The 56,909-nt window shown below is 69.7% G+C and carries 52 protein-coding genes, 2 tRNA genes, 1 other RNA gene and 3 pseudogenes (1 of these 58 cut by a window edge); 30 read left to right on the top strand and 28 right to left on the bottom strand.

Annotation, left to right across the window (positions count from 1 at the left end; genetic code table 11):
- Positions 1–242 precede the first annotated feature (242 nt).
- Positions 243–1,175: a metallophosphoesterase gene (locus tag ACFZBU_RS27485; RefSeq protein ID WP_391586340.1), complete on the top strand. Its 933-nt coding sequence runs from the start codon at positions 243–245 to the stop codon at positions 1,173–1,175.
- A gap of 49 nt (positions 1,176–1,224) precedes the next feature.
- A tRNA-Pro gene (locus ACFZBU_RS27480) sits at positions 1,225–1,301 on the top strand.
- Between the two features lie 186 nt (positions 1,302–1,487).
- Here the strand turns inward: ACFZBU_RS27480 and ACFZBU_RS27475 are convergent.
- Positions 1,488–4,787, bottom strand: coding sequence for a CHAT domain-containing protein (locus ACFZBU_RS27475; RefSeq protein ID WP_391586339.1), 3,300 nt, complete (start codon positions 4,785–4,787; stop codon positions 1,488–1,490).
- 59 nt (positions 4,788–4,846) lie between these two features.
- On the opposite strand from ACFZBU_RS27475, the gene ACFZBU_RS27470 reads away from it, so the two are divergent.
- Positions 4,847–5,404, top strand: coding sequence for a hypothetical protein (locus tag ACFZBU_RS27470; RefSeq protein ID WP_391586338.1), 558 nt, complete (start codon positions 4,847–4,849; stop codon positions 5,402–5,404).
- Here the strand turns inward: ACFZBU_RS27470 and ACFZBU_RS27465 are convergent.
- The 7 genes and pseudogenes from ACFZBU_RS27465 to ACFZBU_RS27435 all read right to left on the bottom strand — a co-directional run bounded on the left by ACFZBU_RS27465 (position 5,394) and on the right by ACFZBU_RS27435 (position 9,591).
- On the bottom strand, positions 5,394–5,597 hold the full coding sequence (locus tag ACFZBU_RS27465; RefSeq protein WP_391586337.1) for a hypothetical protein: 204 nt from the start codon (positions 5,595–5,597) through the stop codon (positions 5,394–5,396). The two genes, ACFZBU_RS27470 and ACFZBU_RS27465, sit on opposite strands and share 11 nt — an antisense overlap.
- A complete protein-coding gene (locus ACFZBU_RS27460; protein WP_391586336.1) occupies positions 5,594–6,379 on the bottom strand; it encodes a DUF6338 family protein in 786 nt (261 codons plus the stop codon). Before ACFZBU_RS27460 ends, ACFZBU_RS27465 begins: the two co-directional genes overlap by 4 nt.
- Positions 6,380–6,442: 63 nt before the next feature.
- Positions 6,443–6,703 (bottom strand): Txe/YoeB family addiction module toxin, encoded by a 261-nt coding sequence (locus ACFZBU_RS27455; RefSeq protein ID WP_391586562.1) that lies wholly within the window; start codon positions 6,701–6,703, stop codon positions 6,443–6,445.
- A gap of 10 nt (positions 6,704–6,713) precedes the next feature.
- Positions 6,714–6,971 carry a type II toxin-antitoxin system Phd/YefM family antitoxin gene (locus ACFZBU_RS27450; protein ID WP_391586335.1) on the bottom strand — a complete coding sequence of 86 codons (258 nt, stop codon included), beginning with the start codon at positions 6,969–6,971 and terminating at the stop codon, positions 6,714–6,716.
- 40 nt (positions 6,972–7,011) lie between these two features.
- Positions 7,012–8,364, bottom strand: coding sequence for an SWIM zinc finger family protein (locus ACFZBU_RS27445; RefSeq protein ID WP_391586334.1), 1,353 nt, complete (start codon positions 8,362–8,364; stop codon positions 7,012–7,014).
- A 58-nt stretch (positions 8,365–8,422) separates the two neighbouring features.
- Positions 8,423–9,100 (bottom strand): annotated as a pseudogene (locus ACFZBU_RS27440) (DEAD/DEAH box helicase); the annotation flags it as partial.
- Positions 9,101–9,147: 47 nt separating this feature from the next.
- Complete coding sequence (locus ACFZBU_RS27435; RefSeq protein ID WP_391586333.1) at positions 9,148–9,591, bottom strand: ATP-binding protein; 444 nt, start codon at positions 9,589–9,591, stop codon at positions 9,148–9,150.
- Positions 9,592–9,753: 162 nt separating this feature from the next.
- On the opposite strand from ACFZBU_RS27435, the gene ACFZBU_RS27430 reads away from it, so the two are divergent.
- The 10 genes and pseudogenes from ACFZBU_RS27430 to ACFZBU_RS27385 all read left to right on the top strand — a co-directional run bounded on the left by ACFZBU_RS27430 (position 9,754) and on the right by ACFZBU_RS27385 (position 17,715).
- Positions 9,754–10,596, top strand: coding sequence for a helix-turn-helix domain-containing protein (locus tag ACFZBU_RS27430; protein WP_391586332.1), 843 nt, complete (start codon positions 9,754–9,756; stop codon positions 10,594–10,596).
- Entirely contained in the window at positions 10,593–10,784 is a 192-nt protein-coding gene (locus ACFZBU_RS27425) for a DUF397 domain-containing protein (RefSeq protein WP_391586331.1), read from the top strand. Before ACFZBU_RS27430 ends, ACFZBU_RS27425 begins: the two co-directional genes overlap by 4 nt.
- 303 nt (positions 10,785–11,087) lie before the next feature.
- Complete coding sequence (locus ACFZBU_RS27420; RefSeq protein ID WP_391586330.1) at positions 11,088–11,465, top strand: hypothetical protein; 378 nt, start codon at positions 11,088–11,090, stop codon at positions 11,463–11,465.
- Positions 11,462–12,031 (top strand): hypothetical protein, encoded by a 570-nt coding sequence (locus ACFZBU_RS27415; RefSeq protein WP_391586329.1) that lies wholly within the window; start codon positions 11,462–11,464, stop codon positions 12,029–12,031. Before ACFZBU_RS27420 ends, ACFZBU_RS27415 begins: the two co-directional genes overlap by 4 nt.
- A gap of 300 nt (positions 12,032–12,331) precedes the next feature.
- Entirely contained in the window at positions 12,332–12,724 is a 393-nt protein-coding gene (locus tag ACFZBU_RS27410; protein WP_317872977.1) for a hypothetical protein, read from the top strand.
- Between the two features lie 60 nt (positions 12,725–12,784).
- Positions 12,785–13,327, top strand: coding sequence for a winged helix-turn-helix domain-containing protein (locus ACFZBU_RS27405; protein WP_391586328.1), 543 nt, complete (start codon positions 12,785–12,787; stop codon positions 13,325–13,327).
- A pseudogene (locus ACFZBU_RS27400) lies at positions 13,243–13,806 on the top strand (transposase); the annotation flags it as partial. The gene ACFZBU_RS27405 and the pseudogene ACFZBU_RS27400, both read left to right, overlap by 85 nt.
- Before the next feature lie 224 nt (positions 13,807–14,030).
- Positions 14,031–15,365, top strand: coding sequence for a CynX/NimT family MFS transporter (locus ACFZBU_RS27395; protein WP_391586327.1), 1,335 nt, complete (start codon positions 14,031–14,033; stop codon positions 15,363–15,365).
- On the top strand, positions 15,349–15,834 hold the full coding sequence (locus ACFZBU_RS27390; protein WP_391586326.1) for a cell wall hydrolase: 486 nt from the start codon (positions 15,349–15,351) through the stop codon (positions 15,832–15,834). The genes ACFZBU_RS27395 and ACFZBU_RS27390 overlap by 17 nt, the downstream gene beginning before the upstream one ends.
- A gap of 12 nt (positions 15,835–15,846) precedes the next feature.
- Positions 15,847–17,715, top strand: coding sequence for a prolyl oligopeptidase family serine peptidase (locus ACFZBU_RS27385; RefSeq protein ID WP_391586325.1), 1,869 nt, complete (start codon positions 15,847–15,849; stop codon positions 17,713–17,715).
- 98 nt (positions 17,716–17,813) lie between these two features.
- Here the strand turns inward: ACFZBU_RS27385 and ACFZBU_RS27380 are convergent, their stop codons facing one another.
- The 9 genes from ACFZBU_RS27380 to ACFZBU_RS27340 all read right to left on the bottom strand — a co-directional run bounded on the left by ACFZBU_RS27380 (position 17,814) and on the right by ACFZBU_RS27340 (position 27,378).
- A complete protein-coding gene (locus tag ACFZBU_RS27380; protein WP_391586324.1) occupies positions 17,814–18,605 on the bottom strand; it encodes an SURF1 family protein in 792 nt (263 codons plus the stop codon).
- Between the two features lie 43 nt (positions 18,606–18,648).
- On the bottom strand, positions 18,649–19,638 hold the full coding sequence (locus ACFZBU_RS27375; protein ID WP_391586323.1) for a DUF4232 domain-containing protein: 990 nt from the start codon (positions 19,636–19,638) through the stop codon (positions 18,649–18,651).
- A complete protein-coding gene (locus ACFZBU_RS27370) occupies positions 19,635–20,222 on the bottom strand; it encodes a SigE family RNA polymerase sigma factor (RefSeq protein WP_391586561.1) in 588 nt (195 codons plus the stop codon). Before ACFZBU_RS27370 ends, ACFZBU_RS27375 begins: the two co-directional genes overlap by 4 nt.
- 389 nt (positions 20,223–20,611) lie before the next feature.
- The gene (locus tag ACFZBU_RS27365) at positions 20,612–21,679 is read right to left on the bottom strand and encodes an aspartate-semialdehyde dehydrogenase (protein WP_020554885.1); all 1,068 of its coding nucleotides are present in this window, start codon (positions 21,677–21,679) and stop codon (positions 20,612–20,614) included.
- Positions 21,676–22,944 (bottom strand): aspartate kinase, encoded by a 1,269-nt coding sequence (locus ACFZBU_RS27360; RefSeq protein WP_391586322.1) that lies wholly within the window; start codon positions 22,942–22,944, stop codon positions 21,676–21,678. The genes ACFZBU_RS27365 and ACFZBU_RS27360 overlap by 4 nt, the downstream gene beginning before the upstream one ends.
- A gap of 261 nt (positions 22,945–23,205) precedes the next feature.
- Positions 23,206–23,826: a DUF5063 domain-containing protein gene (locus ACFZBU_RS27355; protein WP_391586321.1), complete on the bottom strand. Its 621-nt coding sequence runs from the start codon at positions 23,824–23,826 to the stop codon at positions 23,206–23,208.
- Complete coding sequence (gene recR, locus ACFZBU_RS27350; RefSeq protein ID WP_391586320.1) at positions 23,819–24,418, bottom strand: recombination mediator RecR; 600 nt, start codon at positions 24,416–24,418, stop codon at positions 23,819–23,821. The genes ACFZBU_RS27355 and recR overlap by 8 nt, the downstream gene beginning before the upstream one ends.
- A gap of 195 nt (positions 24,419–24,613) precedes the next feature.
- Positions 24,614–24,958, bottom strand: coding sequence for a YbaB/EbfC family nucleoid-associated protein (locus ACFZBU_RS27345; RefSeq protein WP_020554881.1), 345 nt, complete (start codon positions 24,956–24,958; stop codon positions 24,614–24,616).
- A 254-nt stretch (positions 24,959–25,212) separates the two neighbouring features.
- A complete protein-coding gene (locus ACFZBU_RS27340; RefSeq protein WP_391586319.1) occupies positions 25,213–27,378 on the bottom strand; it encodes a DNA polymerase III subunit gamma and tau in 2,166 nt (721 codons plus the stop codon).
- A 414-nt stretch (positions 27,379–27,792) separates the two neighbouring features.
- Between ACFZBU_RS27340 and ffs the strand changes: the two genes are divergently transcribed.
- From ffs to ACFZBU_RS27325, 3 genes are all read left to right on the top strand, one after another.
- Positions 27,793–27,891: signal recognition particle sRNA small type (gene ffs, locus ACFZBU_RS27335), an RNA gene on the top strand.
- An 83-nt stretch (positions 27,892–27,974) separates the two neighbouring features.
- Positions 27,975–28,062: transfer RNA gene (locus ACFZBU_RS27330), tRNA-Ser, on the top strand.
- Between the two features lie 393 nt (positions 28,063–28,455).
- A complete protein-coding gene (locus tag ACFZBU_RS27325; RefSeq protein WP_391586318.1) occupies positions 28,456–29,286 on the top strand; it encodes a hypothetical protein in 831 nt (276 codons plus the stop codon).
- A gap of 159 nt (positions 29,287–29,445) precedes the next feature.
- Here ACFZBU_RS27325 and ACFZBU_RS27320 read toward each other — a convergent pair whose 3' ends face one another.
- The 3 genes from ACFZBU_RS27320 to ACFZBU_RS27310 all read right to left on the bottom strand — a co-directional run bounded on the left by ACFZBU_RS27320 (position 29,446) and on the right by ACFZBU_RS27310 (position 31,639).
- Positions 29,446–30,702, bottom strand: a complete 1,257-nt coding sequence (locus tag ACFZBU_RS27320) for a tyrosine-type recombinase/integrase (RefSeq protein WP_391586317.1) — start codon at positions 30,700–30,702, stop codon at positions 29,446–29,448.
- A gap of 14 nt (positions 30,703–30,716) precedes the next feature.
- Positions 30,717–30,959 (bottom strand): helix-turn-helix domain-containing protein, encoded by a 243-nt coding sequence (locus ACFZBU_RS27315; protein ID WP_391586316.1) that lies wholly within the window; start codon positions 30,957–30,959, stop codon positions 30,717–30,719.
- Positions 30,960–31,090: 131 nt separating this feature from the next.
- Complete coding sequence (locus ACFZBU_RS27310; protein ID WP_391586315.1) at positions 31,091–31,639, bottom strand: multiprotein-bridging factor 1 family protein; 549 nt, start codon at positions 31,637–31,639, stop codon at positions 31,091–31,093.
- A gap of 328 nt (positions 31,640–31,967) precedes the next feature.
- Between ACFZBU_RS27310 and ACFZBU_RS27305 the strand changes: the two genes are divergently transcribed.
- The 6 genes from ACFZBU_RS27305 to ACFZBU_RS27280 all read left to right on the top strand — a co-directional run bounded on the left by ACFZBU_RS27305 (position 31,968) and on the right by ACFZBU_RS27280 (position 37,428).
- Positions 31,968–32,861, top strand: a complete 894-nt coding sequence (locus tag ACFZBU_RS27305) for a hypothetical protein (RefSeq protein WP_391586314.1) — start codon at positions 31,968–31,970, stop codon at positions 32,859–32,861.
- On the top strand, positions 32,858–33,568 hold the full coding sequence (locus ACFZBU_RS27300; RefSeq protein ID WP_391586313.1) for an ATP-binding protein: 711 nt from the start codon (positions 32,858–32,860) through the stop codon (positions 33,566–33,568). The genes ACFZBU_RS27305 and ACFZBU_RS27300 overlap by 4 nt, the downstream gene beginning before the upstream one ends.
- Before the next feature lie 172 nt (positions 33,569–33,740).
- Positions 33,741–34,508, top strand: a complete 768-nt coding sequence (locus tag ACFZBU_RS27295; RefSeq protein ID WP_391586312.1) for a DUF2637 domain-containing protein — start codon at positions 33,741–33,743, stop codon at positions 34,506–34,508.
- Positions 34,509–34,581: 73 nt separating this feature from the next.
- Positions 34,582–35,217, top strand: a complete 636-nt coding sequence (locus tag ACFZBU_RS27290) for a hypothetical protein (RefSeq protein WP_391586311.1) — start codon at positions 34,582–34,584, stop codon at positions 35,215–35,217.
- The gene (locus tag ACFZBU_RS27285; protein WP_391586310.1) at positions 35,214–37,013 is read left to right on the top strand and encodes a mobilization protein; all 1,800 of its coding nucleotides are present in this window, start codon (positions 35,214–35,216) and stop codon (positions 37,011–37,013) included. Before ACFZBU_RS27290 ends, ACFZBU_RS27285 begins: the two co-directional genes overlap by 4 nt.
- A 106-nt stretch (positions 37,014–37,119) precedes the next feature.
- Positions 37,120–37,428, top strand: a complete 309-nt coding sequence (locus ACFZBU_RS27280) for a hypothetical protein (protein ID WP_391586309.1) — start codon at positions 37,120–37,122, stop codon at positions 37,426–37,428.
- 78 nt (positions 37,429–37,506) lie between these two features.
- Here ACFZBU_RS27280 and ACFZBU_RS27275 read toward each other — a convergent pair whose 3' ends face one another.
- The 7 genes from ACFZBU_RS27275 to ACFZBU_RS27245 all read right to left on the bottom strand — a co-directional run bounded on the left by ACFZBU_RS27275 (position 37,507) and on the right by ACFZBU_RS27245 (position 43,526).
- Positions 37,507–38,037, bottom strand: a complete 531-nt coding sequence (locus tag ACFZBU_RS27275) for a hypothetical protein (protein WP_391586308.1) — start codon at positions 38,035–38,037, stop codon at positions 37,507–37,509.
- Positions 38,038–38,605: 568 nt separating this feature from the next.
- Positions 38,606–39,823 carry an endonuclease/exonuclease/phosphatase family protein gene (locus ACFZBU_RS27270; RefSeq protein ID WP_391586307.1) on the bottom strand — a complete coding sequence of 406 codons (1,218 nt, stop codon included), beginning with the start codon at positions 39,821–39,823 and terminating at the stop codon, positions 38,606–38,608.
- Positions 39,820–40,215, bottom strand: a complete 396-nt coding sequence (locus ACFZBU_RS27265; RefSeq protein ID WP_391586306.1) for an ATP-binding protein — start codon at positions 40,213–40,215, stop codon at positions 39,820–39,822. The genes ACFZBU_RS27270 and ACFZBU_RS27265 overlap by 4 nt, the downstream gene beginning before the upstream one ends.
- Before the next feature lie 251 nt (positions 40,216–40,466).
- Positions 40,467–41,306, bottom strand: a complete 840-nt coding sequence (locus tag ACFZBU_RS27260) for a hypothetical protein (RefSeq protein WP_391586305.1) — start codon at positions 41,304–41,306, stop codon at positions 40,467–40,469.
- A complete protein-coding gene (locus ACFZBU_RS27255) occupies positions 41,290–42,192 on the bottom strand; it encodes an aldo/keto reductase (protein ID WP_391586304.1) in 903 nt (300 codons plus the stop codon). Before ACFZBU_RS27255 ends, ACFZBU_RS27260 begins: the two co-directional genes overlap by 17 nt.
- Positions 42,189–43,379 carry a JmjC domain-containing protein gene (locus ACFZBU_RS27250; RefSeq protein WP_391586303.1) on the bottom strand — a complete coding sequence of 397 codons (1,191 nt, stop codon included), beginning with the start codon at positions 43,377–43,379 and terminating at the stop codon, positions 42,189–42,191. Before ACFZBU_RS27250 ends, ACFZBU_RS27255 begins: the two co-directional genes overlap by 4 nt.
- Before the next feature lie 9 nt (positions 43,380–43,388).
- Positions 43,389–43,526, bottom strand: coding sequence for a hypothetical protein (locus ACFZBU_RS27245; RefSeq protein WP_391586302.1), 138 nt, complete (start codon positions 43,524–43,526; stop codon positions 43,389–43,391).
- A 217-nt stretch (positions 43,527–43,743) separates the two neighbouring features.
- Here ACFZBU_RS27245 and ACFZBU_RS27240 point away from each other — a divergent pair, with 217 nt between their 5' ends.
- The 6 genes and pseudogenes from ACFZBU_RS27240 to ACFZBU_RS27215 all read left to right on the top strand — a co-directional run.
- Complete coding sequence (locus ACFZBU_RS27240; protein WP_391586301.1) at positions 43,744–44,886, top strand: helix-turn-helix transcriptional regulator; 1,143 nt, start codon at positions 43,744–43,746, stop codon at positions 44,884–44,886.
- A 17-nt stretch (positions 44,887–44,903) separates the two neighbouring features.
- Positions 44,904–45,653, top strand: a complete 750-nt coding sequence (locus tag ACFZBU_RS27235) for a 5-formyltetrahydrofolate cyclo-ligase (RefSeq protein WP_391586300.1) — start codon at positions 44,904–44,906, stop codon at positions 45,651–45,653.
- A 274-nt stretch (positions 45,654–45,927) separates the two neighbouring features.
- Positions 45,928–47,178 (top strand): hypothetical protein, encoded by a 1,251-nt coding sequence (locus ACFZBU_RS27230; protein WP_391586299.1) that lies wholly within the window; start codon positions 45,928–45,930, stop codon positions 47,176–47,178.
- A 552-nt stretch (positions 47,179–47,730) separates the two neighbouring features.
- Positions 47,731–48,390 (top strand): hypothetical protein, encoded by a 660-nt coding sequence (locus tag ACFZBU_RS27225; RefSeq protein ID WP_391586298.1) that lies wholly within the window; start codon positions 47,731–47,733, stop codon positions 48,388–48,390.
- 55 nt (positions 48,391–48,445) lie between these two features.
- Positions 48,446–51,472 (top strand): hypothetical protein, encoded by a 3,027-nt coding sequence (locus ACFZBU_RS27220; RefSeq protein ID WP_391586297.1) that lies wholly within the window; start codon positions 48,446–48,448, stop codon positions 51,470–51,472.
- Positions 51,462–52,793 (top strand): annotated as a pseudogene (locus ACFZBU_RS27215) (Wadjet anti-phage system protein JetD domain-containing protein); the annotation flags it as partial. The gene ACFZBU_RS27220 and the pseudogene ACFZBU_RS27215, both read left to right, overlap by 11 nt.
- Before the next feature lie 137 nt (positions 52,794–52,930).
- Here the strand turns inward: ACFZBU_RS27215 and ACFZBU_RS27210 are convergent.
- Positions 52,931–53,329: a hypothetical protein gene (locus ACFZBU_RS27210; protein ID WP_391586296.1), complete on the bottom strand. Its 399-nt coding sequence runs from the start codon at positions 53,327–53,329 to the stop codon at positions 52,931–52,933.
- Positions 53,330–53,599: 270 nt separating this feature from the next.
- Between ACFZBU_RS27210 and drmD the strand changes: the two genes are divergently transcribed.
- Complete coding sequence (drmD, locus tag ACFZBU_RS27205) at positions 53,600–56,893, top strand: DISARM system SNF2-like helicase DrmD (protein WP_391586295.1); 3,294 nt, start codon at positions 53,600–53,602, stop codon at positions 56,891–56,893.
- A protein-coding gene (locus tag ACFZBU_RS27200; RefSeq protein WP_391586294.1) for an Eco57I restriction-modification methylase domain-containing protein crosses the window boundary here: on the top strand, positions 56,893–56,909 show its 5' end (the start). It continues 4,066 nt past the right edge of the window; the window shows 17 of its 4,083 coding nt (coding positions 1–17); its start codon is at positions 56,893–56,895; the stop codon falls past the right edge of the window. Before drmD ends, ACFZBU_RS27200 begins: the two co-directional genes overlap by 1 nt.

Raw genomic sequence — 56,909 nt, 5'->3', positions numbered from 1 at the left:
CAAGTGTCGCAGCCGACACCACGCCGGCCGTACCCAATTACGGCCGCCGGGGTGGCGAGGCCACGGCGGGGCTCGCGATCGGGTGTGGCCGGGACGACCCCGGCGCGAGGTGGTCTCGGGCGTCGATCGACCGCCCGTGCGGTCGGGTGCGAGGCCGCCGGGACCGGCCGTCCCGTCGCCCCGCAGGGTCGGGTAGGGCGTCGAGACTGCCGACGACCGGTCGGCTCTGCCAGCATGGAGGGATGCGACCGCGTTCAGCCTTCCCCCTAGCCGTAGCCGTCACCGGGGCTGCGTGCCTCACCTATGCGGCGGCCTACGAGGCCCGTTCGTTCCGTCTGCGCCGGGTCGAGGTGCCGGTGCTGCCACGCGGGGCGCGGCCGGTGCGGATTCTTCAGGTGTCCGACATCCACATGGTCTCCGGTCAGCGCCGCAAACAGGAGTGGCTGCGTCGACTCGACGCGCTGCACCCCGACTTCGTGCTGAACACCGGCGACAACCTCTCCGACCCGGACGCCGTACCCGAGACGCTGGACGCGCTCGGCCCGCTGCTCGGCCGGCCCGGAGCGTACGTGTTCGGGTCCAACGACTACTACGGCCCCCGCCCCAAGGACCCCACCGGCTACCTCCGCCGCGACGACGGCACCCGCCGGCTCGGCCGGGAGAACCCGTGGACCGACCTGCGCGACGGCTTCGACGCGGCGGCCTGGGAGAACCTCAACAACGCGCGCGGCCGACTCAAGGTGGACGGCCTGGACATCGAGCTGGTCGGCTTGGACGACCCGCACATCGACCGGGACCGCTACGAACAGGTCGCCGGCGGCCCCGACCCGACCGCGGACATCTCGCTCGCCGTCGTGCACGCCCCGTACCTGCGCGCCCTCGACGCCTTCACCGCCGAGGGCTACCCCCTCGTGATCGCCGGCCACACCCACGGCGGCCAGGTGTGCGTCCCCTTCTACGGCGCCCTGACCACCAACTGCGACCTCGACCGCAAGCGCGCCAAGGGCCTCTCCACCCACACCTCCGCCGGCCGCGAGGCCTACCTCCACGTCTCCGCCGGCTGCGGCACCTCCCGCTACGCCCGCTTCCGCTTCGCCTGCCCTCCCGAGGCCACCCTCCTCACCCTGACCCCCCGCCAATCCACCCCCGGCACCCCCGCCCCCACCCCCCGCTAAACCGGATTTCGCCTCAGGCCCCCGACCCGCTAAGCTGAACGCGCAGCATCGGGGTGTGGCGCAGCTTGGTAGCGCGCTTCGTTCGGGACGAAGAGGCCGTGGGTTCAAATCCCGCCACCCCGACCAGCAGGTCAGAGGCTCCATCGGAGAAATCCGGTGGAGCCTCTGTCGTATGTGTGGCGCGGTTGGGTCCGCGTCGGTTGTCGCAGAGGTAGTGGCAGCACGCGGTTGGCCGACTGCTGCGATCGGGCGGCCGACGGTGGGTCGCGTGGTCGGCGGGTGAGGGGTCGTCCGTCGTGGGGTGGCGCGGTGTCATGCGCCCATGTGGATGTGGGCGGACCACAGGGTCGGGAAGTTGGGGAAGCGTCGGCGCGTCAGTCGGGTCGCCCGGTGTACACATGCCGCGGTGTGGGCCGCGTCGAAGTCGTGGGACTCCAGGCGGGCGTAGATGCGTTTGGCGATCTCGGCGGCGATGGTGTCGTTGACTTCCCACAGGGTGCCGATCACGTACGGGAATCCGGCCAGCTGGAAGCTACTGGCCACGTGGATGGACTCGTCGGCCAGGTCGCGCTTGGTCACGGCCGTACTGCAGGCGGACAGGTAGGCGAACTCGGACGTCTCCAGGCGCAGTCGGGAGATCTCCAGCACGCTCAGCGGATGGGCGACATGGTCGTGGACCAGGAGGTGGCTCCGCGACGGATCGGTGGGATCGGCGCCGGCGTGGCAGGCGAAATGGACCCAGGGGTGAGTGGTCAGGCCGGAGAGCACGGCCTCACGGGTCGCCTCGCCGGCGATCAGACCGCTCATCGTCGGGAAGACGTCGGTCAGGTGGTCGTACTCCTGCCGGGCGCCCGGCAGGTTCGATGCGCCCGGCGTGTGGGGCATGGCGACGGCCAGGATCCTCGGCGGGTGGGCTGCGCCGGCGGGCTCCGGCCGGATCCGTCGTGCGCGGGCGTGTGCCAGGGCCCGGACGGTGGGCGTGTACGAGGACACGACCCGGTCCATGACCGTGCGTCCGGGCTCGCCCTCGCGTGTTTCGAGATGGTGGCCGGCGGCGTGCAGCGGTAGGAGCGCGAGCGGGCCGCAGGGGACCCACCACATGCGCTGCGGGTCGAGTTCGGCCACCGGGTCGGTGAAGCCGAGCCGTTCGAGGACCGGCTCTGCCACCTTGTCCCAGAGCCACGGCAGGATGTCGTGTGCCATGGCGTGTTCACCGGCACGGCGCGACGTGGCGGAGGTGTTGATGCGTCCGATGAGTTCGTGCATGCCGCCGAGCAGGTCGTGCAGGTCCTCGTAGCGCGCCTCGGGCAGCTCGCACACCCGGACGCCGTCCGTGGTCAGGATGAGTGCGTCGCACCGGTATCGGCTGACGTTGACCACGACGACGGGTCCGCTGTGCGCCTCGGCGGTCAGTTGCGCCGCCTGCGGAGGCAGCAGGAACCGCTCCAGGCCGGACAGCGTGCGCACTCGTGCGAGCAGCGCTTCCAGTTCCTGAGCCATCGTGCGTCGCCGATCCGGATCGTGCTCGCCCTCGGCCGCTTCGGCGCCGGCGCTCGGGGCGAACGCCGGTCCCGCGGCCCGGTCGGCGAAGGTCTCGCCGTCCAGCCGGGTACACAGGTAGGCGAACCGATCCGCCAGCTCCGAGTCGCGCTCGCGCAGTTCCGTCAGGTCCGTACGGGACTCCAGCGCCTGCCCCAACAGCACGCCCCGCCCGACCTCGAGCAACTCGACCGCCTCCTCGGGCCGGCCGGTGGTCAGCGCGCACGCCGCCGCGTCACTCGCCAGCCGCGAGTACTCGGTCATCCACCGCGTTGCGTCGGCACGCACGAGGCCACGTGCCGCCAGCCGCGGCAGCAGGCCCACACCGAGCGCGAAGCCGCGTGCCGCAAGCTCCGGCTGTTCGAGGAGCACGGCGAGTTCGCCCCATTCCCGGGCGGCGGACACCCGGACCGACGTGGGGGCGCTGCTTCGGGAGGCTGCCGCCTGAAGCAGCCCGATCGCCTCCTCCACCATCCCTTCGTCGCCCACGGCCAGTCCGTACGTACTCAACGAAGCGGCGAGGTTGAACTCGCACCGGGATCGGAACGGGTGGTCGTCGGCGGTTGCGGTCATCGCGTCGCGTCCCACCGAGATGGCTTCCCGCAACGCGGACTCGTCTCGCGTCAACTGGTGGTACAGACGCAGCGAGTTGCCGAGGTTCGATACGGCCGTGGCCTGTTTGTGGCCCGCTCCGAGCGTGGGAGCGGCGACTTGGCGCTCGATCGCGATGGCGCGCTGCAACATGTCGGGATCCTCGGAGTGCTCGGCCTTGGCCTTCAGTGAGACCGCGAGGTTCGCCAAGTACATCCAGCGGTTGGGGTGATCCTTCGGCGCGGCCTCCACCGCCTCGGTCCCCAGGCCGATCGCCTCGTCCAACGCGTCGACGTCTCCGGTTCGGCGGAAGCGCTCGTGCAACTGTCCGACGAGGTTCGAGCGGTACAGAGGGGCGTCCGGGTGGTCGACGGGCGTCTCGCGAACCACGGCGCGTACGACCTCGCCTGCCTCGTCGAGTGCGGACAGGTCTCCGGTGTGGCGGGAGTACTCGTCGAGCGCGCCGCCGAGGTTGTACAGGCAGGTTCGCCAGGTCGGTGTGCCACGCGGCGCGGCCGAGACCGCTCGGCGCGACATGACGATCGCCTCGTTCAGGACGGCCGGGTCCCCTGCCCGTTCGAACCGACTACGCAGCAGAATGGCGGAGTTCACCAGGAGTGCCGCCGGCGCCTCGTCACGGTCGGGCACGGCGGCCAGTGCGGCGGCGCTCGTGCGCAGGGCCTCGTCCAGCAGGGCGGATTCACCGGTGTGCTCGTACAACAGCCGCAGGGAGTCGGCCAGGCCGTCCAGGGACACGTACCGCTTGGTGTTCGCCTCCGGTGGGCTGCGCACCACTTCGCGTCCGGCGTCGACGGCCTCCTGCAACAAGTGCAGTTCGCCCGTGCGCTCGAACGACGTACGCAACGCCGCAGCCAGATTGTGCAAGGACTTCATGCGCTCCGGGCTCGTCGCGGGCGCGTGCTCCACCGCACGACGGGCGGCGGCAACGGCTTCCTCCAGCGCGGCCAGGTCTCCGGTCTCTTCGAACAGACGTTGACACGCCAGGCCCAGAACCCGCAGCCGGCCGACGAGCCGGCCCGGGTCCCGGCTGCCGTCGGCCACCGCATTGCGGGCTGCGTGGACCGCCAATCGCACCGCATGCGGATCGGCCCCGTTCTCGATGCGCAACGCCATTGTCTGGAGCAGGACTTCCCACGTTCCCTCGTCGTCCGGCCTCGGCGCCAGCGGGGCGGCCGGCGGTAGCTGGTCCGGTAACGGCAGTTCCGCGCCCATGAGTTGCACCAGAACAAGCAACGCACTGGCCGTCCGCGCCTCGGGCACCGCACGCTCGTCGCCGAAAGCCAGGCCCCGATGCCAGTGCAGCAGCCCGACAAGGTGGCACGACTCCACGATCTCCCGCGCGCTCGTCGTACAGGCGAAGAGCTCGACCGCCTCGGTCAGAGCCTGTGCGTCGAGCAGCCCGTACGGTCCTCCGGTGTCTTCGAGTCGGGATCGGAGGGCCGTCGTCCACTGCTTCCGCATGAGCTCTCCATCACTGCGTTCTCCGGCGAACCCCGTGGAGTCGCCGATAAACTGAGCGGATGTCAGAGATTGTCGAGGCGCTGACCGACAGCATTCTGCACGCCGGCGAGGTGCTTCTTCGAGAGCATGGTGCCTGCCCTCGACCCCAAGTCCACATCCTGGCCGAGGACATGGACCAGCCCTACGTCGGATTCGTTACGTGTCGGCCCTTCTACCGGGGCGCGGACGCGGCCAACGCACTCGCGGGCCTGGGGCTGCTTCCGTCGGTGCTCATGGCGACCCGGCTCGTCGTCGCGTGGGAGGACTGCGACCTGCGCACCGCGCTGGAGATGCCCGGGGAGTTCTTCGCGACGGGTATCACCGTCCTCGACGCGAGGTTCCAGGAGCACACCCTCCGCTGGTACCCCTATGACGTCGAATGGGGAGACCCCAGCCCGTACGGCATACCCACCGTCGTCCCGGGCTGGCGTACTCCCGCGCGATACGAGAATGTGCCGCTGTTGGCGCCGATCGAGGCTCTGCTCGACGTGTGGCGGACGTTCCGGGACGACGACATCCAACAAACCGCCACCGAACTCCAGGACGCGGGCTACGAGTTGACCATGATCAAGCGCTGACCGGTCCGGGCTCGTTCGGGCCCGCCTGCCTCGTCGTCGGACCGGGCGCCGAGGCGCCCGCCGGGCCCGCGGGCGGCGCCGCCGGCTCGTCCTGGTCGTCCGTCACCCCATTCGGTTGATATCCGCGCGAGCTTCCGGGGTCACCGAGCAATGCCCGCTCCCACGGGGTGAGTTCGTCCTGCGGTTCCGTCATTGCGGGTTCCTTTCGGGGCTTTTGACCAGTTCCACCACGTCGACATCGGCCATCCGAAGATAGATCCCGTCCGTGGACTCCACTCGAGGTCCGAAGGAGCCGTCCGGGCCCATCCGGTACGACGATTGCAGATACAGGTCGGCTTCCTGTGGATAACCCGAAGCGTACGACCGGGTACCGAACCATCCTCCGACCCACGTCCCGTCCTTGAGCCGGGCTCGCACGAAGCGCGGCCCGCTGTCGGCCCGGGTGCCGAAGGCGTAGTCCCACGCCGTGGGTACCGGCCGGTACGCGGAGCGGGCACGTCGCCGTTCCCGGTACGACACCGCGGCGGCCGCGGCCGCCGGCGCTCCGAGAAAGAGCACCAGCGCCCAGAGGCCGATCATCCGCGGGTGCTCGAGCGCCAATGCGCTCGGCCCGGACCGCTCCGCCTTGCGCCACGCCTCGACGAGAACCGGTCCGGCGACGAGCACGTACAACCCGTCCAGCGCCACACTGGCCGTGATCGCACGAAGTATGCGTTCCCCCAACTGCGCTTCCCCGGCGACCGGGCCTCGCAGCCGCTCGCGGAGGAACTGGTAGGTCAACCCCGGCAGAAGAAACAGCACAAGGGCCACCAACTGGCCGACAGTGGACGGCGGTTGCATACCTCCCCCTTCATGTGGTCCCGCCGACGAGCCTGCCAGACGACCGGAGGCCCTATCGAAGAAATCCGATAGGGCCTCCGGCACATCTCCTGCACGAAAATTCAGCACACGCCGGTTGCCGACGCCATTCGTCAACGGGCCGCCGTACCGGCCGCCGTCCCAGCCGTCCGGGGCTGCGCTCGGGCCGCTCGGGTCGCGTCAGTTCTCGTAGTGGTAGCGGCACTGGGCAATCAGGACGGCGTCCTCGGTTGCCTTGTAGATCAGTCGGTGCTCGTCGTTGATGCGGCGCGACCAATAACCCTGGAATCCGTGCTTGAGCGGTTCCGGTTTGCCGATCCCCTCATTGCCGTTCCGGGAGATGTCCGCAATCAGCGTATTGATGCGCTTCAGTGTCCTGCGGTCCTGGAGCTGCCACCACAGGTAGTCCTCCCACGCACGGGAGGAGAACGTGATCTTCATGCGCCGGACCTCACTCGTCGGGCGTAAGCTCACGTACGGTGCCGCCGCCGCTTTCCAGCTCGTCGATGGACGCGAGCAGGCGCCGGGCGTTCGCGGGGCTTCGCAACAGGTAGGCCGTCTCCTTCAGGGACTCGTAGTCCGCCAGGGAGACGATGACGACCGGGTCGTGTCCGGCTCGGGTGATGACAACCTCTTCGCGGTCGTCGTTGACGGAATTGAGCACCTCGGCATAGCGCGCGCGAGACTCCGAATAGGTCATGGTCTTCACAGCCGACCTCCTTGTTGTACAAGAAACTGTACGTCATGTCTCAGGGTGCGGCAAATGCTCGATCGACGCCGGGAGCCAGGCCGTCAGGGTCGAGGAGGGCGCGCAGGACAATGGCGGGGTCGGCGTCGGGTGGGCCGGCGGGACGCCAGGTGGTTCCGTCCTTGGTGTACGGGTACCACAGGCCGTCCCGGCCCAGGCGTAGTTGGGCGGCTCGGCCCTCGACGGTCCAGCGGTTGCGCCGGGCGCGGAGTCGGGGTGGCTTGCCGTCGGGCCAGTCCGCCCGCAGCGCCTCACGGTCGCGCTCCAGGCGGGCGACGGGCGGCGTCCAGTCGTTCTCCAGCACGTCCAGGGATGCCGCGCCGCCATGCCGCCACGCGTGGGTCGCGGCGGCGAGTTCGCGGGGCGTACGGCCGTAGTTCGAGCAGATCCGAGCGAGGACCTCCGGCGTCGGGTGGGCTGCCGCGAAGCGGACGGCATCCTGCCATTCGGTGAGCGGGACGGGCGGGATGCCGTCCGCGTGCCGGTCGCCGAGGGCTGCGGCCAGCAGGTGACGGGCGCGCGTCGCGGCGTCGGCGGCGAGCAGTTCGAGCGCGGCGGGGTCCACACCGGGCTCCGGGAGCGCCGAGTCCACCAGTGTGGGGCCGCGACCGGGCCGATCGGGCAACGGCGGGGGCGGGGGCAGGGGCGGCAGCTCGGTGCGGGAGGCGAAGGCGAGTCCGGCCGGATCGGCGGTCCGGGCCGGGGGTACGGCCGGGCCCCCGCCTACCGCGTCGGCCGCGGCTTCGGCCGCCGCGCGAGCGGTGTTGCGACGGCCGAGCTCGTCCATCAGCTCCCGCTCGCCGCGCCCGCGCAGGAGCAACAGCACGAAGGGGTCGCGGTCGAGCAGTCGGGCGACCTGGTAGCACAGGGCAGCGGCGTGTTTGCAGGGGTAACCCCAGTCGGGGCAACAGCACTCGGGGTCGAGGTCGCGGGGGCCGGGCAACAACGGGACACCCGCCGCCGCGGCATCGTCGGCGAGCCCGGCGGGCATCTCGCCGTCCAACAGTGCGGCGATGTTCGCGGCTCGCTCGGCGATCATGTCGAGCAGTCGGTCCCACTGCCGGTCCGTCAGCTGCTCGACCCGAACCGTGGAGCGGTACGGGGTGCGGCGGCTACCGTGCACCGGGGCGGCGGCCGTGCCGCGATTGATGGTGACCCGGTCCACCGCGCCGCCGCGCGCGTAGGTCCGGCCGCGCTGGAGGCGCCCGGAGTCCAGGGAGGACTCCTCCAGGGCGCGCAGCCATTCGCGGCCCCACCAGGACTCGGCGAACGGCGCTCGACTGCCCTCGGCGGGCGGGAACGCCTCGAAGGTGCGGACGGTGTCCTGGTCTTCCGACCGGGTGCGCCTGGTCATCGTCCCGTCCCTCGCAGCGTCGTTGGCGTGGTCTCCCGGTCCGACCCGGCATGCCCGGTCATCGTCCCGTCCTTCGCAGCGCGACCAGTTCGGCCAGTTCGTCGTCGCCGAGTTCGCTGAAGGCCGCCTCGCCCGAGTCCAGCACCGAGTCGGCCAGTTCGCGCTTGTGCCGCAGCATCTCCGCGACCCGGTCCTCCACGGTCCCCTCGGCGATCAGTTTGTGCACCTGTACCGGCTGGGTCTGTCCGATCCGATAGGCACGGTCGGTGGCCTGGTCCTCCACCGCCGGGTTCCACCAGCGGTCGTAGTGGATGACGTGTCCGGCCCGAGTCAGGTTCAGGCCGGTCCCGGCGGCTTTCAGGGAAAGCAGGAACACCCTGTGCTCGCCACGCTGGAAGGCGTCGACCATCTCCTCACGGCGCTTGACCGTGGTGCCTCCGTGCAGGAAGAGCGTGTCCACGCCGCGTTCGGCCAGGTGACGCTCGATCAGCCGGCCCATGGCCACGTACTGGGTGAAGACCAGGGCCGATCCCTCCTCCGCCAGGACGGTGTCCAGGAGTTCGTCCAGGAGTTCCAGTTTCCCGGAGCGGCCCGGCAGTTTCGCGCCGGCCGGCTCCTTCAGGAACTGCGCGGGGTGGTTGCAGACCTGCTTGAGACCGGTGAGCAGTTTCAGCACCAGACCGCGTCGGGCGATGCCCTGCTTCCCCTCGATCTCGGCCATGAGTTCGCGCACCAGGTGGCAAACAGCCCGACGACCGCTTGCGAGGTCGCCGGGCCGTCGACTCATCCGGGCTCGGGGGCTTCGTCTTCGCGGGTGTTCATCTCCGCGAAGACGATCTTGCCCGGTCCCGGTCGCTCGGCTACTCCCCAACAGGTCGCGACGGAGTGGATGATGAGCAGGCCGCGACCGCTTTCGGCGTCTCCGGTCGTGGCAGGCGCACACACGGGTCGGGCGGGGTGGGCGTCGGCGACCTCGACTCGCACAACGCCGGTCGCGCTGTCGTAGGCGAGTCGTAGCGCGAAGTCGGTGTCCGGAACGCAACCGTGCAGCACGGCATTCGCGGCGAGTTCTCCGACCACCAGGGCCACCGTTTCGGATGCCCTGCTGCCGTACGGGATGCCCCAGGTCGCCAGCTGGTACGTGGCGAGACGACGTGCCTGGCGCGCACCGCTCCCGGTCGCCGCGAAGCACCGGGTGAACACGCGTGCGGTGGCGCCGACTTGCATCAGTGGAAAGGTCATCCCCCAGAGTTCGCAGCTCGACGGAGCCGAGAACAGGGATTGTGCCAGTACAACCGGATCTGTACTGGTTGACCATATGGACCGGGTGAGTAACCCACCGTGACAATGGACCCCGTTGCCGGGGCTCGGGAACGGAGGGTGGCAGGGATGACGGCGGAGAATGGCGGCAGGTGCGGTGAACCCGAGTTGTCGGACAGTCTCAAGACGTTCGGCGTGGTACTCAAGGCTCTTCGAGACGAAGCCGGTCTGACGCAAGAGGAGTTCGCGCCACTCGTGGGCTACTCGGGTCACTACGTCGCCAAGATCGAACAGGGCAGACGCTTCCCGCCCAAGGACCTGGTGACACGCTCCGAAGCGGCACTCGGACCGACCGCGGGGCGCGTGCTGAAGGCGGCGGCGCAGAGCTTGTCGCGCAAGGCGGGATTGGCGTCGTGGTTCCGGCAGTGGGCGGGGATCGAGGAGGACGCGGTATCGCTGTGCACATACGAGTGCCGGGCGGTTCCGGGACTACTGCAACCAGAGACGTATGTCCGAACCATCTTCGAGCGTAGGCTGCCGCCGCTGTCCGAAGACCAAATCGAACAGCAGGTGGTCGCTCGACTCGAACGACAGCGCCTACTGATCGAACGACCGAACACGGCGTTCAGCTTCATCATCGAACAAGCCCTGTTGGAAAGGCGCTTGGGAGGCACGGGAGTCACTCGTGCCCTGCTGGACCACCTCCTTGCACACACCAAGCTGCGCAACGTGGAGATTCAGGTCATGCCTTTGCGTAAGGAGGACCACGCGGGCATTGACGGTCTCATTTATCTGGCCGAGACCACCGAGCACAACTGGGTCGGATACTCCGAGGGCCAACAATCCAGCGTTCTGATCACAAGTCCGAAAGACGTGAGCGCAATGCTCCAACGCTATGGCAGGCTGCGCTCGCAGGCCCTCGGCCACGATGCCACGGTGAGCCTGTTGGAGGAGATGCGAGGAGCGCTATGAGTACCCCAGAGTCGACATGGTCCAAGAGCAGCTACAGCGGCAGCTCCGGCGACAACTGCGTCGAGGTCGCCGTGCTCCCCGAGATGATCCATGTCCGAGACTCCAAGGACGTACGCATCCAGGCCCTCGTCGTCTCGCCCACCGCATGGTCCCGCTTCACCGCGCACACGGCAGGCAACCGGGGCTGAGTACCGCGACGGTGGCCAGGCAGTCGGCCACCGTCGCGGCGAGGCCGCCGGGCGCAACGGCTCCGCGCCCGAGGCCAATTGCTTCGCGAAGCTCGCGCGGCGGACGATCCCACGTCGCCGATTCCACCGCGACCGCGATAGGTCGGGTGATTCGTCAACAAACCGAACGCTTGGCACCGAATAGTCGCAAACACGCGCGGAGCGCCGTGCTGCCGGCTACCGTTGATGGTGGCATTTCGGACGCGAGGGGGAAATCGCGTGGATCCGTTGACACTTGCTGCGGCATCCGCAGTGGTGGGGGCTATGGCGACGCAGACCTGGGAGCAGGCACGCCAGGTCGTGGTGGCGTTCTGGCGGCAGCGCCGTGCCGAGGAGGTCCCGGCCATCGAGGCCGAACTGGCGCACTGCCGCACCGAGGTGACCGAGGCACGCGCGGTCGGAGACGGTTCCGTCGAAGAGGCCCTGATCGGCGACTGGCAGCGCAGGCTCAGGCGGCTGCTGTCCGAGGACCCATCACTGCGGGCCGAGTTGCAGCGCGTCCTCGACGAGGAGCTGACACCGCTGCTCCCGGACGCCGCACGCGCCGACATCACCAACATCCGGATGAGCGCCAACGTCTCCGGCCACGGAGAGGCCTATCTGGCCGGTCGCGACATGACGGTCAAGAAGACCTCGTCATGACGCAGCCATCGCTGCCGTCCCCGGACGAGGACCCCGCTCGGTCGGAGCTGCACGCTTCGGTGAACGATCACGCCTCGGCGTACCTGTCCGGCCGTGACATGACCGTGGACAACAGTTCACGCACCCACCACAACAAGAGCATCGTCAAGCAGTTGGGGCCGTTCACGCTGGTCATGCTGGTCACGGTCGCCGTGGCCGCGATCGTCGCCGTGGCGTGGCTCGTCGGGCGCGTGACCGAGGACGACGGCAAAACGCCGGCCGCGACCTCGGCCGACACCGAGATCACCATCGAGCCGAGCTCGGGTCCTCCGGGGACGCCCATCCGGATCTCGGGCACCGGGTTCCAGCCGGGCAAAATCGTTCAGGTGATCTGCCAGGATCCGATGAATCCGCAGCTCGGCGAGTTCCGCGCGGCCGCGGATGGCTCGTTCTCCGGAAAGGCCGTCATCCCGGACGACGATTGGATCAGGAAAGTCGGCGTCCAGCTCGCGATCGTGGCGGCGAGCGGCCAGGCACAGGACTCGGACCAGCAGGGCTTGACGTTCTTCACCGTACGGCGTTACTGACTTCGGCTCGTCAGGGTGGTCTTTGTCGATGTGCCCGATGGGCCTGGGGTGCGGGCTGTATCTCGTGTTGTGTGAGATATGCGGATGGGGGTGGGCTGACCGCTGAGGGGCGGCAGCGTCGGGAGGCCGTACGGCGGCAGGCGGCCGAGTTGTTCGAGCGGAAGGTCAAGGCACCGGAGATCGCGCGACGACTGCGGGTGAGCCCGAAGTCGGCCTACCATGCGAGGCTGGTCCCCGTGGACGGGACGATCACGGCGGACGCCCGCGAACGCGCCGCCGGACGAACGGACGGCGGACGGCGTGAGCGAGGTCTGGCGAGGGCTGCAGCCCCTGCGCGTGGCACCCGGCTGGCGGATCGACATCAACAGCCTCTACGCCGTGGACCCTTCACCGGAGACCATCGAGTGGTTCTACGGCTCCGCGCTGGTGAGCGGCCACCGGGTGCACGACGGGCTCTGCTTCGACGCGCGCTGGGAGCCGGAGGGCGATCCCAAGGGGGCCTACGGCGTCGACTTCCTCCGGCTCGCCGGATTCGGACGGAAGGGACGGAGCACCCGCGAGCCCACCCCTCTCGGCACCTGGACCACCAGGAGCCGGACCGCGCTCGTGACGGCCCTGGAGGAGTTCATGTTCACCGGGAACCTCCCCGCCGGCCACACCGCTCCGCCGCCGTTCCCGAACCATCACGATTGACTACCCGACTTCGGCTCGTCAGGGTGAAGGCTGACCGCCGCGGGCCGTGAGCGTCGGGAAGTGGTACGGATCCAGGCGGCCGAGCTGTTCGAGCGGGGAGTCAAGGCACCGGAAGTCGCGCGACGACTGCGGGTGAGCCCGAAGTCGGCCTACCAGTGGCACGAATTGGGGCGGGAGGGTGGGGCTGGGGCACTGGCCTCCCGCGGCCCGAGCGGATCTCGATGCCGTCTGTCCCCGCGCTGCCTGGAGAAACCGGCCGTGTACCTGGAACAGGGCCCGGCAGAACACGGTCGGGTGGAGGACCAGGTGTGGACCGCGGCGCGGGTGGCCACGCTGATCAGCCGGAAGTTCCCCGTCTCCTACAGCGTCTCGGGCGCCACGAGGCTGATGCACCGGCTCGGCTTCGGCCCGCAGGTCCCCGCGCGGAAGGTCGCCGAGCGCGACGAGCAGGCCGTCACTGCGTGGAAGGAGGCGACCTGGGCGGAGGTAAAAGAGCGCGGGCGGCCTGCGGGGGCTACATCTGCTTCGAGGACGCGGCAGGCTTCACCCGCCGGCCGCCCAAAGGACGCACCTGGGGCCGACGGGGCCGCACCCCTGTCGTGACGGTCAGCGGCCGGCGCTCGGAACGTCTGTCGGTGGCCGGGCTGATCGCCATGCGGCCCGGCTCCCGTACCCGGCTGTGCCACCGTCTGCGATCCCATCCCGCGGGCAGAGGCAAGCGCCGCAGCATGGGCGAGCGCGACTTCATCGCGCTGATCGACGGCGTCCACCAGCTGGTCAAGGCGCCGATCGTGCTGGTCTGGGACCGTCCGAACACCCACGTCTCCCACGCCATGCGCGACTTGATCGCCGAACGTGCCTGGCTGACGGTGTTCCTGCTGCCCGCCTACTCGCCGGACCTCAACCCCGTGGAGTGGGTCTGCGCACACGTCAAGCGCAGCCTGGCGAACCTCGCCGTGGTCGCCCTCGACCGACTCGAGGCCCTCGTCCGCAACCGGCTCAAACGCCTGCAGTACCGGCCCGAGACCCTCGACGGTTTCATAGCCGGCACCGGCCTGACCCTCGCCACCCCAACGTCACCCCGACAAGCCGAAGTCAGTAGTGCGACGGCGCATTCGCGCAGGTGGGCACGCACGCTGTGTGATGCCCGGTGGAGCCGCAGTCGGGGTCAGAGCCGTGCGCGGCTCCGGCCGGCGGGAATCAAGCGGCCGGTGTCTATGGTTGGCCGGTTGGTCAGCTTCGGTTCGTCCGGTCGGGGGGCGGCGAGCGCAGCCGTTGTCGTCTTCACGAACGAGGTAGTACAGCCATGCCGTCAGCCCGTGCGCAGGTGCGTCGTGATCTTGTCGCCGAGTCGATGCCGAGTGGGCGAGCCGAGCGGGCGCCCGGGGCCGTCCTGACGTTGGTCGCGCTGTTCCTGGTGGCGATCAATCTGCGTGGGGCGATCACCGATGTGCCGCCGCTGCTCACCTCGATTCGGGAGGATCTCGGGCTGTCGGGGGCCGCCGCCGGGGTGCTGACCGCGATTCCGGTGGTGTCGATGGGGGTGTTCGCGCCGCTCGCGCACCGTGGGGCCGCTCGGTACGGGTACGAGCGCACCGTGGCCGCGTCGGTGGTCGTGCTGCTCGTGGGGGTGCTGATCCGGCTGGGTGGGGCCTCGGTCGTCCTGCTCTTCCTGGGCACGTTGGTCGCCGGTGCCGGGATCGCGGTCCTGGGCGCGGCGCTGCCGGGTGTGGTCAAGACGCACTTCGCCGAGCATGCGGGGGCGGTCACCGGGTTGTACAGCGCGGCGGTCGGGGTCGGCGCGGCGGGTGCGAGCGCGCTCGCCGTACCGCTGTCCGACGGCTTCGGGTCGTGGCAGCTCTCCCTCGGCGTGGTCGCGATCCCGGCGGTGCTGGGCCTGTTCGCCTGGCTCCCGGTGATCCGACGCGCGAAGCCGGTACGGACCGACCCGAGCCGAACCGGCACCGGCACCGGCACCGGCACCGGCACCGGCACCACCGACGCAACCGAGGCCCGGCGCACCGAGCCCACACCCGCACCCGCACCCGGCACCGCCGCGCCCGACACCTCCCCCTGGCGACGCCCCGTGGCCTGGATCCTCGCCGTCTTCCTGGTCATGCAGACCACCGCCTACTACGGCGTGGTCGGCTGGGTGCCCGCCGCCTACGAGGAGCAGGGCTGGAGCGCCGAGCGCGCGGGGCTGCTGCTGTCCGTGTTCGGCCTCACCGGGATCGTCTCCGGCCTGGTGATCCCGCTGCTCGCGGACCGCTTCACCGATCCCCGGCCGCTGTTCGCGGTCACCGTCGCGGGGGCCGTGGTCGGCATGGGCCTGCTCGCGTTCGCGCCGGATCTGGCGCCGTGGCCCACCATCGCGCTGCTCGGCCTGACACTCGGCGGCGCGTTCCCGTTGATGCTGGTGATGCTCGTCCGCTTCGCACCGAGCCCGGCGGCGGCCGGCCGGCTGTCCGCGATGACGTTCCTGATCGGCTATCCGATCGCCGCCGCGCTGCAGATCGTGTTCGGCACGATCCACGACCTGACCGGCGACTACACCGCGGTGTTCGCGGTGCTGTTCGCGATGACCCTGGTGGAACTCGCGGTCTCGCTCGGGTTGGATCCCAAGCATGCCCGACACCCCTGAGCATCCGTCACCGTCCGTCCCCCCGGCACTGTCCGCCCTCCCGCCCCGCTTCCGGGGCGTCCCGTACGTCTACGCCCGCCACCCGCAGGCCGTCGCGGCCGGTGACCTGAGCGCCGGTGCCAACTGCCAGCTGTACGCGTACGCCTTCCTCGCCCATCACGGCCTGCACGTCCCTCCGCTGCGCTCGTCCGAGCTGTGGGCCGACGACACCGCCACCGTGCGGGTCGCCGAACCCGCGCCGCTGGACCTGCTCCTGTTCGACGCCGGACCGCGCCCGGACCGCGATCCCGGCTACGCCGCGCACATCGGGGTGCACCTGGGCCCCGACCGGGTGCTGCACCTGTGCCGGGAGGTCGGTCGGCCGGCCGTCTGGTCGTACGCCGAGTTCGCCGCCCACCCCGGCTACGCACGCCTGTTCGGAGTCAAACGGTGCCGCCCGGTGACGGAACACAACCACCCCCTCCCGTAGTTGAATTGCGACATGCCCGCTCCCGAGAACAGCGCCTTGAACTCCACCTCCGTCACCGAACCCCAGAGCCCGTCCGATGCGCCCCCGCCGCCCGTTCCGGCCTGGGAACGCCGCTACCGCGCGGCCCGGATCGGCCTGCCGCGCTGGGCCGACCACGCGCCCGCGAAGTCCGTCTTCGTCTCCAACGCCTCCGGCACCTTCGAGGTGTACGCCTGGGACCGGGTCAGCGGCGCACAACGTCAGGTGACCGACCGGCCCAACGGCACCTCGTCGTCCCGGATCAGCCCGGACGGGCGCTGGATCTGGTGGTTCGCCGACACCGACGGCGACGAACTCGGCGTCTGGATGCGCCAGCCGTTCGACGGCGGCCCGGACGAGGTCGCCGTTCCCGGTCTCGCACCGTCCTACCCCGGCGGCCTCGGTCTGGCGAACGACGGCACGGTCGTGGTCGGCCGGATGACCGACGACGAGGGCTCCACGATCCACGTCGCCCGCCCCGGCGCCGACCCGGTGACCGTGTACCGCCACACCGAGTCGGCGTGGTTGTCCGCGCTGTCCGAGGACGCCACCCACCTGGTCGTCGCGCACAACGAGCACGGCGACGCGATGCACGCTTCGCTGCGCGTACTGCGCCTGGACGGCACGCCCGTGGCCGACCTGCACGACGGCCCCGAGGGCGGGCAACCCGACTCGGACCTGTCCGCGATGGGCTTCTCCCCCGTCGCCGGCGACCAGCGCGTGCTGGTCATCCACCAGCGCCGCGGCCGGGACGAACCGCTGCTGTGGGAGCCGCTGACCGGCATCGAAACCGAGCTCGACCTCGGGCTGCCCGGCGACCTGTCCGCCGACTGGTATCCCGACGGCCGGGCGCTGCTGATCGACCACGAGCAGCACGGACGTTCCGAGCTGTACCGCTACGACCTGGCGAGCAAGGAGCTCACCCGGATCGACACCCCGCCGGGCACCATCGGCGCAGCCGGCGCCCGGCCCGACGGCAGCGTCGAGTACCACTGGTCGAGCGGTTCGACCCCCTCCGAACTGCGCTCGACCACGGGTGACGTACTGCTCACCCCGCCCGGCGAGCGTCCGCCCGGGTCGGTCCCGGTCACCGACGCGTGGGTGGAGGGGCCGGGCGGCAAGGTGCACGCGCTGGTGTCCAAGCCCGCGGGCGAGGGTCCCTTCCCGACCGTGTTCAACATCCACGGCGGGCCCACCGCGCACGACGGCGACCACTTCGCGGCGGACGTCGCGGCCTGGGTCGACCACGGCTTCGCGGTGGTCCGGGTCAACTACCGGGGCTCGACCGGCTACGGCAAGGACTGGACCGACGCGCTGCGGGTGCGGATCGGCCTGATCGAGCTGGAGGACATCGGCGCGGTCCGCGAGTGGGCCGTCGAGTCGGGCCTGGCCGATCCCGAGCGCATCGTGCTCTCCGGCGGCTCGTGGGGCGGCTATCTGACCCTGCTCGGCCTGGGCGTGCAGCCGGACGCGTGGGCGCTGGGGCTGGCCGCGGTGCCGGTCGCGGACTACGTCACGGCCTACCACGACGAGATGGACGTACTGAAGGCGATGGACCGCACGCTGCTCGGCGGTACGCCCGAGGAGGTCCCCGAGCGCTGGGCCGCGTCCTCGCCGCTGACCTACGTCGAGAAGGTGCGGGTCCCGGTGTACATCAGCGCCGGCGAGAACGACCCGCGCTGCCCGATCAAGCAGATCGAGAACTACGTCGCGCGGCTGGCCGAACTCGGCAAGCCGCATGAGGTCTACCGCTACGACGCGGGCCACGGCTCGCTGGTCGTCGAGGAGCGCATCCGGCAGATGCGCCAGGAGTTCGCCTTCGTCGACCAGGTGATCGGCCTGCCGATCCCGAACCCGGCGTAGGCCGCCCCGGCCGGCGAATCTCGGCGGCCGCGCCGCCGGCCATCGCGATCCGCCGGTCAGGAACCGGCTGCGCACGTGCCGCACGACGGGGCTGGGTGTCAGCTCTCGACGCCCAGCTCCGCGAGCAGTTGCGCCTCCCGCTCCTCGGCCCGGTCGTCCGCCTCCCGGCGGACCACGCGCCACCACACGAACACGGCGGCGCCGGCGAAGACGAACCACTGCGCGGTATAGCCCAGGTTCTGCCAGGCCCGGCCGGAAATCCCGCCGCCCTCGGTCTTCTTCGCCGCCGGCATCGGCGCCAGCGCGGCCGCATCGGCGGCCGGGGTCTGCGCGGTCAGCGCGACGAACCCGTCGGTGAGCGGGTACGGCAGCATGTTGACCAGCTCGGGGGTGCTGATCATGGAGAGTTGCCCCGGCCGCAGGTCGGTGGCGCGTTCCGCGTCCGAGGTGTGCTCCGCCTCGGACCATTCCAGCCGACCGGTGACGGTGACCGGTCCGGCCGGCGGCGCAGGAACGTTGTCGCCCTCGACCCAGCCGCGGTTGACCACGACCGCCGGCGCCCCGGCGACCAGCAGCGGGGTGACCACGTACGACCCGGTACGCCCGTCGAGTCGGCGCCCGGGCACCACGAGTTGGCGGCTCACGTCGTAGGTGCCGCTCACCGTGACCGAACGGCCGCGATCGGCACCCTCGACCCGGCCGCCCGGCGGCACGAGGTCACCGATCGGCACCGCGGGAGCCGTGGACACCTTCTCCCCGGTGCTCCCGCCGCCCTTGTGCTCGCCGTAGCGGTGGAACTGCCACAGCCCCAGCGCCGCGCACACCGGGACCGCGACGAGCACGATCATGTGGAAGACCAGCCAGCGCGGCTGGAGCAGGAACCGGTACACCCCCCAACGGTAACCGTCGGCCGACGGCATCCGAGCGCGGGTGTCACCTCGCGCGCGGGTAGTCCCCCGTCCGATAGATGTCGGTGCGGAACACGGTGCCGCCGCACGTGGGCGTCAGCGCCACCTTGGCCACGTTGAAGTCGTTGGCGACGAGTGCGTAGCCGAGCGCGGGCACCGGCGCCTTGGGCGCATCGGGGGCGCACCTGCCGTCCGCGGCCGGCACCTGCGGTTGCCACGCGAACTGGAACTCGTAGGCCTGGCCCGGTCGAAGCGTGATCACCGTGCCCGTCGACTCGGGCAGCAGCGGCAACCCGGCCGCGCCGTCGCCGGCCGTGTGCTGGTGCACGGTGACCTGCACGATCGGGTTCCCGGGCGGCGAGCCCACCGAGACCACTCCGGGGCCGGTCACCTGGCAGTCCTTGCGCGCGTTGCTGCGCACCTGGAGCACGCCGTACGCCAGGCCGTCGGCGCCGACCGGTCCGAGCCGGGCGTCCTCCCCGGACAGGTCGGTGGTCAGACACGCGGGGGTCGGCTTGGCCGGCGGCGCGGTCTCGCTCGGCGGCGCGCTGCTCGCGGGCGGCGCGCTCTGTCCGGTGCCCGCGCTCTGCCCGCTCGTCGGCGCGGTCGAGGCGCCGGATCCGTTCGTCGGGGTGCCGCCTCGGGTCGGCGGGTGGGACTGTCCGGCCCCGCCCGGAATCCCGGCGCTCATCCCCTCGCTCGGCCCCGGCAACGGCTCCGTGACGTTGACCGGGGACGACGAGGACTGGATCCCGCCGACATTCGACTTCGAGTCGCCGCCGCCGTCCACGGCGGTCCGCAACACGGGTGTGCCGACCAGCAGCGCCGCCACCAGCCCGGCGGCGCCGAGCGTGGCCACCCGCCGTTGTCTGCGCCGGGCCGGCACGGCCACCCGCAGCCGGTCCAACGCGTCCGACGAGGGCCGTACGTCGGCCACCGCCGCATGCAGTCGCCGGCGCACCTCTGCCGCGAGGTCGTCGGGGTCGGGACCAAGGGTCCCCGGGTCGTTCGTCACGGCGTCTCCATCCGGGCCCGGAGGGCTTCCAGTCCGCGTGAGGCGTACGCCTTCACCGAGCCGACCGACAGTCCGAGCAGATCGGCCACCTGAGCCTCTGTCAGATCAGCGTAATAGCGCAGCACGATCACTTCCCGCTGCCGCCGTTGCAATTCGCGCAACGCCCTTACCAGCACGTCGCGTTCCAACACGTGCCGTGAGCCGTCCTCGGTACTCGTCGATTCCGGCTCGGGCTTGGACAGCAGGCGCATGCCCATGATCCGCCGCCGCAGCGTCGACCGGGACAGGTTCACCACGGTCTGCCGCAGGTAGGCCAGCGTCTTGTCGGCCTCGCGCAACCGATGCCGGGCGGTGTGCACCCGGACGAACGACTCCTGCACCACGTCCTCACACGAATCGGTGTCGTCGAGCAACAGGGAAGCCAAGCGCAACAACGAACCATAGTGGGCGCGATAGGTCTCGGTGAGGACGTCTATCGAGACGCCCGCGTCAGAGGACACGGAAACTCCCGAAACGCCCTGATCCAGCGCGCCGACCACAGGCATTCGGACCGGGCGCAGCGCCGGTTCCGCCCTCACGACCATTTCTGCCACGACTGTTGGACACTCGACCCCCCGGGAAGGTTGTATACGCCTGCGATCCGGGGACGGTCGTCGGCTCAGCCACACATCCGCCCACCGTAGTGGGCCGGGTGATGTGCAGTCAGCTACTCGGGTCCTGGAAGGGGCTGTCTCGGGTCCCGGGGGCGGTTGTCTCGGGTCCGGGGGGGGCGGTTGTCTCGGGTCCGGGGCGGCTGCTCGGGTCGGGGAGGCGGCTGTCTCGGGTCCGGGAGACAGGCAGGTGCTCGGGTCCGGAAGCGGCTGTCTCGGGTCCGGAGGCGGTCGCTCGGGTCCGGGAAGCGGTCGCCGCACGCACGGCAGCCGGTGTCCCCACTCGGGGAACACCGGCTGCCGCAACGCTCCGCGGTCCGCGACTAGTCGCGCTCGACCAGTTCCGCGGCGACGACCTCGGCGATCTGGGCGGTGTTCAGCGCCGCGCCCTTGCGCAGGTTGTCCCCGCACATGAACATGTCGAGCGCGAACGGGTCGTCGATCGAACGACGCACCCGGCCGACCCAGGTCGGGTCGGTACCGACCACGTCGGCCGGCGTCGGGAACTCGCCGTTCTCCGGGTCGTCGCACAGCACGACGCCGGGAGCACCGTCCAGGATCTCGTGCGCGCGGGCGACCGAGACCTCGTTCTCGAACACGGCGTGCACCGCGAGCGAGTGTGTGGTGATCACCGGGACGCGCACGCAGGTCGTGTGCACCTTCAGGTCGGGCAGCCCCAGGATCTTGCGGGACTCGTTGCGAACCTTGAGCTCCTCGGACGACCACCCGTCGTCCTTGAGCGAACCGGCCCACGGCACCACGTTGAGCGCGAGCGGCGCCGGGAAGGGGCCGAAGTCGCCCACCGCACGGCGCACGTCGCCGGGCTGGGTGCCCAGCGTCTGGCTGCCCGCGACCTTGCCGATCTGCTCGCGCAGCGCGTCGACACCGGGCTGCCCGGCGCCGGACGCGGCCTGGTACGACGCGACCACGAGCTCCTTGAGGCCCAGCTCGGCGTGCAGCGCGCCCAGTGCTACGACCATGGTCAGCGTCGTGCAGTTGGGGTTGGAGATGATGCCGCGCGGACGCACCCGCGCCGCGGCGGCGTTGACCTCGGGCACCACGAGCGGGACCTCGGGGTCCATCCGGAACGCGCCGGAGTTGTCCACCGCGACCGCGCCCTTGCTCGCGGCGATCGGCGCCCAGTGCGCGGAGACCTCGTCGGGCACGTCGAACATCGCGACGTCCACGCCGTCGAAGCATTCCTCGCTCAGCGCGATGACCTCGACCTCCTCGCCGCGCACGACGAGCTTCTTGCCCGCGCTGCGCGCGGAGGCGATCAGCCGGATCTCGCCCCACACGTCCTGGCGGGTGGAGAGCAGTTCGAGCATCACCGTGCCGACCGCGCCGGTGGCGCCGACCACGGCCAGGGTGGGCTTGTCCTTGCGGGTCATCGGCCGGTACCTCCGTAGACGACGGCTTCGCCGGACTGGTCGTCCAGGCCGAACGCGGTGTGCACGGCCTGTACGGCGGCCGGAACGCCGTCGGCGCGGCAGACCACCGAGATCCGGATCTCGGATGTCGAGATCAGCTCGATGTTCACCCCCGCGCCGGTGAGCGATTCGAAGAACTTGGCGGTGACGCCCGGGTGCGAGCGCATGCCGGCGCCGACGAGCGAGATCTTGCCGATCTGGTCGTCGTAGCGCAGCGACTCGAAGCCGATCTCGGCCTGGGCCTTGGTCAGCGCGGTCATCGCACTCTGACCGTCGGACATCGGCAGCGTGAAGGAGATGTCGGTACGGCCCGTGGAGGCCGCGGAGACGTTCTGCACGATCATGTCGATGTTGATCTCGTTGTCCGCCACCAGGCGGAAGATCTTGGCCGCCTCGCCCGGCTTGTCCGGGACCCCGACCACCGTGATCTTCGCTTCGCTGGTGTCGTGGGCGACCCCGGAGATGATCGCGTGCTCCATGTCGTCCCCTTCGGGTTCATCCGTCACCCAAGTGCCGACGAGTCCCGAGAAGGACGACCGCACGTGCACGGGCATGTCGTAGCGGCGGGCGTACTCCACGCACCGCAGGTGCAGCACCTTGGATCCGCTCGCGGCCAGCTCCAGCATCTCCTGGTAGCTGATCCGGGAGATCTTCCGGGCCTTCTTCACCACGCGGGGGTCGGCGGTGAAGATGCCGTCCACGTCCGTGTAGATCTCGCAGACCTCGGCGTTCAGCGCGGCGGCCAGCGCGACGGCGGTGGTGTCCGAGCCCCCGCGGCCGAGCGTGGTGATGTCCTTCGTGTCCTGGGACACGCCCTGGAAGCCGGCCACGATCGCGATCGCGCCCTCGTCGAGCGCGGAGCGGATCCGCCCCGGCGTCACATCGATGATGCGCGCTTTGTTGTGGACCGCGTCGGTGATCACACCGGCTTGGCTGCCGGTGAACGACCGTGCGTCGACGCCCAGGTTTTTGATCGCCATCGCCAACAGCGCCATCGACATCCGCTCACCCGCGGTGAGCAGCATGTCGAGCTCGCGCCCGGAAGGGATGGGACTCACCTGCTGCGCCAGATCGATCAGCTCATCCGTCGTGTCGCCCATCGCGGACACCACCACGACCACTTCGTGGCCCTGCTTCTTGGTGTCGACGATTCGCTTGGCCACGCGCTTGATGCCCTCGGCATCGGCGACGGAGGAGCCGCCGTACTTCTGCACGACAAGGCCCACGTGCGCTCCTCGCTTGATATCTGTGCGGTCGGCACAGTCTAACTAGGCCGCTCGGTGGTCAAAGCTTTATTCACATTGTGAGACGTACGTATCAGTAGGCGGGATTGTGCGACGTACGCATCACTGAGCGGCATTCGGCACCAACAACACCAAACGCCCTACCCGGCGCCGAGACTCGCTTGCGAACCAGCCGAATCGCGTGGTTTCGGGAAGTTCGGAGCGGTCGGGGAGTTCGGCGCGATCGGGGCGCGATCGGGGCGATCAGGTGTGCGGGCCGCCCAGGACCACGGCGTCGTCGAGTTGCTCGGCGAGTTCGTCGACCAACTCGTCGGCGAGCGCCTGTCCGTCCGGGTCCAGACTCTCCGTGATCGGATCGTCCAGGCGGGCGTGCGACACCACCGATTGCAGCGCACGCAACACCGCGCTCGCGGTCGCGCCCCAGTTGGACATGTACGAGAACTGCCACCACCACAGCGCCTCCCGGCTGCGTCCGGCCCGATGGTGGGCCAGCCCGTGGGCGAGGTCGGCGACGACGCCGGCGACGTCGTCCGACAGCCGCGCCGCGACCGGTTTGGACTTGGGCACGTACGGGTCGAAGACCTCGTAGTACACGTCGATCGGCTCCAGCAACCGGGACAGCGCCGAACGCAGCGCGTCGACGTCCGGATCGGGACCCGAGTCGGGCTCGAAGCGGTCGTCCGGCACCACGTCGGCGATCGCGCCGAGCCGGCCGCCCGCAAGCATGAGCTGCGAGACCTCGAGGAGCAGCATCGACACCGCCTGCTCCGGCTCCTCGCCCTTGGCCACCTCGGTGACGGCCAGGACGAAGCTGTCGATCTGGTCGGCGATCTCACTGGTGAATTCGTTCAGGTCGTCAGACATCGAGCAGTCGTCTCCCCTCGAAGGCACGCCCGAGCGTGACCTCGTCGGCGTACTCCAGGTCGCCCCCCACCGGCAGCCCGCTGGCCAACCGGGTCACACGCAGACCCATCGGCTTGCACAGGCGAGCCAGGTACGTCGCGGTCGCCTCTCCTTCCAGGTTCGGATCGGTGGCCAGGATCAACTCGGTCACCACACCGTCCGCGAGCCGGGTCATCAGCTCACGAATCCGCAGGTCGTCGGGCCCCACGCCCTCGATCGGGCTGATCGCGCCACCGAGCACGTGGTACCGGCCCCGGAACTCGCGGGTCTTCTCGATCGCCACGACATCCTTGGACTCCTCGACCACGCAGATCACCGCGACGTCGCGTCGCGGGTCGAGACAGATTCGGCACTGCTCCGATTCCGCCACGTTGCCGCATGTGGCGCAGAACCGCACCTTGTCCTTGACCTCGGTGAGCGCGTGCACGAGGCGCCGGACGTCGGCCGGGTCGGCCGCCAGGAGGTGGAAGGCGATGCGTTGCGCGCTCTTGGGCCCTACACCGGGCAGTCGGCCCAGCTCGTCGATGAGGTCCTGTACGACGCCTTCGTACACCTACCGTCTCCCTGCTTGCTTTGGTTGTTCGGGGGCTGCTTGGTGGGCTGCTTGTGGGCTGCCTGGTGTTTCGGTGGGCTTTCGGTGGGCTTTTCGGCTTCGGTGGGTTCTTTCGGTGGGTTCTCTTGCCGGGCCTTGTGACGGGCTTTGCGATGGGTCTTCGGTGGGTTCGGCTTTCGGTTGTGGGGGCTCGGCTCACATGCCGGGCAGCCCGAGTGGACCGCCGCCGCCCATGCCCTGGGCCAGCGGGCCCATCAACTGGGACTGCATCTCCAGAGCCGCGCGGTTGGCGTCGCGCACCGCGGCGACGATGAGGTCGCCGAGGGTCTCCGTGTCCTCAGGATCCACCGCGGACGGCGAGATCTCCAGAGCCAGCAGCTCACCGGCGCCGGACACGGTCGCGGTCACCAGGCCGCCGCCGGCGCTCCCGGTCACCTGGGTGCGCGCGAGTTCGTCCTGCGCCGCCATGAGGTCCTGCTGCATCTTCTGCGCCTGCTGCAGCAGCTGCTGCATGTCGGGCTGGCCACCACCGGGAAACACTGGACACCCTTCGTCGCTCGGACGCGGCTTCGCACCGCCTCGGGGCGGCGCCCGCTCGGCCGCCGTCCTTCCGTCGAGCCTACGGCTCCGGGCGGGGCCGATGCGCGGCGACGGCACGCATCGGTGGGTCGGCGGTGGGTCGGGTGCCGGTCGCCGGCGGTCGGGTGGTGGGGGTGCCGGGTCGGTACCGGGGCGGGTTGGGGTCGGTACCGGGTGCCGGATCGGGTGGAGTCGGTGCCGGGGCGGTGGGTGCGTCAGGTGGTGGGCGACTCGTCGATGATCGTCGCGCCGAGTTCGCGGGTGAGCAGTTCGTGGGTGGACAGGCCGCCGTCGTCGGCCAAGTCTTCGTCGTCGTAGCGGCCGATGTCCTCGGGGATGTCGAAGTCCGGCTCGGGCGGCGGTGGTGGTGCCTGCCTGGGCTGCGGGCGGGTGGGCGGCGGCTGCGACGGGGCGGTGGCGGGGCGGGTCTGGGCGGGCGGCGGGGTCGCGACCGGAGGGGTCGGGGCCGGGGCCGTCGGGGCCGGGGCGCCGGGCCAAGCGCCGGGGGGCGGGGCGGCGGGCGCGCGATCGACGGGCGGGGTCGCGGTCGGGACGGGAGCCGGGGCCGGGGCTGTGGACGGGGTCGGGGCCGGGCCGCCGGGGCGGCGGGCGGGCGCGGCGCCTGCCTCGCCGGTGACGACGCAGTCGATCCGCCAGTCGAAGCCGAAGGCGTCCTGCACGGACTGCCGGACGATCTCGTCCCGGCCGCTGCTGCGGAAGCCCTCACGGGTGCCCGCCTGCTCGAACGCGAGGGTCAGCGTGGTGCCGTCGAATCCGGCCACGGTCACCGTCTGCAACATCATCCAGGCCACCCGGTTGCGGCCGCGCACGGCGTCCAGGATCTGCGGCCACATTTCGTGGACGCGGGCCAGGTCGCCGGTGGCCTGGCCGGTGGCCTGGGCGGGGGCGGCGGGGGGTGCTTGGTGGGGCTGGTGGGGCTGTTGCGGGTGCTGCTGGGGGGCGGCGGGGGGTGGGCCGGAGCCGGCGGTGCGGGCTTGGGGCCAGGCGCCGGGGGTGGTGGCGGGCTGCTGTTGGTGCTGTTGCGGCTGCTGAGGTTGTGGGTGTTGTGGGTGTTGCGGCTGCGGGTGGGTCGCGGGAGCCGGTACGGGGGGCTGGGGCGGAGCGGTCTGCTGCGGGCGGGCCTGCGCGGGGGCCGCTCCGGCGTCGGTGCGGGCCTGGTCCGGGGTGGTGGGGGCGGCGGGCCCCGTGGGGAGGCCGCCGACGGACACGCGGCGTTCGAGGCGTTCCAGGCGCGTCTGCAGGCCCTGCTCGCCGGAGTCGACGGCGGGCAGCAGTACCCGCGCGCAGATCAGCTCCAACTGGAGCCGGGGCGCGGTGGCGCCGCGCATCTCGGTGAGGCCGGTGTTGACGATGTCGGCGGCGCGGGTGAGCCCGGCCCGGCCGAACTCGGCGGCGTGCCGGACCATGCGCTCCAGCTGGTCGGCGGGCACATCGATCAGGCCCTTGTCGGCCGCGTCCGGCACTGCGGCCAGGATCACCAGGTCGCGCAGCCGCTCCAGCAGGTCGGCCACGAACCGGCGCGGGTCGTAGCCCCCCTCGATCACCCGGTCCACCAACTCGAAGGCGGCCCCGCCATCCTGCGCGACGAACGCCTCGACCACGTCGTCCAGCAGCGACCGATCGGTGAACCCGAGCAGCGAGGTGGCCATCGCGTAGGTGACACCGTCGTCGGTGGCACCCGCGAGCAACTGGTCCATCACCGACATCGAGTCCCGCACCGACCCGGCGCCGGCCCGCACCACGAGCGGCAACACCGCCGGCTCGACCTTGATGCCCTCGGTCTCGCACACGGAGGCGAGGTGGTCGCGCAGCACACCGGGCGGCACCAGCCGGAACGGGTAGTGGTGCGTCCGGGACCGGATGGTCCCGATCACCTTCTCCGGCTCGGTGGTGGCAAAGATGAACTTCAGGTGCTCCGGCGGCTCCTCGACCACCTTGAGCAACGCGTTGAAGCCCGCCGACGTGACCATGTGCGCCTCGTCGATGATGTAGATCTTGTAGCGCGAGCTCACCGGCGAGAAGTGCGCCTTCTCCCGCAGGTCGCGAGCGTCGTCCACACCACCGTGCGACGCGGCGTCGATCTCGATCACGTCGATGCTGCCGGGCCCGCCGAGACCGAGGTCCCGACACGACTGACACTCACCGCAGGGCGTGGGCGTGGGCCCCTGCTCACAGTTGAGACACCGGGCAAGAATGCGCGCGCTGGTGGTCTTGCCACACCCTCGCGGCCCACTGAACAGATAGGCGTGATTGACGCGGTTGTTCCGCAGGGCCTGCATGAGGGGTTCCGTCACGTGCTCCTGCCCGATGACCTCTGCATAGGTCTCGGGGCGGTAGCGACGGTAGAGGGCGAGCGACACGCCCCCGACGATAGCCGGGCGGAAGGACACACGCGGCCCCTCACCACCCACGGACGCCCGAACGGTCGCGGACTCCCTTCACCGGCCCGCACCCGAACAGCCGCCGACCCCCACCGCCCGCCTGTGCCCGAACGGACGCGGACCCCCACCGTCCGCCGCGCCTGAACGGTCGCGGACCCACACCGCCCACCTGTGCTCGAACGGTCGCGGACTCCCACCGTCCGCCCGTGCCCGAACGGTCGCGGACTCCCACCGTCCGCCCGTGCCCGAACGGTCGCGGACTCCCACCGTCCGCCCGTGCCCGAACGATCGCGGACTCCCACCGTCCGCCCGTGCCCGAACACCGGCCCCATCCCTGCCCGAACACCAACCCCACCCGTACCCGAGCACCTGCCCCGGTCGGGTACTGTAGGCCCCGGACCCCCCGTGCGGCGGTATCCTCCTGAACCTCCCCAGGGCCGGAAGGCAGCAAGGATAGGGAGGCTCTGCCGGGTGCACGGGGGGTTCACAGTTTCCCCACCCCGCCCGGCCCACCCCTCCGCCCCCTTCGAATAGGGGTGCGCGAGCACCCGCCGACCTCCTGTAAGCTTCCGCACGGAGGATTCGCCTAGTGGCCTAGGGCGCACGCTTGGAAAGCGTGTTGGGTTCACCCCCTCACGAGTTCGAATCTCGTATCCTCCGCCAGCCTGAACAGGCAAAACGTCAGCCCGGATCGTTCCGACGATCCGGGCTGACGTCGTTGTGGTTGCAGTTCTGGTTGCAGTTGGGCCGAAGAATCCCCAGGTTAGGGGTAATCTCGCAGGCAACCGTCCGTCGCCGTTCGGTGCGGTTCAGAGCGGCTCGACATAGTCCGGTCGATCACGCCAACCGCTCCACGAGTGACGGCTACCGCATCGCGCGTCGCTCGTCGTTTCTTCGGAAGGGCTGTCCCAGGTTGGCGGCCCGAATCCGATCGCCTCGTGGCGATATGTGGTTGCGACCGGGGTGTGTGACGGAGGAGCCTCGTCAGGCATGAATGCGACGAACTCCGCCAGTGACGCCCAAAGTACGTACTCCGTCGGTGGGGCTCCTCGTGATGTGCGGATCTCCGCGCTGGGCCACCTGAGCAAGGCCAGCCGCGAGGATTCCCAGCTCTATTCCTTCCTCATGGCGCTCACCGTGCACACGCCGGTCGATGCGCCCTTCACAGTCGGTCCCGGCAGCGATCCACCCGACCGACGACTCACCGGCGCATCGGGGCGCGCCTGGGACATCGAACTCGCCGAACTGACTCTCCCTCGCGTGCGGATCGATCTCGCCCGCATCCGCGCCTTCGGGCGGCGCCTGGAGACACTCCTCACCGACAACCTCTCCCGCTACCCCCACCTCGTGGGCAACACGGTCATGCTGACCCTCCTCGGCGAGGCGAGCCTCCCGCGCGACGACCGCTCCCTGCTCACCGACATCACCGACGCGCTCACCGCCGACCGGGGATGCTGGCTCGACGGCGTCGACATGAGCAACGGCCTCCCGAGCAGCCTCGGTCATGCCGGTTTCTACCCACTGATCGGCGCCTTGGCCACGCGAGTCGAGCGCGGTGGGCACCCGGGAAGCGTCCAGGTCATCGCGACCGTCTCGCGGGCGATCTACCCCCATGAAGCGGTCGAAGCGCTGCGCGATCTCGTGCGTGACAAGGATCGCCCCGAGAACGAGATCCTGCTCGTAACCTGCGGAGCTCCCGACGAACTTGGCCACATCTGCGGCTTCGACCGCGTGCTGCTGGGGATGCTCGAAGACGCCGCGCGGTCCGGCACGCTCTTGGCCCAGGACCCGACGCACCTCAAGGCCGTCGCCCTGCACTACTGGGGCCTGCCGACCCTCATCGGAATCAAGATCACCGACGAGTACACCGCACCCTGGGACAGTTGACGCTGGACACCAACCCCACCGACCGGCGTTCGCGCCATCCAAGAGGGTGGGACGAACTGGGACACACCCCTGATCCGCGCGTCTGCGCCGAGGGGCGTCCCCTCTGTCCGCCGGTCCGGGGGCTCGGCCCGTTCAAGGCCGAGCCCCCGGACCAGGCAGTCACGTCGCGGCCGGTTTTACCCCTTCGGACTCCGGGACTTCGCTGCTACCGATCCCCCACAGGAGGTTGTTGACCCTCTCTGCGGTGTCGCGCAGCAGCGGGTCGGTGACGTGTTGGTAGCGCTTGGCCATCGTGGTCGAGGACCAGCCCATGATGGCCATGACGATGCGCTCGGGGACGCCGAGCAGGAGGAGGACGGTCGCGGCGGTGTGGCGGGCGTCGTGGAGGCGGGCGTCGCGGACGCCGGCCTCCTGGAGGAGTTCCTTCCAGTGGTGGTAGTCGGTGTTCGGGTTGAGGATCGCGCCGGTGGCCGAGGTGAACACGTAGCCGGTCTCGGTCCAGAGCTGGCGGGCCTGGGCGCGCTCGGCGTCCTGGAGTTCGCGGTGTCGGCGGAGGATCTTGGTCAGCTCGTCGGGCAGGCCGATGGTGCGGCGGCCCGCTCGGGACTTGGTGTCCTTGGTCTCGCGGCGGATCTGCTCGCGGGAGGGGCAGTAGCCGGCCTTGCGACCGCAGGTGTCGCCGCAGCCGTGCGCGTACTTGGGGCGCAGTCGGCCGCGCCGGACGCACATGAAGCCCGAGTCGAGGTCGACGTCCGACCACTTCAGGCCGAGGACTTCGCCCTGTCGTAGGCCGAGGGCGAGGGCGACGACCCAGCGGGCCTGGTTCCGCCGTTGCACGGCGGCGAGGAGGATCCGCTGGACCTCCTCGACCGAGTAGGGCTCGACCTCTTCCTCGTCCAGGCGCGGGGCCTTGGCGATCTTCGCGACGTTGACCGTGAGATGCCCGCGACGAACCGCCTCACCCAAGGCGACGCTCAAGGTGCGGTGCGCGTGGTGGGCGGTGGCGGGCTTGCTGCCGCCGGCCTGCATCTTCGCGTAGAAGCGCTCCAGGTGTTCGGGCTCCAGCTTGGTCAGACGGTGCGCACCGAGGCCGGGGGTGAGGTGCACGCGGACGTCGACCTCGTAACCGGCGAGGGAGTTCTCGGTGACGGCGAGCGGGGCGATGTTGTCGATCCAGTGCCGGAGCCACGCCGTGAGCGTCCACGCCTGGCCAGCCTTGCGGACGGTGCCCGCGTCGCGGGCGCGCTCCAACGCGCGGACCTTCTTGGTCACCTCGGCGCGGGTCTTGGCGGAGACGTGGCGGCGGTCGGGTCGGCCGTTGTCCTTGACGCCGACGGTGACATAGCCGTGCCAGCGGCCGTCGTTGCCCTGGAAGATGGACGAGGCGCCGTTGGGCTGCCGGGTGTTGTCGGCCATTCGATCGCCCCCGCTCAGGCCGCGAGCGGCAGGTCGGCGACGAGCAGGCCGGCGACGTACGCGCCCAGGGCTTCGGCCGGGACGCGGCGCAGGCGGCCGATGGTGACCGAGGGGATGTCGCCAGAGGCAATCAAGGCGTACATCGTCGTGCGGCCGATGCCGAGGCGGCGGGCGGCTTCCTCGACGGTGAGGGCGACGAGGGTGGGGTCGCCGGTCGGTTCGGCGGGCACGGCGGTGTTCGGGCGGATCTGGGACAAGGCAGGTCCTTACTCGGCGGCGCCTTGGGCAAAAGGCCGCCGGGTCGTTCCGTTCAGGGATGGGCGGGACGTGGTGCCGGCCGCAGCCTCGGTGTTCGTAGCACCGGGGCGGCGGGGTTTCGGGTGGGCGGCTACTCGCCCGGTGGGTCGGTTGGGTCCTCGTCCACGGTCGGTGGATGGCCGAAGTGGACGAGGCGTGGCCCGGAGAAGGGGCCCGGGGTGACCAGTTCCTCCGCGATGACCTGGCTCACGGCTTCGCCGACCTCGTCCTCGATCTCGGGGTGGGCGTCGATGTAGGTCTCAAGGGCCTGTTGGGCGGCGGCGAGCTGGTCGTTGGCCGCGCGGATGGCGCGGTAGGACGTGCGGACGTCGTCGATCAGTTGGACGGCGCGTTCGTGCATCGCGAGTTGGGGCGGGCCGAGGAGGTTGTCGAGGTCGATGCCGAAGACCTGGGCGAAGCCGATGGCCTCGTCGAGGTTGATCCGCCGCCGGGGCTCGGCGCTCTCGATCCGCCAGATCGCGGACTGGTTGATGGGAAAGCCCGCGTCCGACATGCGCTCGGCCAGTGTCGCGGTGCTCCACTTGCGCGCCTCGCGCTCCAGGCGCACGCGCTCGGCGACGTTGTCCTCGCTCCACATCGACTGCGGGCCGCCCGGCGGGCCGGGCACCGATCCGCTCATCCGATCCTCCTTGCAATGCGATCAAGCCCTATTGCATCGACCGCCGTTGGAGAGTAGCCTGATGCAGGACAGAATGCAAACGATCCTCCAGGGATTAACGGAGGCTCGGCCCGGGTAGCACCGGGAACGCAAAAGGCTCCCGGCGCTACGAACGCCGGGAGCCCCACAACACACCTCGCGACCGCCCATCCCTGAACGCTCGACCACGGTGGAACCGGGTTGCCCCCCGGACCGCCGAGTGAGGAAATGCCTTGAGCAAGCGTACGACGACAGCCCTCCGGGGCGCATCCGCCACGCGCCGTCCCACCCGGACGGAGGCGCGATAGCCGTGGCGCGCATCCGCACGATCAAGCCGGAGCTGTTCAGCTCCGAGAGTCTGGCCTCGGTCAGCGTGACCGCCGAGCGCACCTTCGTCGGCCTCTTCACCCAGGCGGATGACCATGGACGCCACCGAGACCACGCCGCGATCATCGCCGGGGTGCTGTGGCCGCTGCGTCCCGAGCACACGCCGCTCGACGTCGAGAACGACCTCCAGCAGCTCGCCGAGGCCGGACTTCTCTGCCGCTACACAACCCCGGACGGCAAGCGGTACCTGCACATCGTGTCCTGGCACGAGCACCAGAAGATCAACCGGCCGAGCGCTTCTCGGCTGCCCGCCTGCCCGGATCACGACGCCTCGCGCAAGAAGGCCGGAGGAGCCTTCGGGGACGACTCGCCGAGCCCTCACGGAGGGCTCAGTGAGGGCTCGGTGAAGGTTCACCGCACGCTCACGGATGACTCCGTGAATCGCGAATCCGCAGGTCGGACGGCATTCAGTGAGGGTTCAGTGAACCCTCACGGAGATGTCGGTGAGGGCTCAACGCCCGGATCTAGGATCTTGGATCCTGGACCTAGGATCTTCCCTCCGGGGGGCGCGGGCGCCCACGCGCCCGACACCACTCCCGCGCTCGTCGCCGAGTACGTGAACGCCTGCCGCACCCGGCCGCCGGAGAGCGTCCTGAGCCGGATCGGCCGGGAGGCGAAGATCCTCCTGGACGAGGGCGTGTCCACTGAGCACATCCGGGCCGGCCTGGAGCGGCTGCGGGCCAAGGGCCTCAACCCGAGCGCCCTGCCGGGGCTGGTCAACGAGGTCATGAACGCCGACCGACCCGGCGCCCCAACGGCGTACCGGCCGTGGACCAACCCCGAGGACCCCGAGGCGGCCTACGGCGGTGACCTGTGACCACCGGCCTCCGCCGACCCGCCGACCCGCAACGGGTGGGCACCGGTTCCGAGCAGCGTGTCCTGCGCATCCTCGCCCAACGCGGCCTCGACCCCGCGCGCCCGCTCGACACCGACGACGAGAGCGACCGCATCGCCGACGCCCTGGCCATGGCGGAACAGCGCATCCCCCCGCGCTACCGCTCCGCCGTCGCCGACCACCCCGGCATCACCGGGTGGATGCGGCGGATCGTCAACGAGGCCAGACCCGGACCGGGTGGGACGTTCGGCATCGCCACCGGACCCTCGCTGTTGATCGCCGGGACCACCGGCACCGGCAAGACCCACCAGGCGTACGGAGCCGTCCGCGGCCTCCTCCGGGCCGGAGTCCGCCTGCGCTGGCACAAGGCCACCACCGCCGACCTGTACGCCGCACTGAGGCCCCGTCAGGGCCACGACACGGAAGGCGAGATGCGCGAACTGAGCCGCTGCCCGCTGCTCATCCTCGACGACCTCGGCGCCGCCAAGACCTCCGAGTGGACCGAGGAACTGACCTACCGCCTCGTCGACCACCGCTACGAGCACATGCTGCCGACCCTGTTCACCACCAACCTGCCGATCCCCCGCATCCGCGACATCCTCGGCGACCGGGTCGCCTCCCGCCTCGCCGAGATGACCGACCGCGTCATCCTCACCGGGCCCGACCGACGTCGCCGACCGACCGACTGACCCACCATCAGGAAATGGGCGGGGCGGGCGGGGCTTCAGCTCCGCCCGCTGGCAGGCAAGGGCAGCGGCCAGCCCTCGCCTGCCCCTTGCCCGAATCCTTGCCCACCCCACCCGCACCCCTCAAGGAGCGACCCTGACCACGATCACCGACACCACCACCGGCCACGCCCGGGTGACGGCCTGGGACCGGGCTGCCATCGCCGGCCTCGGCCTCGCCGGGTTCGCCCTCTCCTACGACGCGCTGCGGCAGATGGCCGTGGCCGTGCACGTGCGCGGCGCACTGAGCTTCCTTTTCCCGCTGCTGATCGACGGGTTCATCGCCTACGGCATCCGCGCGCTCCTGGTCCTGCGGACCGCACCACCCGCCGCCCGGGTGTACGTGTGGGCGCTGTTCGGATCGGCGACCGGGGCGAGTATCTGGGCCAACGCCCTGCACGCCGTCCGCATCAACCAGCAGACCGACCCGAGCGACCCCGGGCTGCGGTTGGGCAACACCACGGTCGGCGTCCTGTCGACCCTCGCGCCGCTCGCCCTCGCCGGAGCGGTCCACCTCTACATCCTCATCGCCCGCCAACCGGCACCCGCCACCACCGCGCCGAGCCGACCGACCCCGCCCGGACACCCATCCCGGACCGGTGACCTGGTGACCGACCGGATGCCCACAGCGACGGTCACCAGGGACGCCGAGCAGACCGAACTCGCCCTCGCCGGAACGAAGGCGACCGTGTGGGCCGCCGAGCCGGACCCCTCCGCGGCCGGGGACGACCTTCTGCCGGCCGCTCGGCAGGCCGTCGCGGACGGTGGCCGGATCACCCGGGCGATCGTGGCCAACGCCCTGCGCGACCAGGGCCGCCGTGTCTCCAACGAGCGCCTCACCGACCTGATGCGAACCCTACGCAACGAGGCCGAAGCCGCCTCGAAGACGCCCGCCCGCACCTGATCGCCCGTCACCGACCCACACCCGCCCGGACGTTCCGGGCGGGTGACCTCTTCCCCAGTCAGGAGCCGGAATCTTGAGCGACGAACTCCCCCTCGCCACAACGCAGAACCTCCTCGGCGGGGCGAGCAAGCAAGGCGTGGGACCGTCCGTCGGCCGGTCCCACGCGTGTGCGCCGATCCCCGAGGGCGGGGACGGCGCACACGGCCCGCAGCGCCGGGGGGCGCGACGGGAGGGGGAACTGCCTAACACCGTCGCCGACACGCCGCCGCACGCGCTCGTCGACGCCTCCGCCGTCGCGCCCGTCAAGCCGCGCATCCGCAAGCGCAAGAAGATCCAGCGCAGGCCCGTGAGCGTGCGCCTGTCCGTCTCCGAGCGCGCCGAACTCCAAGAGGCCGCCACCTCCGAGCGCCACACCCTCGCCCGGTACATCGCCGACGCCGCCCTCGCCCGGTCCCGCGCCACCGGCTTCCGGGTCAACGGTGCGGACGACGCCCTCCTCGACGAACTCGTCCGCACCCGGACCGCCCTGGTCCGGGCGGGCACCCAGTTCAACCAGGTCGCCCACCGCCTCAACGCGGGCGGGCCGACCCGCCCCGAGGACACCGCGCTGGCCACTGCGGTCACCGACGGGATCGACCACTGCCGTCGGGTCGTCGAGCAGGTCGAGGCAGCGACCGACCTGCGCCTGGGGCGGACGGCCACCCGATGATCGTCAAGATCGTCAACAGGACCAGGACCCGCGGAACGCTGCACTACCTGTTCGGCCCCGGCAAGAGCAGCAGCCCGCACACCGATCAGCACATCGTCGCCGCGTGGGAGGGCTTCCTCCCCGACCCCGGACACCTCGCCCCCGACACCCCCGAGTACACCGCCGCCATGACCCGACTCGCGCGCCTGTTGGACGTGCGCGTGGACCAGGCCGGAGCCAACGCCCCCGACAAGCACGTATGGCACTGCTCGCTGCGCAACCACCCCGACGACCCGATCCTCACCGACGAGCAATGGGCCCAGGCCGCACGCCGCGTCGTCGCCGCCGCCGGCATCGCCGCCGAGGGCGACCCCAACGGGTGCCGCTGGATCGCGGTCCGCCACGCCGACGACCACATCCACATCCTCGCCACCCTCGTCCAGGCCGACCTGCGTCGCCCCGACAACTACCGGGACGTCTTCCGCGCCGGGGCCGAATGCGCCCGCATGGAGGAGGAATGGGGCCTGGTCCGGGTCGACCGCCCCGACCGCACCGCCGCCCGACGACCCACCGACGCGGAACGCCGCAAGGCCGAACGCCGAGGGCGAACCACCACCCCGCGCGAACAGCTGCGGGAAATGGTCCGCACCGCGGTCGCGGCGGCCTCGAACGAGACGGAGTTCTTCGCCGCTCTCGATCGGCTCGGGGTCCAGATCAGGAAACGAGTCCTGCCCTCCGGCGACGTCGGCGGCTACAACGTCGCGCTCCCCGACGACACCAACGCGCACGGCGAACCCATCTGGTTCAGCGGCACCAGACTCGCCCCGGACCTGTCCCTGCCCAAGATCCGCGCCCGCTTCCACCCCGACCCCGACCGCGGCACCCCCACCACCGAAACCTGGTACCGGGCCGCCGCCACCCTCGACGCCGTCCCCGGGCACCTCCGCCAAAGCGAGGACGAAGCGGCGGCCGGGCAACTCTGCGCGCTGGGCGAGGCGTTCGCCGCCATGGTCGTCGTCACCACCGGCCCCACCCGCATCGAGGTCCGCCGAGCCTCGATCGCGTTCGAACGCGCCACCCGCTCGCGCATCAAGGCCGACCAACGCGCCGGAGACGCACTGCGTTCGGCGGCCCGCGACCTCCTGTGGGCCGGCCGCGGCGAACAGGACGGCGGAGCAACCGCCATGATCCTGTGCACCCTCGTCCTGGCCGCGATCGCCGCCGCCCACTGGCACCGAGCCCGCAACCACCACCAGCAGGCAGCCGCAGCCCACCAGGCGCTCCAGCACCTCCAGGTCGCCTACCGCCACACCACCACCCCGCGAGCCACGGCCACCCGCCCGACGCGACCCGACACTTCGCCCCAAGCACGCCGCCGGGAGGCACCACCGGCCACGCCCGAACTCCTCGACGCCCTGTGGCAGGTACTGCCCGAGCACGCCGAACACATCCTGACCGACCCCGCCTGGCCCGCCCTCAACACCGCGCTCGCCCAAGCCGCCCGCACCGGCAAAGCACCGACCACCGTCCTGCTCAAAGCCGTAGACAGCGCGAACTCGACACCGCCGCTTCACCCGCCGAAGTCCTCACCTGGCGCATCCGCCGCCAACTCCACCAACCCACCGCCCAAGCACGAGCCGCCACCACCCGCAGCACCACACGCACGGCCACCGCACCGGCCCGGCCCGTCGCCCCCACCCCGATGCGCCCCACCACGGAGGAGCGTCGCCGCAGACGCTGACCACAGAACCCGCCATGACTTCTGTGACCTGCGCGAACGCGGCTCCAAAGGGCCGCCGAACACGATGGACTTGTAGAGCCGGTCGGGGGCATGGTGTGTCGTCCCCGACCGGAGAGGACACCATGCCCGAACCCCACCCCGACGACCGACCCGAGCTCCCGCCCGTTCCGAACCTGCACCCCATGCCCGAACCCGGGACCTACGACCAGGCCGCCCTGGTGACGTGCACCGAGTACCCGGACGAGCTCCGTGTCACCGGCATCCCGGTGCGCTGCCCCGCCTGCGACGCTGGCCGCGACTGGCTCCTCGTCCGCCACCGAGGCCACACCTTCATCCGCTGCCGCTGCGCACACCAATGGCACGAACCCAACCTCGGCGCCGCTGACTTCGAGACCCTCGCCGCCGGACCACCGGACCGCTACTGGCCCACCTACACCGAAGCCCTCGTCAGTCTCGGCTTCGACGGGCTGCTCGCCGGTACGTACGTCTGATCCGCATGAGCGGCGCCGGGCAGCGTTCCCACACGGCGCCGCCGCCGGTTCGTGGGCCGGCAAGCTCCGCCTCGTGGGTCAAGGTGTGCGGGCGTCGATGCCATACACGTTGCGCAAGATGTTCAGGGCGATGTGTGCCTCGGTGAACACCGCCGACGGGTCTTCGCCGTCCGTCACCCGGCGCATGGCCTCCCCGCGCCACCCGTGCGGCAGCGCCGCCATCGTGCGGCCGAGGTCCTCGGCACGGCGTGCGTCACACGCATGTTTCCCGTGTGTCCAGCCGTCACACAGGTCGGCGACGTGGCTGGCGGTTTCGGCGAGTCGATGCAGACGAGTGCCGTCCTCGTCCGGGTTCCGATGGCGCTGCGGGTTGGTCACGAGCACGTGGCCGGTGGTCATCGCCCAGTGCACGGCGGCCTGTTCGCCTGCGGGGAGCGCCTCCCACCGTCCGCCCGCGACCAGACGGTCCCGCATGAGCGTTCCGGCGGTACGGGCCGCCTCGGCGATCTCCGCCCAGGGTTCCATCCGCCACCGCTCCAGCAACGCGGACAGCTCCCGCAGGTCCGGCCGGCGTTCGGGTTCCGGGCTCGTTCCGTCGGCGGGCTTCACGGGCACACCGTCGCGACCCGCAGATCGCAGTCGCCCTTGAGCACGTGCGGTGCCGCAGCCGGGTGTGCTCGTCGGTGACGCTCCGCCTCCCGGAGATACGGCCGCACCGTCGGAGCCTCATGGTCCGAGGGGAAGGTCTTGAGCCCCTTGCCTTCCGGGTGGCCTGTTGCCGACCCGCACTCGCGCATGTGGGCCAGCGTCCGCCCGCCTGCGGCCGGCTTCCGAGGGCCAGCGGCAGGAGGTAAGCGGTGGGCCGTCGGCGCGTGCCGGCGGACGTGGATACCATCCGGCGGTCCGAACAGCAGCCGGCCAACCCAGGCCAGAACGGCAGCACAGAGGTACGTCACGTCACCAGGTCCTTCTCATGGAATGACCGATGGCCACACCCGGAACCGTCAACGCCGGTCACCGGAGCCATCTTGCGGGAACCCCGCCCCCGCGCCGGGGGTGTACGCGCGAGGGCGGGGTGCTGGAGCTCGGCGCGGCCCTGCGCCGAGGGGTGGCGGTTTCGGTCGCGGACGTTTCACGCAACCGGAGCGGGGCTCACCGCCATGGGCGAGTGTCGGTCTCAGACCTCGACGACCGCGTAGACGGGTAGGTGGTCCGAGAGTCGGCGCACGGCCGGGTCGTCGATGACGCCCGCGGTGCGGAAGGCGAGTCCGCTGCCGAGGATGTGGTCGCTCCGGCGGCGGATGCCGTCCTCCTTCTCGTCCCAGTGACCGACCGTCTCGCGCCCTGATCGCACGTTCGCGAAGGGGTCGACGAACCCGGCCGTGTCGAGCAGGCGGATCGCCCGCCGGTCGGTCAGGCCGAGGGTCCCGTCCTCGCGGCACAGCCGGTGCCGCGAGTGGAGGTGGGCGGGCAGGGTCGACCAGTCGGGTTCGGGGTCGAACGCCCCGATCGTGTTTAGGTCACCCAGCAGCAGCGTGCGCCGACCGGGCGCGGCGTACTCCGTGAGCCACCGGGCCTCGCTCTCGCGGTCGTCGCCCGAGAACGGGTCCAGATGCGTGTGCAGGACGGTGAGGGGCGCGCCGCTGTCGGGGACGACGAACTCGACGCGCTGGAGCGTGTGGTGGAACTTCCCCTCGGCGGCATCGGGGGTGTAGCCGACGCGCCGGAGCCTGGCGGGGTTCCACGCGAGCACCAGATGGCAGCCGTGACTCGCGGACGGGGCCAGCATGGTTTGCATGCCCAGCTCGTTGGCGATCGCGCACTCCAGCGCGTGATCGTCCCGAGTACCGTGCTGGACCTCCTGCAGGGCAACGAGGTCCAGGTCCATCGCCCGCAGGACCGCCATCTGCGAGGGGAAGCGATCGCCCCCTCCGTCCAAGAGGTTGTAGGTGCCCACACGCCTGACCGAGTGCTGCATCGCCTCCTCCTTCTCGGCCATCCCGCCACGGCGGAACACCTGGAACGCCGCGTACTCCCGGGCGAAGCCTTCGAAGGACGCCTCCATGTCGCACCAGTCCTCATCGGACGCTTTGCTCGCCGTGTGGGGCGCGTCGCCCGCGAGCCGTGGGTCAAAGCTCGTTCGGAGCGAGTCCGCGTAGGCGGCGAAGCCTCGGGAGTCGAGGCCCAGGCCGCCCAGGTCCGCACGCACGCCATCGAGCCGGCGGTGCAGGTCGCGGTAACGCACGTGCACGTCCCACCACTCCACTGCCGCCCAGCAACCGGCGCGGACCCGCTCGAAGGTGGAGAGCCGCGGTGGGTGCGGAACGTTGTCGATGTCCTGCTCGACACCGTGGGAGACCCCTGCGTCCGCCCGTTGGACGAATCGGCCGATCACGGGTGCATCGCGAATCCGGCGATGAACGCCTGGTAGCCGTTCTGTCGACGCTCGCATCGGAAGGCGGTCGTCAGGGCGTGGGCCAACAGCAGTCCCCGTCCGGATTCGGCGTCCGGTTCCTCGACGGGTTGCGGCAGGGTCACCGCACGTTGGCGGGCCAGCACCGTTACCCAGAACAGGCCGTCGGCCGTGTGGGTGGTCACCAGGACGGTGCTCGTCGGGTGGCCGTGGACGAAGACGTTGGTGGTCAGTTCGCTGATCACTTCGGCGACGTCATCCTCGTGGGCGCCGGCGACTCGTGCCTTGGCTGCGGCGTGCTCACGCGCGGTCCGTACAGGCCGAGGTCCTCGTAGCCGCAGGACGGAGGGAAGTTCGAGAGTATCGCTGGGCACAGTTGTCCTCAGACTTCTCGGGATTCGTGGTGAAAACTAGTCATATGTGCGCATGAGCGAGCGCGCGATCAACCCCGGTCGGGATCGCGACACCGGTGCGCGAACTGTGTTCCGCTTCGGGGGAGTGTCAGGTTCAGGACGGTGGAACGGGCGGAGCCTCGTTCAGGGGTTCTCCGGGTGTGGAACCAACGCGCCGCCGCCCACACCTAAAGCCGATCCCGTCGGCTTGGCTCCTGGGAGGAAGCGAAGGGTCAGGTGCCGAGAATTCGGCTTGCTCGGGCGCGGAGGGGTTGTTCCAGGTCGAGGTTGTCGCCGCGTGTGGTGGTCTGGAGGAGCTGGGTAATGACGGCGAGTTCGGAGTATCGGCCTGCGGGGGTGTTCAGGACGTGCGCGAGTTCGCTGCGGATTCGGGCTGCGACGTCCGGGACGAGGAGGCTGTAGGTGTGGAGCATCGCGGCGTCGTAGCCGGCCGGGGCGGCGCCCCAGCCTTCCCAGTCGAGGATGGCGAGCCGGGGTGCGGTCAGGTTGGCCCAGTGCAGGTCGCCGTGGGCGGTGGTCCAGGTGGGCACGGTCGTGTCGATCGGGCATCCGAGGTACTCGGGCATGGCGCGGTCGACGTATGCCTGGCGCAGGGCGATGCGGTCGGTGGTCACGGGGGCGATGTGGTCGAGTGCCCGGCGCAGATCGTGCCACCACGTGTCGTCGAGCCAGGGGTCCTCGCGGAGTACCGGGCCAGCGGTGGTGATCGGGCGGGCCGTGACGCGTTCGTGGAGTTCGGCTCGGAAGGCGTGGTCGCCGTCGGCCCAGTCCTCGACACCGCGCAACCGGGGCCTCGGTACGGAATCCGGGACGGCCTTCTCGGCGTCCTCCGGCCCGAGCCACAACCGGCCTCCGGCCTTGTCGGCAGGTGCGCGGACGAGTCGCAGCCACCCGAGGCCGTGGTCACCGGTGACGGGCCCGCTCAGGGTCCTGCCGCGCCATCCCCACACTTCGGTGCCGTCGTCGGGAAGGACCGTGAGAGCGGTGGCGGAACGCCGGTAGGCGTCGCGCATCAAGGCGACTTCGCGCGGGTCGTCAGGCGGCGAAAACATCGCTGATCCTTCGGAGTCGGCTCGGGTCGAGCGGCGGACGCGCACAGGCTCTCATGGCGTCGTTCCAGTGTTGCGGGTCGCTGCTGGAGAGCAGGACACGACACACTCCCGGTGCGGATGCCGGCACGATCAGGGCGGCCTGAGCGGCCGTCAGTCCGTCGCCGACGAGTTCGACGGCCTCGGGGGTGAGCATCGCGGGCAGCTCGCCTCCGTGCAGTGGGGCCGATGCGAAGACCTCGACGCCCGCGGTGAGGGCGTCTCGAAGCACGCCGCCGCCTGCCATTGCGGCGGCGAGCGGTTCGAGGTGGACCAGGGAAACGGGGAGTTGCACCGCCCGCAGGTGGTGCCTGTCACCGGCGACGGTCCGCGCCATGGACAGCAGCGTCCCGACGTCGAACCGGCCGGTGGAGAAGCCGGTCCAGGTCGAGATGCCGTAGCCGCCGATCGTGCCCTCGGCCGCCGCTTCTTCGAGGGCTGCAATCGCCGACAGCAGTCGCGCGGCTTGGGCCTCGCGGCTGCCCTCGGGGGCGTGTTCGGGATTGTGCAGGAAAACGACGTCGGGTCGTCGCCCGAGGTCGGAGCGGCTGCGGTGGATCTGCCAACGTACGAACTCGGGCGCCAAGCTGTGCCGGATACCCGCTTCGCGTCGGTGGAGTACCCCTGCGGTGAGTGCGTCGGCGGCGATCTTCCGGGTCATGAAGCCGACCTTCGTGGATACCCGGATTCGGGGGTATGCCGCGAGGATCGGTGCTAGAGCGGGCTCGGCCGTCCCGGCGCCGTAGTTCGGCGCGGTGTCGATCCACTCGACCCCGGCGGCCACCGCGACCGTCGCCGCGAGTGCCACGTCGGGACAGCGATAGGTGCCCAAGGCGAGCGTGGCCGTCACGTGGTCACCGTCCCGACGTGCGCGACCTGGCTGGCCACCAGCTCGGTGACCACGGCGGCGGCCTGTTCGACTCGCACCCCCGACGCCTGGGCGAGTTCGCCGAGCCGGTGGGAACGGCAGTCCAGGAGAAGGGTGAGCATCGCGTGTACCTGCGGGGCGAAGATCCACTCCTCACCCCCTGCCGTGAGTACGACCTGGCCGTCCGGGTCACGAGTCACCGATGCCCGTGAGACAAGCAGTCTCACCGGCAGCCCGGGCGACGCGGGCACGCCGTCGACATAGGGAAGCGAAGGGGCCTGCCGAGGCTGCTCGGTCGCGTCCCGGAACTCGGCGTATCGATCGACCACGCCCTCGGCTTCGAGCTCGGCCGTGACGAGCTTGAGGAGGGTCTCGGCGAAGTCCCGCTTCTGTTGTGCCGTTCCGAGCCGCGGCACGTCGGCGCGCACCGCCCGATGGGTGCGCAGGGTGTCGGCGAGCCAGCCGATCAGGTCGGCGCCGGTCGTGCTCTGCAGGCCGAAGGTCAGGTGCAGGGACCGCCCGCCGTCCTCGGCGGCGACGGCGTGCCACCAGCCGCGCGGCACGTACAGCGTGTCGCCCGGGGTGAGGACGAGGTCCGCGATCGGGTCGTCGGGCGGCGGTTCGGGGGCTTCGACGTCGCGGTGCATCGGCACGACACGGGTGGGACCGTACAGGCGCCACCGCTTCGCGCCGTCGACCTGGACGACAACGACGTCGTGGTCGTCCCAGTGGGTGCCGAAGCCTTCGTTCGCGGTCCAAGACGCGTAAAGGTTGGCCTGCACCGCAGTGCGAAAGTCGCGTTCCAACTGGGCTGCGAGGTCGCCGATGCGGGCGTGGAGTTCGTCGGCGGCGTCCAGGACGAGGGTGGCACCGGCGGCCAACTGCTCGTGCAGTGCCGCCGGTTGGATGCGGTTCCACACGGTGTTGCGGCGGGTGGTCACCGGTCGCGTGTACAGGTGCTGGGGCAGCATGTCGCCGCCCGAGCACAGGCGAAGGCGTGGGGGTTCGAGGCGGTGCCGGGCCAGGATGGCGTTCACGTCCTCCCAGCCCAGCAGGCCGGCGACGGTGGCGGCGTCCCCGCGTGCGATACGGAACTCTCGGCCGAACACCCGGGCGAGGAAGGTCTCCCCGCCCAGGCGCGCGACCACCGAGGTGTCGGCGGTCCTCATGTCGGGCCGTCAGTCGTTCGTGTCGCTGACGCCGGTCGAACCGCCGTCGGACGGCTGCTCGGCGCGCGAGCGGGCGGCCACGATACGGCGGCGGGCGACCAGCAGGCCGTCCTCCGCCTTGGCCGTGGTGGGCACGATCTCAGGCATGGCATTCCTCCCTTTCGGTTGCGAGGGCGGACTACCGCCGCCCCCGATGCGTCACGGTGAGCGGGACTTCACGTCCCGGTCCGTTCGCGTGAACCCACCGAATCGCGTTGCTCGGCTGTGGAACAGGGCCCCAAAGCCGCACACATGCTGCATCCATGCGGCACTGTGGGTGATGACCTGGGGAATCGGCGGACCATGGCAATCGGGAGGCCACGCCATGACGTTCAAGCGCCATCGACTCGTGCGGCGCCGCGAGTCGCAGGGATTCACTCAGGAATCACTCGCCGAGCGGCTCGGCGTCGACCGCACCACCATCGCCCGCTGGGAAAACGGCAAAGGCCCGCAGCCGTGGATGCGTCCGAGCCTTGCGAGTGCATTGGGTCTGTCCCAGGAGGAGCTCGACACGCTGCTGCGCGATGTCGGCGATTGCAATCGGTCGCCGGTGATCGGACTGGGCCACGGTGACCCGGCCACCGGCGCCGCGTTACGCGCGGACCTCTTGGATGTCGCCGAACGCTACGACAGCTCGCCTTCCGCAGGACTACTCGCCGACGCAGGCCAGCTCCTGACTCGCGTCGCCATGGCGGCCGACCAGGCCCGCGTCGGACGAGCCCAACGCGAACTCCGCAGCCTGCAGGCCGAGGCGGCGACCCTCATGGGCCAACTCGTCTGGGACGCCTCGCAACGCTCGGACCACACCACAGCCCACACCTACTACGCACAGGGCATCAATCTCGCCCGCCACCTGCACGACCGCACCCTGGAAGGCCGAGCCCTACTACGCACCGGATACCTCGCGCTCTACGGCACATGCCAACCACAACAGGGCCTCGACTACTCGCTGCGGGCAGCCGACGCCGCCAAGACCACCAGCCCCGCGCTACTGGCCGTCGCCCTCCTCCACGTCGGAGAAGCGCACGCGATGCTCGGACACGCCTCCGACTGCGAACGAGCCCTCGCCCAGGCCGAACGCCATCTCGACCGGGTCACCGCCGTCGACGCCGCCGCCGACCTCGTCTCCCCCACCCAGTTCGGACGCCTGGCCGGCTCGTGCTACCTGAACCTCGGACAGAACCATCGTGCCCAGCAGCAACTGCAGTCGACCGCCGAACAATTGCTCACCAGGCGGAAGTCGCGCACCATCGTCCTCGGAAACCTGACACTCGCCCTCATCAGGCAAGGCGAACTCGACAACGCCGTGTCCGTGCTCGGCCAGGCCATCGACGAGCTGGAACAAACCCGAGGAGGCGGGGGCATGAACGTCATCTTCGCCGCCGGCCGCGAACTACGCCCATGGCATCGCCGCGTCGACGTACAAGACGTCCAGGACCGCCTCTTCACCCTGATGACCGCCACCTGAACACCAAGGAGCGCGCGGTGCCCACCGAGCACGAACAGGCCAAACAACGCGTCCGCGAACAAGTATGGGACGCACTCGACGCCGCAGACGCCGTCCACGACGCGACCAGCCACGGCAGGATCCCGGACTTCTGCGGCAAGGAGCAGGCCGCCGAACGCCTCGCCGCACTCGCCCGGTGGAAGACCGCTGACGTCATCAAATCCGTGCCGGACAAGGCCCAGCTACCCGTCCGCGTGCACGCCTTGACCGAGGGCAAGATCGTGTACATGGCGGTCCCCAAACTCGCCACGCCGAAGCCGTTCTACGTCCTCGACCCCGCGACACTCACCGCCCCACCCGAGCAGGCGGCAACCAGTCACATCGCGGCAACCATCGCCCCGACCGCCGACGCCGACACCCTCCAACCGATCGACATCGTCGTCCTCGGCAGCGTCGCGGTGAACCGCACCGGCGTCCGCATCGGCAAGGGCGCCGGCTACTCCGACATCGAGTTTGCCCTGCTCACCGAGGCCGGCCTCATCAGCCCCAACACTCTGATCGTCACCACGGTCCACGCACTTCAAGTGATCGACGAACCGATCCCGTCCACCGAACACGACGTCACCGTGGACCTGATCATCACCCCTGACGAAGTCATCAGGACGACCGAGACGCATCGTCCCCCGGGCATCCTCTGGGATCACCTCACGCCGGAGAAGATCGCCCAGATTCCCGCCCTTGCTCTGCGAGCCTCTTGGGCAAATGGCGGGTTGAGCAAACGCATCTGAGAGATGCCATATCGGACTAACCTCTCGCTTGAACTTCGGTTCGGCCGTATCCGAAGCCCACTCACGAGGGCTGGTCGCACGATTGCATATGGCTGGCGGACTATCTCGCCAAGCCATTGCGTTCGCACCCGCCGGGCACCGCTCTTCTGGCAGGGTGCAATAAACACCAAGCACGGAATGGGGAACGCAGGCCACGTAAGACTAGGTCACCGGCCCGAGGGCCAGGTGGGGGGATGCCAGGCTCCGCTTGGCGCTGTGCTACGCGGAGGTCGACTTGGATTACGGCGGGCTCGACCTGTTCACGCCCCCGGATGACGATGGATCCGGGTTCCTCCACGGGCTTCGACCTGTTGTCGCCCCGATCGCCTCGACCCGAAGCGCCGTGACACAGGATCCGGTGGCGCTGCAACTCGCCGAAGCCGTCCACGATGCCTTCGGCGACGCGTCGACCGAGAGGGGGCTCACCCGCGGTGAAGTTGCACGCCGGTGCGAACACATCGCCTCTCGGGAGGTGTTCGACGCCCGGTTCTCACTGTTCGTCGAGATGGACATGATCCGCCCTGTGGTCGATAAGGGGCACCAGTCGCGGTACATCTTCAATCCGAAGAGCAGCGTCGCGCTCTTGGTGTTCGAGCGCCTGGGCGAGATCAACGGCGCGGATGAACTGCTGTCGCTCCTCGACCGGACGAGCGATGGGTTGCGGACAGGCTTCCTGTCACTGGAGTCGACCGCCGCGCACATCGTCAAGGCCCGCCGCGGCTTCGCGCACCAGGCGAACCATCTTTTCCATCTGGTGCGGTGGCGAACGATCACCGATCTGCTCGCGGAACGACAAGGTCACCGTACGGCGGACCGGTTGCTGAGCGTGGCCAAGGAACTGGTGGACCTGGTCGCGGATCAGTTCGAGTCGTTGACAGGTGCGGTCACCCGGTTGATCAGCGAGGCGATGCGGTACTCGGCAGCATGTCATGCGTTCTACCGCCGATTGGCCGACTACGCTGGATTGCACCGGGATTTCACACTACTGGCACCCGAGCAGTACGACACAGCGGCGCGTCATTCGTCAGTGGATGCCCTGGCCGGAGTGTTCGCCGAGACGGTGTTCGATCCTGGAACGCTCTTCGTCGGACCAACCGATCTGGTCGACGCGGTGGATCGACACCGCCCGCCACCGACGCGCCGCCGGCCGGACCGTGCGCCGGACACTCCCCCTGGATCGCACCCAGTTGAAGTGGCCCAAGATCGCGCTCGTCGTGCCCGGGAGCGGCGGGTCGCCGAGATGGAGTTGCTGATGCGCGGCCGGTCGGAGGCAGAGCTGTCTTCAGGGTGGGAATCGGGAGGCTGGAGGTCTACCATCCGGTCGGTCGTGACCCTACTTCAAGCGGACGCCGACCCGGATATGCCCTACGAGGTGCAGCTGGGCACCCGTATCGATGTCTCGCCACACGGACCGGTGACCTACGTGACGCCGATAGTGGTGAGACGGAGGGACCGGAAGGGGGATGAAAGTGGCGGGGGTGGATGACGCGTATCGGCTGGCGCGGGCGCGGGCGTTGCGTGTTGTTCCCGCCGCAGGAGAGCCGGGTGGTCGAGCGGGGTTGGATGCTATCGCCCGACCACTGGGTCGGCGGGTGATGGAGGTGCAATCAGGCGACGGTGGGCGCGGTCTGACGGTGTGCTGGCCCGAGGAGTCGGATCCGGCGGGAGGCGCGGCGGCCGAGCTGGAGTTGCACCGGACCGGGTCCCCGTCGATTTTGCTCACGATGGCTGCCTGCGTTCGGGGATGTTGGCCCGACCCGACGTTCCCGCTCTACCCGGGTATTCCGGCTGATGTGGAAGCGATCCACGCGGCTGTTGCCGCCTTTCGCTCCTTGGCCCCGAAGGTTCCTTCCGGGTTCGGGTTGTCGGCGTCGTCGCGTGGCGCAGTACGGACGTTGAGGGTGTGCGGTCTACTGGCCGACGATGGGGGCGACCGGATGGTTCGGCTTGGGCCGCAGGTGGCGCTATGGTCACGCGCGGACGTCGCGGTGCTGCGGGAGTGTCATGACCGACTGCCGTACGTCGGGCGGGACCCCCGGTGAGGGAATCGATGGTGGGGTTGTCTCAGGCGCGTCAGGACGACGTACACGCCGCGGTGTGCGCGGTCGAAACGGCTCGGCGGCCGGTTCCCGCGTCCACGTTTCGTGCTCTGGCAGAGCCCACCTTGCGTCTGGTGGTCGAGGAGGAGCTGGCGGCGGCAGGGCGGGTGCTGGTGACCGTGAGGGGCGGCTACCTGTCCGGGTATAGCGACCCGATTGCCGCTCGGCTGGCTAAGGAGGGCACGGGCGTCCTGCCTCGTGAGTGCCGGGCGGTGCTCACCCTGGTGCTGTTGCGCGGTGTCGCGATCCCCCGCGCCGACGGGCGCGTGCCCCGGGGGGTGTTGTGGACGGACGGCATAGCCGTTCCCAGGGAAGAGCTGCGGCATAGTGCCCTGTCCGACACGCAAATCGACGAGGCCGTGAAAATCTTAGTGCGCGCTGACGTGTTGCAGTGGCGAAGCGGGGGCCTGATTCCCGGACCGCAGTTTCTCCGCCTCACACCGGCGATGATGCGGCACTTGTTCGAGCAGTTGGTGCTGCTCGCGGAGCCCGAAGGCGCGCAGGCGGAGGCGCTGCGCCGGCGCGACGCGGGGATCTCGTGGACCGTACCGGAAGAGGGTGGGCAGAACGGAGCGGACGATGACAACGACAACACCTGAGCTCGCAGGGCCTCCGTCGGTGGGTCAACCTCGGGGGGTCGTCGGGGATCGGTTATTGCTGGCGGTGCAGTTCTTCGACATCGCCCGGTTGACGACCCATGCCGTCCCGCTTGTCCCCGGGACGTTCGTCGCGATTTCAGGGAAGGGACCGAAGGGCGACTCGAACGGGTCGGGGAAGACGAGTTTCCTGATTGCACTGTCGTTGCTGTTGTGCGACCCGCAGTGGCGTATGGAGGTCAACGGCGGGAAGCCCGCTGCTGGCATCTTGTTCCGTTCGGAGGCCGCAGGCCTGGAGCAGGAGCAGGCGGCGTCAATCCGGCACGGGTACATCGTCGGGGTGTTCGCACAACCGGACGCTCCGGAGGGCACTGCGCTGACGGTGTGGATGCGCATATCGGGCAGCCCACCGTTCGTGCAGGCCAGGTGGACGGATGGGCTGCACGTTGCGACCTCCGAGGACGACGTCACCCGAAGCCTGGAGGCGGACGATCTGTGGAAAGGGTTGCCAAGCGCGGGGACACTGTCGGCGCGCGCAATGGCCGAGACCCTGTACGGCAACGCCCCGCGGTGCCTGACGTACCTGGACACCGCACTCAGGTCACCAGTGCCGTCCCTGCTCAGCCAGCAGATGACCGAGTTGGAGCCGTCGGCCATCGGTACCTCTCTGATCTCTCTCGCCGGGATGCGTCACCTGCTGGAGGACGAGGCGAGGGAGCGCGGCAAGCAGCTGACGGCCGCAAGCGAGTTGAAAGAAGCCCAGGCTGCGGCGGAAAGCGCCCGCATCGAAGAGGACCGGACGCTGCACGACATCGCCGCACGCGGCCGGGCTCGTGACGCGGTTGACCAAGCGCGCGACTCCTGGCGGCTATACCTGGCCGCAGCGGTCAAGGGGGCATACGTCCGGGACTCGGAGATCGGCGAGGCCGTGACCATCCAGCAAGCCAAGGTCGAGGAGGCCTCGCAAAGCTGTTCGGACGCGCGCGGAGAACTGATGGTTCTGGAGGCGGAAAAAAGTATCGAACCCCGTGCTCGCGCCGCAAGGACCGAGTGGGGCAAGGAAGCGCACCTACTCAAGGACCGTGAACGGTCTCTAGCCCAGTCCGAGGCGCGCCTGAACAATCTGAGGATCGACCACGAAGGAACCACACCACAGGTCGACGGATGGAACGGGACGACCGTGGACCAAGCCCAAAGCGACGTCGAATGTTGCGTACAGGGCCTCGTCGCAGCACAGACCAAACTCCAGGCCTCGCAGAACAAAATCCGTGACGTGGAAGCCGTCCTGGAGCGGGTCCGCTTGGGGCGTGCAGGGGTTGCTGGTCAAGGCGTGGACATCCTCGAACAGGCCGGAGTGTTCTCAGCGGCGCTGTTGGACCAGATTCAACTCGCGGACGAGTCACGGGGGATGTGGGAGCCACGTCTGTGGCCGTGGCGCGACGCGGTGGTCGTAGCACCCCGTGACGCCGAGGCGGCTCGGGCCGAGCTGGCAGTTCTCCCCGGCGTCCAGGTCGTCGCCGCCGACGACACCGCCTGCGTGCAGCCACTCCCGCCGGGCGTGGGCAGCGACTGGCCAATTACCGGGTTCCTGAACACCCTGGCACAGCGAACACATCACCTCACGGCCCCGGACAGCGCCCACGATCCTGGGCTCGACCTGACACAAGTCGGCGGTTTTCGCGAGCCTGTGGCCGGGCGTGCGGCCCGCTTGCGTGCCGCACAGGAGGACGTCGATCAAGCCCGCATCGCACTGGCAGGCGCTGAGTCCGCCGCTACCACGGCAGCGACGGCACGCATGCTTGCCGAAGCCCACCTCAAGGCAGCGCAGGCAGTCGAACGGCTCAACGAGCTCAAGGGCGAGATCGACAGAGAGGAAACAACTCTGGAGAAGGCCAGAACAGCGGTCGTCTTGGCTCGGAAGGCCGAGGAGATGGCGCGCGACACGCTTGAGAAGGTTCAGGCCGAGCAGGCCTCGTACGTGGCACGTGTCGAGACGCTGCGACTCACGGTGCAGGTGGCGGAGAAGACGCACACCGAGGAACGGCACAAGGCAGCAGCTATGGACCGGGACCGTGAAGCCGTCGCGTTGAATGCATGGCTCGGTTGCTTCGGTGGCAGCGTCGCCGAAGCAACCGCGGCCTTGGACCAGGCGAGTATCGACGGCGTGCTGCCGTCCAAGAGCCAGTCGCTCACTGCGTCATTGCGTCGCGGGGCGCTCGAGCACTTGCGCGACGCCGTACGCCACTATGGGCCACCGGAAGTCCAGCCTCAGATCCTCCTCGACGCTGCCGAACAGCGCGATCGTCTCGCCGACAGCGACGGCAAGCGACCCCCCGCCGCCACCGCCTTCGATGACTGCTGTGCCCCGCTGACGGCGCTTCTGGACAGCGCCCACGACCGTGACCGCACCACTGCCACGCGGGTCACCGAAGCTCGAGTGGAACGGGAACGGGCCATTGACGCCCTGGCGGACAGCGCCACAACTGCGACACACAACCTGGTGAGTCTCCAGGACATGATCGAGCGCCATCTCGACGCGCTCTTCGCGAGAATCAGTTCCGCCTTCGACAGCCTGTCCCGACGCCGCGGCGAAGACGGGGCCACGCTGGCGGTCTCCCGCGAACGTCCCGACGGCTCTGGGGAATGGCGCTGGGAGGTGACACCACAGTGGAAACGCTCTGCGCACGGGCCCCATGTCTCCTACCGTGAGGTCGCGAACAGCGCCCAAGTCAAGGTCAACGCGATCGGCCTCGTCCTGGCCGCCCTCCTCGCCGATTCCGACTCCCACGGTCGGCTGCTCATCCTCGATGAACTCGGCAACAGCCTCGGCGAGGTCAACCGCAAAGACGTCCTCACCTCGCTTGGGGACGTCGCCCGCGAACACCAGATCACCGTCCTGGGCACGTGCCAGGACAGCGTGCTCAGCGACGCCGCCGACGTCTGCGGCGAGCTCATCTGGTTCTCCCACCCCGACACCGCGTTCGCCCTCAACCGCCCCACCCAGGCCTGGGGCTACTCCCCTCACAGCGGCGAGACGGAGCTGACCGCGTTCTGGATCCAGGCAGGGCGGGACCATGACCAGTGATGAGACCACACCTCACCCACGGCAGACCCCGCCCGCCCGGCGCCCTCTGCTGATCGGCCCCGCGCATGGACGCGTCGTCGTACCACTTCGTGACGTGCCCGACGGTGTACGCGCCGTCACTATCCCGCGCAAAGGTTCGACACCGGACGACAGCCCCCGGATTCCACGCGATCCGCGACGACGCCTGCATCCCAAACAGGTCGACCTGATCGCCGACCAGCCCATCGAGGCCTACCAGCCGCCCCCCGGAATCACCCACCGCGACTTGGTCAAGGTCCTGCGCACCGGCGTCATCAGACAATGGTCCACCGTCCAGGCGGACTTCGGTGACCGCGCCTGGTCCCTCACTGTCGACCTGCTCCGCCACGGGGCTGTCGTCCTGCGCTGTGACGTCGTCGAAGCCCGCCACTACACACCGCGGCACTGGCGACTGAGCGACACCTGGCTCGAGGTCGCGGACGACAAGCTCGCCGAACTGACGGGGCACCGAGACCCCGCCAAGGTCCACGCGAACCTGCTCCGCGTCCTGGCCGACGTCCCCCAACTCGCCAATGAGCACCGCCTGCTCGCGGCGACCGCGCCCGGCGCACGAGCACTGCGCGTCCCTTCGGGAACCACCGCAGGCACCGACAACTGGCGCGTCTACGAATACGCTGTGATGGCTGCGTGCACCTGGTGGACAGCACAGGGCGACGGCCAACCGAGACTCACGGCGAAGGCCTTGGCCGCACAGGCACTGCGGAACTCCAAACAGGAGTGGACCGCTTCCCTGCAGCAGGCCTTCGCCAACCTGGTGGGCGTCCCGTTCGACCTCGCCGTCGACCGGACGGACACGGCGTTGCGCATCCGCGGTCCCCTGCAATGGCGCATGGGCACTGTCGTCGCTGACGCCGCCACCAGCCGTCCATGGATCGCCATGCCCGCCCACGGCTTGTGGCGGATGGGCTCAGTCGCCTGCACGGCGCGCGGCATCCTCATCGTCGAGAACGACGACACCCACCAATTTCTCTGCCGGCAACCCGAATTGGCCGAGGACTGGTTGCTGCTTTGGGGAAAGGGCTACGCCACCCATGGCGTCGTGGAATTCCTCCAGGCCATGGCCCCGCTCCCGCTCGCCGCCTGGTGCGACCTCGACGCCCACGGCGTCAACATCGTCAACAACCTCACCAAACGTGTCGGCCGCCAGATCATCCCGGTCGGAATGGACACCCATCTCTACACCGGCGGCAAGAAGTACCAGCAGGACCCAGAGGCGCGCGAGGGCTCTCTCAAGCTGGCGACTGAACTCGCCGTCACCGGCCCGTCGGCCCTGCGCGACCTCGCCCAGGCCATTGTCGAAGCCGGTGGGGACGGCTGCGAACAGGAAACGCTGTACAGCCAAGTCGTCCCCGGACTCCACAAACTCCTCACCTCACTCGAGTCCCCTGCCTAGTTAGGCAGTCGAGAGCAGGACGTGTGTCAGCGGGCGTGCTTGGCTTCGAGCATGGCGTCGGCAGCCTCGTGAGTGGCACGAGCCGCCCTTTGCCATTCACTGGCCTGGTCCGCCAAAGGCGCCAAGGTCTTGGTCGCCTTGCGGAGCTCACTCGCGCTGTCCTCAAGGTGACCCAGCCGGTCCGCCGCGTAGACCAGCATCCGTACGGTGTCCTCATCGGGAAGGCGGCGACGGCGCAGATCTGTGACCTGGAATGTGGGCGATCTCCACGTTGAGTACCGGGTGGTCCTCGGCGCAAGCAGGACCTCCTGGCCAGCAGACACCTCGCGATGAACCAGCGCATCGCAGCCACCCGCACCTGGGGAGCCGCAGAGATCCTCACCCGCGCGGACGGACTCGCGAGTCGTGCTCAGCGTCTCGACCACGCCGCCAACCTGACCAGGGGCAAGGGTACCTGGACTGGTTCGCCTCAACTGCTTCGCGGACTGACGATGTGTCCGAGTGACTTCAAGCCGGTATCCGGTGGCGCTGGCTGCGTCTCGCCGCTGGCCACCGTCACGTACAGCGCTTCGAGGGCGAAATAGAGCAACGGCTTCGAGGCGCGCTCATCACTCAATTGAACCTCGGGAAGGCGTCGGATTCGTGACACGATACTCAGGCAACGACACGCGATCCGGGGGTAGAAGTTGACACGGGTGAGTGCCGACGAGCTCAACGAGACAGACCCGTTCGTGCAGGACGCGACAGTGCCGACCGTCGGTCAGCTGGTTACGGTGCGCAACCGAAACTGGGTAGCGACGGCGGTGGAACGCTCCTCGATCGCGGTCGAGCAGCCGGGTAGCCCGCTGCTCGCCGAAGCGCAACACCTGGTCTCCCTGGTGTCCGTGGACGGCGATGCCGGCAACGAGGAACTGCGCGTCCTGTGGGAACTTGAGCCCGGTGCGACGGCCCGCGAACAGCACGCCCTGCCCACCCCCGAGCGTGGATTCGATGACCCAGCGAAGCTGGACGCATTCCTGGATGCGGTGCGCTGGGGCTCGGTGGCGACGGCGGACAAGACGCTGTTGCAGGCGCCGTTCCGGTCCGGGGTCAAGCCGGAGGACTACCAGCTCGACCCGGTGGTGCGGGCGCTGCAGATGCCTCGCACGAATTTGCTTATCGCAGATGATGTCGGTCTCGGCAAGACCATCGAGGCGGGCCTGGTGATGCAGGAGCTGATGCTGCGTCACCGGGCGCGCACGATGCTGATCGTGTGCCCGGCATCGCTCACCTTGCAGTGGCGCGATGAGATGCGGGACAAGTTCGGCCTCCTCTTCAAGATTGTGGATGCGGAGCTGCTGAAGGAACTGCGGAGGTCACGTGGCCTGTACGCGAACCCATGGACGCATTACCCGCGGCTGATCGTCTCAATCGACTGGCTCAAGCGGGAGCGGCCCCTGGCGCTGCTGCGCTCGGTTCTGCCGACCGTGCCCCAGTATCCCCGCACGTTCGACCTCCTCGTCGTCGACGAGGTGCACACCTGCGCACCCTCGGGCACCGGGAAGTACGCGGTCGATTCGCAGCGCACGACTGCCATCAAGACGCTTGCCCCGCACACCGAGCACCGGCTGTTCCTGTCCGCGACCCCGCACAACGGCTACCTGGAATCCTTCACCGCGTTGCTGGCACTGCTCGACAGCCACCGCTTCGCCCGCACTCTGGAGCCCTCGGAGGAAGCCAAGGCACAGGTGATGGTGCGGCGGCTGAAGAGGGAGCTGCCGCCGAACTGGGACGGCAGCCCACGATTCCCGGAACGGGATCTCGGGCATCCCCTGGAGGTCGCCTACGACGCCGCTACGCGCGACGCGTACGCGAAACTCGATCAGTACGCGCAGTCGCGCAGAGAGACGATCTCCGGGCAGGTCGCGCTGCACGGCATCGCACCGAGCCGGGCCGCGGACTTCGTCGTCACCTTGCTCAAGCGCCGCTTCCTGTCCAGCCCGAAGGCGTTCGCCAACACGGTGGAGGCGCACCTGACGACGATGCGCGCACGGGAGCGACACAACGAAGCTGAGCGGGACTACGACCGCAGTGCCTACTCAGCGGCGGAGAAGATTCTCGCCAGGATGATCGATCAGCTGGATGAGACGGCCGAGGACGATGCCGCCTTCGAGGATGCGGCGCAGGAGGCTCTTGCTACCGCCCGCCGGTTCGCCCCGCCCCTTTCCTCCGCCGAGCAGAAGCTGCTTGAGGAACTACGTGACTGGGGGTTGCGCAACTCGGACAGGGCCGACAGTAAGTTCACCGCGTTCCTCGACTGGCTGCGAGGCATCGTGCAGCGCAACGGTCCCGGCGGGATGCAGGGCGGCTGGGATGGCGACCGGGTCATCGTATTCACCGAGTACCGCGACACCCAACGCTGGCTGCACGAAAGACTGATCAGCGCCGGGGTCCCGAGCGAGTCCATTGCACAGCTCTACGGCGGACAGGACCGCGACGAACGGGAGCTGATCAAGAACGTCTTCCAGGACGACCCCGAGGTCGCCCCGGTACGGATCCTGCTCGCCACCGACTCCGCGAGCGAGGGTATCAACCTGCAGAACCACTGCCACCGGGTACTGCACTGGGAGATCCCGTGGAACCCGAACCGGCTCGAGCAGCGCAACGGCCGGGTGGACCGACACGGTCAGACCGCCTCGAAGGTCGAGATTGTGCACTTCGTACCCCAGGGGTGGGACGGGAACCGCGAGGAGGACACCGGCTTCGCCGAGGGAACCTTGGAGGACGCCATGGCGTTCCTCGGTGTTGCAGTACGCAAGGTCGACCAGATCCGCACTGACCTCGGCAGCGCGGGAGAGGTGATCGCCAGCCAGGTCGAGCAGAAGATGCTCGGCAAGCGCTCCAGTTGGCAGACCACCGACAAAGAGATCAAGAGCCTGGCCGGCAAGGCCGTACTCAAGATCGAACGGAATCTGGCGCACGACCTGCAGCAGGCGCAGGAGCAGCTCACCCAGACCCGAACCGAGCTGAACCTGAACCCGGAGACCATCGAGCGAGTAGTGCGTACCGCCCTGCGCCTGGCCCACAACAAGGACTTGATCGACACGCCTTCGCCCAAAGGTGTCAAGGCACGCTGCTTCAAGCTCCCGAATCTGAAGGAGGGATGGGCACAGGCCCGCAACGACGGCCTACGCCACCCGGTGAGCGACAAGGAGCGCCCGGTCACCTTCGACCAGTACTACGCCGGACGCACTGACGTAGTACTGCTGCACCTGAACCACCGCCTGGTCGACCTGTGCCTGCGCTTGCTGCGTGCCGAACTGTGGTCCCAGGACGAGCGCGGTGCTCACCTGACCCGTGTCACCGCGCGGATCGTGCCCGGCGACCTGCTGCGCAACCCGGCGGTGATCGCGCACGGCCGCGTCGTGATCACCGGAAACCGCGGTGTGCGCCTGCACGAGGAGATCGCCTTGGCCGGCGGCTTGATCGAACACGGCAAGCTGACCGTGGAGAAGCACCCTGAGGTTCTGGAACGCTGGCTCGCTGCCGCGTCGCAGGACGCGCCGCCACTCGAACTCCTCGACCGGCTTGCCGGAATGTGGGGAGTGGTGGAGGCCCCGCTCGGTAAGGCCTTGGCGAGTCAGTCCAACAAGATCGCACGCAAGCAGGGCAAAGTCCTGGACAAGCGTTGCGAGGAGGATGTCACGGCGATGCAGGCGGTTCTGACCGAACTCGAACGCAACATCCTCGAGTCGCTGAACTCGGACCCGCACTGGCAGCAGGAGTCGCTGTTCACGGATTTCACAGATCCGGAACGCGCGCAGCTCAGAAAGAACCACACAGAGCTGGAAGAACGACTCGCCGCCATCCCGGCGCAGCGCGATTCCGAGGCAGCCGCGCTGCGCCACCGCTACGCCAATCCAGTCGCCCGCCGCTTCCCCGTCGCAGTCACCTTCCTCGTCCCCGTATCCTTGACCGTGGGCGCTACGTCAACCCAAGCAGGACGCTGATGCCGCCACGTACCCG

The sequence above is a fragment of the Embleya sp. NPDC008237 genome (assembly GCF_042956465.1).
Lineage (GTDB): Bacteria > Actinomycetota > Actinomycetes > Streptomycetales > Streptomycetaceae > Embleya.
The sequence above is the reverse complement of the archived record's forward strand: the minus strand, read 5'-3'. Positions and strand labels throughout refer to the sequence as shown.

Bases quoted from the DNA above. Each gene is read 5' to 3' on its own strand.
- ACFZBU_RS27365 (WP_020554885.1), bottom strand. From the start codon at position 21,679: ATGACCCGCAAGGACAAGCCCACCCTGGCCGTGGTCGGCGCCACCGGC.
- ACFZBU_RS27425 (WP_391586331.1), top strand. From the start codon at position 10,593: ATGAGTACCCCAGAGTCGACATGGTCCAAGAGCAGCTACAGCGGCAGC.
- ACFZBU_RS27370 (WP_391586561.1), bottom strand. From the start codon at position 20,222: ATGGTCGTGAGGGCGGAACCGGCGCTGCGCCCGGTCCGAATGCCTGTG.
- ACFZBU_RS27420 (WP_391586330.1), top strand. From the start codon at position 11,088: ATGGCGACGCAGACCTGGGAGCAGGCACGCCAGGTCGTGGTGGCGTTC.
- ACFZBU_RS27415 (WP_391586329.1), top strand. From the start codon at position 11,462: ATGACGCAGCCATCGCTGCCGTCCCCGGACGAGGACCCCGCTCGGTCG.
- ACFZBU_RS27390 (WP_391586326.1), top strand. From the start codon at position 15,349: ATGCCCGACACCCCTGAGCATCCGTCACCGTCCGTCCCCCCGGCACTG.
- ACFZBU_RS27260 (WP_391586305.1), bottom strand. From the start codon at position 41,306: ATGTTTTCGCCGCCTGACGACCCGCGCGAAGTCGCCTTGATGCGCGAC.
- ACFZBU_RS27355 (WP_391586321.1), bottom strand. From the start codon at position 23,826: ATGTCTGACGACCTGAACGAATTCACCAGTGAGATCGCCGACCAGATC.
- ACFZBU_RS27280 (WP_391586309.1), top strand. From the start codon at position 37,120: ATGCCCGAACCCGGGACCTACGACCAGGCCGCCCTGGTGACGTGCACC.
- ACFZBU_RS27455 (WP_391586562.1), bottom strand. From the start codon at position 6,703: ATGAAGATCACGTTCTCCTCCCGTGCGTGGGAGGACTACCTGTGGTGG.
- ACFZBU_RS27245 (WP_391586302.1), bottom strand. From the start codon at position 43,526: ATGCCTGAGATCGTGCCCACCACGGCCAAGGCGGAGGACGGCCTGCTG.
- ACFZBU_RS27435 (WP_391586333.1), bottom strand. From the start codon at position 9,591: ATGCAAGTCGGCGCCACCGCACGCGTGTTCACCCGGTGCTTCGCGGCG.
- ACFZBU_RS27285 (WP_391586310.1), top strand. From the start codon at position 35,214: ATGATCGTCAAGATCGTCAACAGGACCAGGACCCGCGGAACGCTGCAC.
- ACFZBU_RS27320 (WP_391586317.1), bottom strand. From the start codon at position 30,702: ATGGCCGACAACACCCGGCAGCCCAACGGCGCCTCGTCCATCTTCCAG.
- ACFZBU_RS27385 (WP_391586325.1), top strand. From the start codon at position 15,847: ATGCCCGCTCCCGAGAACAGCGCCTTGAACTCCACCTCCGTCACCGAA.
- ACFZBU_RS27465 (WP_391586337.1), bottom strand. From the start codon at position 5,597: ATGACGGAACCGCAGGACGAACTCACCCCGTGGGAGCGGGCATTGCTC.
- ACFZBU_RS27240 (WP_391586301.1), top strand. From the start codon at position 43,744: ATGACGTTCAAGCGCCATCGACTCGTGCGGCGCCGCGAGTCGCAGGGA.
- ACFZBU_RS27475 (WP_391586339.1), bottom strand. From the start codon at position 4,787: ATGCGGAAGCAGTGGACGACGGCCCTCCGATCCCGACTCGAAGACACC.
- ACFZBU_RS27430 (WP_391586332.1), top strand. From the start codon at position 9,754: ATGACGGCGGAGAATGGCGGCAGGTGCGGTGAACCCGAGTTGTCGGAC.
- ACFZBU_RS27250 (WP_391586303.1), bottom strand. From the start codon at position 43,379: ATGAGGACCGCCGACACCTCGGTGGTCGCGCGCCTGGGCGGGGAGACC.
- ACFZBU_RS27470 (WP_391586338.1), top strand. From the start codon at position 4,847: ATGTCAGAGATTGTCGAGGCGCTGACCGACAGCATTCTGCACGCCGGC.
- ACFZBU_RS27445 (WP_391586334.1), bottom strand. From the start codon at position 8,364: ATGACCAGGCGCACCCGGTCGGAAGACCAGGACACCGTCCGCACCTTC.
- ACFZBU_RS27485 (WP_391586340.1), top strand. From the start codon at position 243: ATGCGACCGCGTTCAGCCTTCCCCCTAGCCGTAGCCGTCACCGGGGCT.
- ACFZBU_RS27395 (WP_391586327.1), top strand. From the start codon at position 14,031: ATGCCGTCAGCCCGTGCGCAGGTGCGTCGTGATCTTGTCGCCGAGTCG.
- ACFZBU_RS27310 (WP_391586315.1), bottom strand. From the start codon at position 31,639: ATGAGCGGATCGGTGCCCGGCCCGCCGGGCGGCCCGCAGTCGATGTGG.